The organism is Streptomyces sp. NPDC058284 (assembly GCF_042881135.1).
In the GTDB taxonomy this organism is placed as follows: domain Bacteria; phylum Actinomycetota; class Actinomycetes; order Streptomycetales; family Streptomycetaceae; genus Streptomyces.
Map to the genome: position 1 here is coordinate 55447 of NZ_JBHVYE010000025.1, position 56489 is coordinate 111935.

A 56489-nucleotide genomic window follows, 5' to 3' on the forward strand; every position below is an offset into this window, starting at 1 on the left:
GACGGTTCCGGTTCCGGTTCCGGTTCCACTGACACTTCCAGTTCCGATTCCACTTCCGGTCCCGGCCGTCGTGGTGGCTGCCGCAGCCGGTTCCGGGGCCACCTCCGGCGGCACGGTCGTCATCGCGCGTCCGCCTCTCCCGGCCCGCCGCGCAGGCCCACCGACCACCAGGCGATGAGGCCGAGGGCGCCCGCGGTCAGGACGGTGGAGGGGCCGCCGATGTCGGCGTACATGAAGTCGACCAGCTGCCAGGCCAGCAGCCCGCAGGCGACCAGCGCGCAGTCCAGCTCCGGCCCGCCGGGGCCGCTGGGGCCGTCGGGACCGTCCCGCCGGGCCCGCTGCCCCTTCCAGCGGCGCACCCCGCACACCACGAGCCCCGCCCAGCAGCCCGCCAGCGCGGTGAGGCCGAGCAGCCCCTGCTCACCGAGGACGAGCAGGTACATGTTGTGCGGGGAGAGCAGTGGCTGGCGCACGAAGCCGCTGCCGGCCCCCGCGGTGTCGCTGCCGGAGGACAGAGCCAGCGAGGCGTGGCTGTCGCGGTGGCCGGGGAACCCCTTCAGGCCCACCCCGGTCACCGGGTGCGCGCGCCACATGTCGGCGGAGGCCGCCCACATCGTGTAGCGGTCGGTGACCGACTGGTCGGGGGCGTCCGTCACCTGCGTGATGCTGCTGAGGCGCTCCTGGAGCATGGCCGAGCCGACGCCGAGCCCGGCCACCAGGACGACGGCCGCCGCACCCGCCGCGAGCAGGGCCCTGGCCGCCCTGCGCACCCCGGCGAGCAGCAGCACCGCGGCGCAGCCCGCCGCCGTGGCGATCCACGCCCCGCGGCTGAACGACAGGGCGAGCGGCACGGTCAGCAGGGCCGCGCACACGAGCGCGGCCGTCCGTTGGCGCGGCGCGCGGGGGCGGTGCGCCAGGGCCAGCGAGCTGATGAGTCCGTACGAGACGACCGTGGCCATCCCCATGACGTCCGTGGAGCCGAACGTGCCCACCGCGCGGATGTCCTCGCCCATGTACGAGGCGCCGGTGCCGGTCAGGTACTGGTGCACGCCGATGACGCCCTGCCAGAGCCCCAGCGCGACGAACGACCAGGCCAGCAGGCGGAAGTGGGACGCGTCGCGGATCAGGAGCAGCACGGCGGCCGGGACCAGCACGAAGATCTGCAGGTAGCGCGCGGCCCCGGCGACTCCGGTCGCGGCGGACGAGGCGCCGAAGGCGGCCACGGTGATCCCGACGACCGGCATGCCGAACAGCACCGCGGCGGTGCGGGTCAGCGGGCGTCGGCGGGCCCGCACGGCGCGCAGGACGCAGTGGCCGACGACGAGGGCGGACACCGCGTCGGCCACGGTCCCGGTGCCGCCGCCGGACGTGGCTCCCTCGGCGGGCACCGGCAGGGCGAGCAGCGCGACGAGGAGCACCACAGGGAGGACCGGGGCGTACCGGCGCAGCAGGGGCGGCACCACGGTGTGCGGGCGGGTGGCGGGCAGGGCGGGGGAGGGGGCCGGGAGGTGGGTCACTTCTCAGCTCCCCGTGCGGCGTACGAGGCAGCCGACGGTGCGCAGCAGGATGCACATGTCCTGCCAGAACGACCAGCTGTCGATATAGGCATTGTCGAAGCGGCACCGGTCCTCGATGGAGGTGTCCCCGCGCAGGCCGTGGATCTGGGCGAGGCCGGTGATGCCGGTCGGCATGCGGTGCCGGTGGGCGTAGTCCGGATGGGCCTGGCTGAACTGAGCGACGAAGAACGGGCGTTCGGGCCGCGGTCCGACCAGGCTCATGTCGCCGCGCAGTACGTTCCACAGCTGCGGGAGCTCGTCGAGCGACGTGCCCCGCAGGAACCGGCAGAACGGGCTGATGCGCTGCTCGTCGGCGACGCTCCACCGCGTCGCGGCCTCCTGCGGGTCGGCGGGCCGGTGGGTACGGAACTTGAGCAGGGTGAACAACTCGCCGTCCTTGCCGACGCGTTCCTGCCGGAAGATCACGCCGGGGCCCTCCACGGCGCGCAGCACCAGGGCGCACACCGCGAGGACCGGCGCGGCCACCAGGAGCAGGACGCCCGACACGGTGACGTCGAGGAGCCGCTTGCCGACGCCGGTCCCGCGGGCCCGGGTGGGCAGCAGGGGGCGGCAGGCGAACCCGGCCACGTACTCCGTGGGCCCGCCCGGCGCGGGCGCGATGTCCGGACAGCGCGGGTCGAGTTCCCACAGGTCGCAGCCGAGGCCGCTCAGCGCGGGCAGCCAGCCGGCGAACGCGGGGCCGCGGTCGGCGAGCAGGAACACACCGCCGATGTCGTTCTGGATCACCGCGCGGTGGAGTTCGTCCTCCGTGCGGAGCACCGGAAGCTCGGGCCCCGGCGTCCCCTCGGTGTCGCCGCCGCGGCCCTCCTCGTCCTGCCGGTGCTCCGCGCTCTCGCCGAGGATGCCGACCGGGCGCATGCCGCAGCCCGGCCGCCGCAGCAGCGCGGCGGCCACGCCGCGCGCCGGGCCGCTCGGACCGAGCACCAGGACCGGCCGGGGCCTGCGCACGGCGCGGGAGCGCCGGTGCCGGTGGACCAGGGCGCGCCCGCAGAGGCTCAGCAGGCAGTGCAGGGTGGCCGCGCCGAGGAGGGCCTCAGGGGCGAGCGGCCCCGGAGCGGGCAGGACCGACGCGGTCAGCGCCGGGGCGAGGACCGCGGTGAAGGACCAGCCGAGCACGATCCGCCCGGCGAGCGACGGCGCCCGGCCGAGCGTGTCGGGCAGCGCGGCGTACTCGTACAGCCGGCCCCGCGCGTTCAGGATCAGCACCACGGCCACGAGCAGCGGCGCGAGGACGGCCCGCTGCCGCGGCTCGTCGAGCGGCAACAGGCTCAGTAAAGCGGCGGCGCAGTCGACGGCCACGAGGGCGGCGGCCGAACGCCGTCTGCGGGCGGGCGTCCGCGCCGACGCCCCCGCGCGATGGCCCATGGCTTCGCGTGGCGCGACGACGAAGGACCCGGGCGGGGCCTGGGTGTCCTGCCGCGGCTGACTGGATGAGGAGGCAACGGTCCGTTCCGCACTCACGTGGTGGTGCACTCCCTGTGTCCGGTGGGCGCCGTGCCCAGAAGCTCGCCGTACACCGCGTCGATGGCGGCCGTGGTGTGCCGTGCGTCGTGGTGGTCCAGTACGTGCCGACGGCCCCGCCGCCCCAGCGAGTCGCGCAGCTCCCCGTCCCGCAGCAGGGCGAGCAGGGCCCGCGACAGCGCTTCGGGGTCCTCCGGCGGTACGAGGGCGTGCCCGCGGTGGGACGGCGGCAGGCTCTCCCGCGCCCCGTCCACGTCGGTGACCACGACCGGGCGGGCACAGGCCATGGCCTCCAGCGGCGCCAGCGCCATGCCCTCCCAGCGCGAGGGGAGTACGACCACGTCGGCGGCCCGGTACCAGGGGGCCGCGTCGGCCGCCTCCCCGGCGAAGGCCACCCGCGGCCCGGCCTGGGCGCGCAGCCGTTCGCCGTCCGGCCCGTCCCCCACGAGGACCAGGCGGGCGTGGGGGACCTGCGCGGCCACCGCGGGCCAGGCGCGCAGCAGCACGTCCTGCCCCTTCTGCCGGCAGAGCCTGCCGACGCACACCACCAGCGGAACGCTCACGTCGGGCGCCCGGCCGGGCGCGGTGGGCGTGAAGCGGTCGGTGTCCACGCCGTTGGGGACCACCGAGTAGGAGCCCGCGACGCCCGCCCGCCGTCCGGTGACCCACTCGGCCTCGCTGACACAGACGATGCGCGTCGTCCACCGCGCCGCGCGGCGCTCCCAGAGCCGGGCGAGGAGCGCGGTGACGCCGCCGACCGCCTCGAACGACCAGGCGTGCGGCTGGAACACGGTGGGCACGCTGCCGCGCAGCGCGAGGCGCGCGGCGAGCCCGGCCTTGGCGCTGTGCGCGTGGACGAGCGCGGGCCCCGTCGCGTCGACGATGCGCTTCAACTCCCTGGTCTCGGCCCGCAGGCCGGGTCCGGGGGAGCGGGTCGCCGCCCAGGGGTGTACGCGGACGGCGGGGCCGAGGGCGCCCAACGCCCGGGGCAGGAAGCCCTCCTCGGGGCAGGCCACGTGTACGTCGGTGCCCGCGGCGGCCTGCGCCGTGACCAGGTCGACGACGACCCGCGCCACGCCGCCGTCCACGGGCTGGCTGACGTGCAGGACCCGCGGGGGAGCGAGTGCTGAGGGCAGAGGCATGCGCGACTCCCTTGAGTCAGTGGCAGCGCGTGGCCGGTGCGGTGCTTCCGGAGTGTGGAGACTCGAACCACAGCGGAGTTGGGGGATTCGCGAGCAATGAACGAATCTGAACGCATATGACTGGAATGCCCTAAAGGGAAGCGCAACTGTAGCCGCTGAAGCGGACAAGTCGGTCAACCTCGGCGCGTGTGTCGGAACGGTGAAGGACGTGGCAGTCGGGCGACCGCGCACCCGGGCGGCGGCCCGGCGGAGCGAGCGGAGGTCGCGGCGCGCCCGGCGGCCCGCGACCGCGGCACCGCAATGGATCGGACGCAGCATCACCCGTCTGGGCGCACAACTCGTCGTGCCGCTCAGCAGTTGATCCCTCCAGACGGGTATCCCTCCCGTCCCTGGCAACATCACCAAGGAGCAGCACTCCATGTCGCGTACCACCAAGGCTCTTGCCCTGTCCGCCGTCGCCGCCGCCGCCGTGGCCGGAACCGCGGGTGTCGCTGCCGCGGACAGCGGCGCGCAGGGTGCCGCCACCAACTCCCCCGGCGTGATCTCGGGCAACAACGTGCAGGCGCCGATCCACATCCCCGTGAACGTGTGCGGCAACAGCATCAACGTCATCGGTCTGCTGAACCCGGCGTTCGGCAACACCTGCGTCAACGACTGACGCACCGTCCGACCGCGGCGGCCGTCCCCGTACTGGCGGGGGCGGCCGCTTCGCGTACCGGCGCGGGCCGTGCCCCGAATGGGGGGCCGCGCCACCGTCAGCCGACTGCCCGTCACATCCAGTTCCCACCTGCGCGGATGCTCGCGCCGCACAGGCACGGCCGGTACGTCGCGCGACCGCTCGGTTGCGGGCGGCGTGGGCCGATCCCACGGTGATCACAAGATCTGACGCATCACCGGAAGGGAACCACTCATGCGCGCTCTGCCCGTACGGCGTATCGCGACCACCACCCTGTGCGCGACGCTGCTTCTCGGCACGGCCGGCCCGGCCTTCGCCTCCCAGGGCGACGCCTCACCCGACCGCACCCGGGCCCAGCAGCTCGACGACCTCGGCGGGGTCATCGCCCCCGTCCTGAACCTGCTCCACGCGGTGCTCACGGCGAAGGACAACAAGCTCTCCCCCGAGGACGCCAAGAAGCACGCCGACGCGATCCAGAAGGCGTTCGCCGCCGCCCAGCCGCCCGCCCAGCCCCCGGCCAAGGCACCCCTCGCATTCGACAGGGGACCGGTCGACCCCAAGGGCGACGCCGCCGCCGCGCTGCAGAAGGCGATCGACGCACTGACCAAGGCCGCCGAGGCCGGTGACGTCAAAGCCGTCCTCACGCAGACCCCGACGGTCATCACCAGCGCGGTGAACCTCGGCCTCACTCCCCTGCAAGGCGGCGGCACATCCGCGGCCGGCCTCTAGTCACGGCCCAAAAATCCGGGGCGGCAAACGCCCGTATGCATCGGCCGGTTGATATGAGAATGGCATGGGAATTCTTCCCCAGCGGGCCGGGGGAAGTTTGCGGCACAGGGGTTTCCGCATCGGCCGGTGCTCGTTGGTCCCCGTGAAGAGAGACACCAGGCAATCGATGCCTGAACGGTTCTCCCACGGGCGACACGCGTTGCCAAAGAAAGGAACATGATGAAGGCCCTGAAGGCTGCCGCAGTCCTTGCCGGTTCGATCGCCATCGCCGGTTCCGCCGCGCCTGCGTTCGCCGGCGACCTGGCGCCCACCAGCCTCAACGGCGGTCTCGACGCCCTCACCGGCCAGTCCCTGCTCAAGACCAAGCCGGTGGGCACGAACATGCTCGACACCGAGAACGAGGACTCCGTCGTCAACGCGGTCAAGGGCATCACGGAGGGCCTGAACGAGGGCGGCGGCCCCGCCGGGCTCCTCGGCGGACTCCCCCTAGGCAAGTAGGGCCTCTCCCTTCCACGGGCGCGCCCCGGGCAGCCGTTCGAGCAGGCAAGGGCCGGTCACCTCTTCCACGGACCGGCCCTTCGGTGTGCCGGCGAAACCCTGCCCGTCGGTGGCGCGTGCGTTCGGCCGCGCCGCCCCACGGGCGCCGACCGGGTGACCCCATCGTGTGATGCCGTACCCGCGCTGGGCCACACGGGTGACAACGGACCCGGGCCGGTCCTCCGGCGTCTATACGGTTCCCCCCATGACCTCAACTTCCAGCGAACAGCGCCCCCTGCGAGCAACAGATCTGGGAACCGTGGCCGTTCTCGCCTGGAGCGGTGAGCACCCCGAGGACGAGAGGGACATGCCCTTCCTGCTGGCCTACTCCCTCGGGGACACCGAGGGCGGCCCCGAGGCCACCGCCGCGGCGCTGGCCGCCCTCCTCACGGAAGCGGGCCTGCCGATCGGCGGCCCCCTCTTCGACGGCGCGCGCCACCCCTCCCTGCCGGTGAGCCTGCTCGTCGAGGGCGACAACGTCGTGGTCAACATGCCCGGCCTGAACGCGCAGTGCGTGGTGCCGCCGGAGTGGATCGCCGCCGTCAAGCTGCGCGGCCACGCCTACTTCATGGCCACCACGCGCGCGTGGCCCGATGCCAAGCCGGGCGAGCCCGTGTCGGAAGAGAGCCTCAGCGAGTTCGCCGGGTCCGAGGAGACCATGGTCAACGCCGCCCACTGCCTGCTGCCCGCACGCAGCCTGCGCTGATGCGCCGCACCGCCGAACCGCCGCCCACGCTCCCGCTCCAGGCCGTCGGCGCACCCGGCGCGGCCCCCGCCGCGGCGCCCTCCACCCCGGCGCCCCGGGAGCAGGAGGCGGGCCCTTCCCTCGGCGCGCTCCTGGTGGTCACGGGCGTCGCGGGGCTCCTTGCCGCGTGGGTCATCACCCTCGACAAGTTCAGGCTGATGGAGGACCCGGACTTCGTCCCCGGGTGCAGCCTCAACCCGGTGGTCGCCTGCGGAAACATCATGAAGAGCGAGCAGGCCGCCGCCTTCGGATTCCCCAACCCGATGCTCGGGCTCGTCGCGTACGCGGTGGTGGTGTGCGTCGGAGCGGGCCTGCTCGGCGGCGCCCGCTTTCCCCGCTGGTACTGGCTGGCCCTCAACGCGGGAACGGCGTTCGGCGTCGCGTTCTGCGCCTGGCTGCAGTTCCAGTCCCTCTACCGCATCCACTCCCTCTGCCTGTGGTGCTGCCTGGCCTGGGCCGCGACCGTCGTCATGTTCTGGTACGTGACCTCGCACAACGTACGGTGCGGATTCCTGCCCGCTCCCCGGGGCGTACGGGCCTTCCTGGCCGACTTCACCTGGGTGCTTCCCGCGCTGCACATGGGCGTCATCGGCATGCTCGTCCTCACCCGGTGGTGGGATTTCTGGACGAGCTGAACCGGGTGGACCCGGCCCCGGACCGGATGACCCGTCGCCATCTCATCGCCGCCGCCGCCACGGCCCTCCTCGTCGCCGCGGGCATCATCGAGGCGGTGCCTGACGAGCCCGTGCGGGAACCACTGCCGCCGGGGCCGCTCACACCGAACCTGGCCGCCCCGGGTCTCGCCGGTCCTTACCCGGACGGAGCGGACTCCTCGGCCACGTCCGAAGGCCCGCCGTTCGACGAGGTGTACCGGGGCCGGCGCATCCGGGGCGAGCCGGTCGCCCACCGGGGCGGGGCCGCGCACCCGGGCCTGCGAGTCACCGTCGACGGGAGGCGGCTCGGGCTCATGCGCCGCGCGGACGGCGGCTACCTCAGCATGGTGGACCACTACCAGTCGTACGCGACGCCGCTGGCCGCCGCCCGCGCGGCCGTCGACGAGCTCGGCCCCGGACAGGCCCTGACCGGAGCGACCGAGCCGACCGGAGCGACCGAGCCGACCGGACCGACCGGACCGACCGGACCGACCGGACCGACCGGACCGGCCGGCCACGGTCACTGAACCGGCCGCGTACCCCTGGCCGCAGAAGGGACGGGCATGGCCCACACGCGCAGGAACCAGAGCCGTCTCAGCCGCGCGGAGCGGCGGCGCTTCGTCGACGCGCTCCTGAAGCTCAAACGGCGCGGCGAGTACGACGAGTTCGTCCGTATGCACATCGACTTCTACGTGTCGGACGGGGACGAGCGGCTGCGGGTCGCCCACATGGCGCCCTCGTTCTTCCCCTGGCACCGCCGCTTCCTGCTCGAATTCGAACGGGCACTGCAGCGCGTCGACTCCGGCGTCACCGTCCCCTACTGGGACTGGACGAAGGACCGTACGCCCGCCGCGTCACTGTGGGGCGCGGACCTGATGGGCGGCAACGGCCGGCGCTCCGACCGCCAGGTCATGACCGGCCCCTTCGCCCACAGGAACGGGCACTGGGTCATCAAGGAGGCCGTCACCGACGGGGAGTTCCTGATGCGGGACCTCGGGCGGCCCCACGACCCCGTCGCCCTGCCGACCGCCAGGGACGTGCGCCGGGCCATGGCCGACGCCCGGTACGACGTGGCGCCGTGGGACTCCACGTCGCCCGGCGGGTTCCGCAACAAGCTGGAGGGCTGGACGTCGGCGAAGGGCAAGGAGCGCTGGCGCAACCACAACCGCGTGCACCGCTGGGTCGGCGGGCACATGCTGGGCGGCGCCTCGGTGAACGACCCGGTCTTCTGGCTCAACCACGCCTTCGTGGACCTCCTGTGGGACCGGTGGCAGCGCCGCCACCCGCGCTCGGCCCCCTACCTGCCGGCCCGGCCGCCGGGCCCGGGCTCCGCCCAGCACGAGCGCATCGTCGCCCGCCACGAGCCGATGCCCCCGTGGGACGTCAAGCCGGACGAGCTCCTCTCCCACAAGGGGCAGTACACCTACGGAAGGTAGGAGCCGTCGGCGCAGGGCGTGCGGCGGCACGGGACATGGCGAGGCCCCCGGCGGAACGCACACCGGGGGCCGGGCCGAGGCCGGTGTCAGCCGCCGTAGCCCGGACCGCCGTGGTGCCCGTGGTGGCCGTGGTGCCCGTGGTGCCCGTGGTGCCCGTGGTGGTTCTGCTTGTCGCCACCGGGGTTGGCGCACTTGTTGCCGAACGTGGGGTTCAGCAGGCCGATGACGTCAACGGTGTTGCCGCAGAGGTTCACCGGAATGTTGACCGGGACCTGGAGCAGGTTGCCCGAGAGCACACCGGGGGAGTTGGCGGCTCCGCCCTGCGCACCGGCGTCCGCCATGGCCATACCGGCGCCACCGAGGATGACGGCACCGGTCCCGAGGGTGGCGACGGCTGCCTTCGCGATGCGAGACATCACGTTCTCCTTTGACTTTGGATTAAGCGGCTGCCTACACACAGTCGCGTCATTGCTAACGTCGGCCGTCAAGGCGAGGTCACGGCAGATGAGGGTTCGAATGCCGCCGGGGAGTTTCGATTTCACGGGAATCCGAACGGGCCGTCCGCGGGTCCATTGTGCAATTCGGAGAAGCGCCCGGGCCGAGCGACGCGCACCGGGGGCGATATGTGGGACAAGTTGGTCCGTGCGGGTGGCACGTGCCGCGGTGCTGGCGTGTCCCGCGTCCACGGCACGGCGAATGAGCTTCCCGAGTGAGGGCGCCGCGAAAACCGTGTCCTTCCCGGCTTTCAGCCGTTTCTGAGGACATGACATCAGCACGACGACTCATCGCCGCCGTCTCGCTGGCCGCGGGAGCAGCGGCCCTCGCCACGCCGTCAGCCCAGGCGGCGGCGCCGCCCAGCCCGGACGCGGGCAAGATCTCGCCGGTCGCCGTCCTCGACGACGTCACCAAGATCGGCATTCCCGAGGAGCGGCGCGCCGAGCTGCCGACCCTCGCGAGCCAGCTCAGCGGCCTCAACCAGCTCAAGAAGCTCGAGCAGCTGAACGAGCTGCACCAGATCACGGACCTGGTGGCGCCCGTCACGGGCCTGGTGCCCGGCATTCAGTAGCCCGCGACAGCGGTCCGGCAGCAGGTCGGAGGAGATCCAGTCGGAGGAGATCCAGTCGGAGGAGATCCAGTCAGAGGAGATCCACTCCACGGCCGGCCAGATAACGCACCGGATCGATGTCGGATCCGTAGCCGCGACGGGCCCGTACCTCCAGGTGGAGGTGCGGGCCCGTCGCGCGTCCTGTCGCCCCGCTCCTGCCGAGCAGGGCCCCGGCGCGGACCCGCCGTCCCACGCGTACCGAGACCCGCGAGAGGTGGGCCACCAACGCGTAGTGGCCGTCGGGCATCCGCACCGTCACGGCGTTGCCGTACGCGCCCGACCACCCCGCGACGAGCACGGTGCCGCCGCCGACGGCGTAGACCGGCGTGCCCTGCGGGACGCCCAGGTCGATGCCGGTGTGATGCCCGGCGAGCCAGTCCCCGCGCACTCCGTAGCGCGCGGTGACCCTGAAGTCGCGCCGGAGGGGCAGTGCGTACTTCCGCGCCGGTTCTTCCTGTGGTGCGCGCAGCTCGTCCGGGGCGAACCGCTCGTCCGCCTCGGCCAGGGCGTCCTCGAACTCCGCGTCGTAGCCGCCGGTGCAGACGTCGTCGTCCTCGTGGGCGGCCGCGACGCGCGGGACGGCCAGCGACACCGCACCACCGGCCAGCAACGCGGCGGCCGCACCCAGAGCGCGGCGCCGGGTGGGGGCCGCTTCCGTCACGCTCGCTATGTCGTGTTCCATGTCCGCCAGCACACTGGTGCCTGGCCCGCCGCGCATCTCGGGTTGAGCCGCCCGGGGTACGCCGCGCTACGCGGGCGGTGACACGCCCTCGTCCGTACTGCGCCCGGCGGGCGGCGGCCAGTGCGGACGGGCGGGCTCCGGCAGCGCGCGCAGGGCCTGCCCGACCGAGGTGTACGACGAGAACAGGGCCGTGCTCCCGCTGTGTTCGAGGAGCGCGGCCACCCGGCGGCCCACCCCCGCGAGCATCAGGTCGCCGGTCCTGCGGCGCAGCAGCCAGTGCAGGGCGAGCAGGCAGTTGAGTCCGCGCGAGTCGCAGAACGTCAGCGCGGTCACGTCGAGGATGATGTGCCGGTTGCCCGCGTCGACCACTCCGGCCACCGTGTCCATGAAGTACTTCTCGGAGGCCTGGTCGAGTTCGCCGCTGACCCTGAGCACGGCGCAGACGTCGGAGTGCGCGAGGGCCGCGATGGACAATCGGTGGGGCGGCGTGCCCATCGCACCTCCAGGGGCCGACATCGTTTGCCGTTCGACATCATGTCCGATCCGGCTCGGGTGATCTGCTCTTTGCGGGTATACAGGATCGGCGGGAGGACGTCAGCCACTGGGGGCAAGTCCCAGCTGACACGCGGACGGCGACGAAGGACGCCCTACGACGACACCGTGTCCGCTTTCGGCCGTTACGCTCCCTATACGCATACCTTGGTCATCCGTGTTGCCCCTCCTCCCGGCCTACATGATGCAGGAGCGTGCGTGAAGATCGATTGCGTCGGCGGCGGGCCTGCCTCCCTGTACCTCGCCATCCTCGCCAGACTGCGGGACCCGGACCACGAGGTCACCGTCCACGAGCGGCACGCCGCAGGCACCAGCTACGGCTGGGGCGTGACCTACTGGCCCGACCTCCTCACCGACCTGTACGCCCACGACCCCGTCTCCGCACGGCTCATCGAGGAGAACTCCGTCTGCTGGCGGGGCGGATTCGCCTACGTCGGCGACCGGACCACCGCGCACGACGGGGACCCCGGGCACGCCATCGGCCGCCACCGGCTGCGCACCATCCTCGCGGGACGGGCCCGCGATCTTGGCGTACGACTGGAGTTCGGCAAGGAGATCGGCAGCCTCGCCGAGCTGTCCGGCGCGGACCTCGTCGTCGCCGGGGACGGCGCGCACAGCGGGCTGCGCACCGCGTACGCCGAGGAGTTCGGCACCCGGATCACCACAGGTGCCAACCGGTTTATCTGGCTCGGCACGACCCGGGTGTTCACCGCGTTCACCTTCGCCTTCGTCGAGACCGACCACGGCTGGATCTGGTGCTACGCCTACGGGTTCAGCGGCGAGCACAGCACCTGCGTCGTGGAGTGCTCCGAGGCGACCTGGACGGCGCTCGGCTTCGGCCGGACCGGGAACGACGACACCTTGCGGCTCCTGGAGAAGCTCTTCGCGGAGCTGCTCGACGGCCACGCGCTGCTCGGCCGCAAGGACATCGAGAGCCACGCCCAGTGGCAGGCCTTCCCGACGGTCACCAACACGTCCTGGTCGCACGGCAACCTCGCGCTGATCGGCGACGCCGCGCACACCACGCACTACTCCATCGGGGCCGGCACCACGCTCGCGCTGCGCGACGCGATGGGTCTGGCCCGCGCCCTGGGCTCCGCCGCCGGGCCACCGGACCTCCCCGCCGCCCTCACCGCGTACGAACGGGAGCGCAAGCAGGCGCTGCTCTCGGTGCAGAGCGCCGCCCGGCACAGCGCCCAGTGGTACGAGAACCTGCCCCGCTACATGGGCCTGGCACCGCACCAGATGTTCGCCCTGCTGGGCCAGCGCCACTCGCCGCTGCTGCCGTACGTGCCGCCACAGCTCTACTTCCACCTGGACCGGGCGGTCGGCAGACTCCAGACCCTGCGAAGGATCAAGCAGCACCTGGGCCCACGAGTCGCCCGCACGCTGCAGAGCCGCCGGGCAGGCTCTTAGAGCCTGTGTCATATCCCCGGCCGGGTGGTCGCCGCCTGGCACGCACGCTCGCCGCGTTGCCGAAAAGCCCTAGTAGCTCCGCTACGAGGACTTCCCGGCGCCTTGCGATCGCACGCACCAGACGACGCCCACTGATCCGACCGGGGATATGACACAGGCTCTTAGGCCGTCGACCGCCTCCCCCGGCGGGGTCGGTGCCGCCGGGGGAGGCGTGACCTGACGGGACTGGCCCTAGGGTCTGTCTTTCGGATCAGGCCGGACTTGGGCGGCCTTGCCTTGGGTGGGGCTTGAGCGGGGTCTGGTGCGTGCAGCTGCAAGGCGGAGGAGGGCGGCAACGCGGAGCGTTGACAACCGACGACAACGCCGCAGATGCGCGTGCCAGCCCCCGCGACCCCGGACAGATCCGAAAGACAGGCCCTAGCGCGGGCTGAAGCTCTGCGAGCTGGTCTTCACGGACTTCAGGCCCATCTCGGCCACGGTCAGGCCGGTCTTGCCCGCGTCCATGATCTGCTTGCCCGTCCCGGTCGGGTCCGCGAGGGCCTTGCCGACGGTGTGGCCCACGTTGCGGTGGCCCTCCTCGGAGGGGGCGGCGTGGGCGGGGGCGGCCGCGGCGACGGCGGCGGCGGCCAGGGAGAGCGACAGGGCGGAGAGCATGCGCTTCGAGTTGTTCATGATCTCTCAAACGGCACAGCGAGCCGGAGGGTGCGCCACCGCCGATAGGAACCCGGGCAATTCCACCGTCCGAGCGACGTGAGCGACCCGAGCGGCGTGCGGCGCCTCGTCAGAAGTGCATCATCGCCATCAGCTCCGGGCTGCGCAGACCGGCGGGAACCTCCGGGAGACGCTGGCCCGGACGTATCCAGCCCGCGCGTTCGGCGGCGGCGACGGCGTCCGCCTCGGCCTCGTCGGCCGCGGCGTTCAGCGCCTCGTCCCTGCCGAGCGCGTCCCGGCCCGCGGCGGCCGACGCGGCCTGTGACGCCTTGAGGGCGGACCGGCAGGCGGCGTCGGCGGTTCCGCTCCCGCCGTCGTGCACCCGGCCCACCTGGGCGGCCTGCGCGGCGGCGGCCGCGGCGTTGCGGGCACAGCGGGCGTCGGCCGCCGGGTCGGGGGCGCTCTCCGCGAGCACGGCGAGGGCCTGGACGGACACGCGGGCGGCGTGTGCGGCCTTCCAGGTGCTGTCCTGCTCCGCCGTACCGTGCCGCTCGATGTGCTGGAGGACGGCGGCGGCGCGGGAGGCGGCGCTCCGGGCGCGTGCGGCGTGCAGGGTCCGGAGCGTTGGGGCGAGGGAGGCGGGGGAGACGGGGGAGTGGGGTGAATCGGATGCCACGGGCGTTACGGGGGCTGGGGACGCTTCGGGTGCTTCGGGTGCTTCGGGTGCCTCGCTCATGGCCGTCTCCTCGTCTGCCGGGCGCGGGGTATCGGGGGCCGGGCCTCGGATGCCGGGTGGCGGGCAGGGTGGCATGTCCGGGCGCAACAGGCCATACGTACGCCGGGCTTCGCTCCGGAGGCGGAGGCGAAGGCGGCGGAGGGGGGGGTGGCGGAGGGGGGAGGTGGCGAGGGGTGGTGCGGTCCTCACTCCCCGGTGGCGGGGTGCTGCTCGCGGGGCGGGAGCAGCAGGTCCCGCTGGGGGTGCTTCTCGCCCATGACGCTTCCCTGGATGCCGAGGTCCCGCCGCGCCGCCTCGTGGAAGTCGTTGATCGCCCGGAACGCGGCGCGGTTGCGCTCCCGCCACTCGGCCAGGCTCCCGCCGATCCGGCCGGTGGCCTGCCAGTCGATCTCGGAGAGCAGGGCGTTGAGGTCGTGCCCCGCCTCGATGGCGTCGTCGCCCCCGAGCAGCATCACCCGTTCGAAGGCACTGCCCCAGACCCGGCCGGCCTCCGAGAGGTCCTCGCGGAGTTCCTGTTCCGTCCGCTCGCTCGCGCGCAGGTTCTCGCGGAACTCGTAGAGCCGTACGGAGAGGGCGATCCTGGCCTTCGCGGCGTCGACGTAGTTCCCGTAGGCGTCGACCTTCTTGTCGTCCCAGCGGGTCGACAGCAGGTGCCGGTTCCGGCTGCGCTCCATCAGGTAGTTGGTCGCGTGGGTGGTCAGCGCTCCGAGCAACACGGCGCCGACGGTGACGAGTTGCTCCCCGGTGCCCAACACGAACCGCCCCCAGCCATGGCTCCCCAAGATGACCGGACGATCCTACGAGCCGGCGCCGCACGGGAGACCCCGGCCCGCCTCTGGACGAAGAGCCCCGTCTCTATACGAAGAGCCCCAGCGCGTCGTCCACCGACCACGTCTGCCAGCTCATGGCGAAGAGGCCGACCGCCGAGGCCAGGGCCATCGTGAAGTTCTGCCCCTGCTCGGCCCAGTCGTGGATCATCAGCACGAGGTAGATGAGGTTGAGGACGAGGCCGCCGACGAGGGCGACCGGTGTGAGGAACCCGGCGACGAGGCCGAGCCCGATGGCGAGTTCGGCGTACGCGACGACGTACGCCATCAGGCGCGGCCTGGGCCTCACCACCGTGTCGAACCCCGCCCGCACGACGGGCCACCGGTGCTTCTCGGCGATGCCCGCCGCCCAGCCGATCCCGCCGCCCTTGAACCAGTCCTTCTTGTCCTTGTGGCGCCAGCTCTCCAGCCACCACAGGCCGAGCCCGATCCGGAGCACGGCCAGCCACTCGGCTCCGCTGAGCCAGATCGTCTGCATCGAGCGCCCTCCCGGTGAGCAAGCTGACGGGTCGTCAGTTCAGCGGATGGCGGCCGAACGCGCAAGGGGAGCGGGGGCGTTCTCGTCGCGGGCGTCCGCTTGCCGTCACCCCGGCGAGGCCATAACCTCAATCTGATGGAGCGTCAGATTTGGGTCGAGGAAACCGGCAGGCAGTAGCAGGCAGTAGGGGGCACAGCAGTGGTCACAGCGGCGGACAGCAGCGAGGTCGGCACCAAGGAACTCCCCCGGGTCATCAGCGTGGACGACCACGTGATCGAGCCCGCGCACCTCTTCGAGACGTGGCTCCCGGCCAAGTACCGCGACCGGGGACCGAAGCCCTTCACCGCGGGCATCGGCGATCTGGAGTACATCGGCGGCAAGTACAGGTTCACGACGGACCCGGCCGGTCAGATCACCGACTGGTGGGAGTACGAGGGCAACATCTTCCCGTACAAACGCATCATCGCCGCCGTCGGCTTCTCGCGCGACGAGATGACGCTGGACGGCATCACCCGCGAGCAGATGCGGCGCGGCTGCTGGGACCCCAAGGCCCGTATCGCGGACATGGAGATGAACCACGTCGAGGCCTCGCTCTGCTTCCCGACCTTCCCCCGCTTCTGCGGGCAGACCTTCTCCGAGGCCAAGGACAAGGAGGTCGGCCTCGCCTGCGTCCGGGCGTACAACGACTGGATGGTCGAGGAGTGGTGCGGTGACAGCGGCGGACGCCTCATCCCGCTCTGCCTGATCCCGCTCTGGGACGTGGACCTCGCCGTCGCCGAGATCAGGCGGAACGCCGCCCGTGGGGTGCGCGCCGTCACCTTCAGCGAGATCCCCACCTATCTGGGCCTGCCGTCGATCCACTGCGGGTACTGGGACCCGTTCTTCGCGGCCTGCGAGGAGACCGGGACCGTCGTGAACATGCACATCGGCTCGTCGTCCCAGATGCCGGCCGCGTCCCCGGACGCGCCGCCCGCGGTGCAGGCGTCGCTCTCCTTCAACAACGCGATGGCCTCGATGATGGACTTCCTCTTCAGCGGGGTCCTGGTCAAGTTCCCTCGGCTGAAGCTCGCGTACAGCGAGGGGCAGATGGGCTGGATCCCGTACGCCCTGGAGCGCGCCGACGACGTCTGGGAGGAGCACCGGGCCTGGGGCGGCGTGAAGGACCTCATCCCGGAGCCGCCGTCGACGTACTACTACCGGCAGATCTTCTGCTGCTTCTTCCGCGACAAGCACGGCATCGAGGCGATCGAGACGGTGGGCGTCGACAACGCCACGTTCGAGACGGACTACCCGCACGTCGACTCGACCTGGCCGCACACCAAGGAGGTCGCGGCCGAGCACGTCGGCCATCTCCCCGCGGAGGTGGCGTACAAGCTGCTGCGCGGGAACGCGATCCGCATGCTGGACCTGCCGTTCGACCGGGCCTGAAAGACAGGCTCTGAGACCGGGCCTGCCTGAGGGCGGGCCTGAGACCGGGCCTGAGGGCGAGCGGCCGGGGGCGGGCGGATACGGTTTCGTCCGACCCCGACGAAAGAGGCGACCGGATGAGCACCCCCCTCTCGGAGACGCTGGTCACGCTCGGCCGCAGGTACGTGCGTGACGCGCCAGGCACCTTCGGCAAGGCCGCGCTGGCCGCCCGCTTCCTGAACCCCCGGCTCCGGGAGAACCCGCGCCGGCGGGTCGTCGCCGACCGGCACGGCCTCCGGTTCGCCGTCGACACCCAGGACCTCATCCAGCGCTACGTGTACCTGTTCGGCGCCTGGGAACCCCACATGACGCGCTGGCTGCGGGGGCGCCTCGGCGCCGGGGACGTCTTCATCGACGTCGGCTCGAACGTGGGCTACTTCGCGGTCCTCGGGTCCCGGCTCGTCGGCGCCGAAGGGCGGGTCGTGGCGATCGAGGCCGCGCCCGCGTTCCACCGGAGGGTCCTCCAGCACGCGGAACTGAACGGCTGCGCCAACATCCGCGCCGTCAACGCCGCCGTGTCGGACGAGCGCAAGCCGCTCACGTTCGTCCTCGCCAGCTCGCGCAACATGGGCGCGAACAGCATCGTTCCGTACGACGGCCCCGCGGAGTCGACCTTCGAGACGGAGGCCCGCGTACTGCCGGAACTCCTCGAACCCGACGAGCTCACCCGCGCGCGGGTGATCAAGATCGACGTGGAGGGGGCCGAGGGCGGCGTCATCAGGGGCCTCGCCCCCGCCCTCGACCGCCTCCGCCCCGACGTGGAGATCGCCGTCGAGGTGACGCCCGACCGGATGGAGCAACTCGGGGACTCGGCGGATGAGTTGCTGCAGACCATGCGCGAGGCCGGGTTCCATGCCTACCGGCTGGTCAACGAGTACGCCGCCGACAGCTACCCGGAAGCGGTCCGGCGGCCCGTACCGCCGGTGCGGTGGCGGGAACCGCTGACCGGCGAGACCGAGCTGGTCTTCTCCCGGGTGGACGCGGAGAGGCTGGACTGAGCCGGGGCGGGCGACTGGCCGGGCGCCGAGCCGGGCGCGTACCGGGGGCGCGTCGGCCGCCCTCAGCTCCCGTGCCCCGCCCTCAGCTCCCGTGCCCCGACCTCAGCTCCGTGCCCCGCCCTCAGCTCCCCTCCGCCGGAAAGCGCCACCCGAACCCGGCGAGCGCCCTCGCCCGCGCCTCCACCACCGCCATGCGCGCGTCCCGCTCGCCCGTGTCGACGTGCGCGCTCTGGCCGGTCGCCTGGCCCTCCCACTTGCGGTAGAGCAGGCCCACCTCGGAGGAGAACCAGCCCCGGGCAACGGAGTTGAGGGCCAGCAGGAGCCCCGTGTCCTCGGAGGCCGGCAGCGCCATCCAGCCGCCCAGCGCGACGAGCAGATCGCGGCGGACGAAGAGCGTCGCCGGGTGGACCGGCGCCCGGTAGTCGTGCGCCGCCCAGTAGTCGAGCACCGCCCCGCGCTCGACGGGCCCGTGCTCGGGGTCGCCGGGGAAGCCCGCCGTGGAGCCGTCGGGGAGCAGGTCGAGCACCCGCGAGGTGGCCCAGCCGATGTCCGGGTTCCCTTCGAGCGCCGCGAGGTCGCGGGCGAGCGCCCCGGGAGCGAGCTGGTCATCGGCGTCCAGGATCTTCACGTACGCGCCGTCGGCGTGCGCGAGGGCCATGGTGCGGGCGACACCCGGGCCGCCCGGCCGCCCCTGCCGGAACGACACCCGCGCGTCGTCCGGCACATGGGGCGCGACCTGGTCGGTCCTGCCGTCCTCCTGGATGAGCCAGTGCCACTCCCACCCTTCAGGGAGTTCCTGCTCGCAGAGGGATTTGTAGGCGTCCGCGAGGAACGGCGCCGAGGGCGCGTGGACGGCGGTGACGATGATGACGCGCCGGCGCACGGCACTCACCACCTTTCCAGTGGAGTGGTGAAGACCGCTTCCGTGCGGTCGCCGGGCAGTGTGACGTCGGAGACCTCGACGACGCGGTTGTCGGTGTCGTACGACGTCTTGCGGAGCAGCAGGACGGACGTCCCCGCCGGAAGCTCCAGTTCCGCGGCCTCTTCCGGGGTCGGCGGGCGGGCGGTGAGGCGTTCCTCGACGCGGTCGAGCTCGATGCCGACGGTGCTGAGCTGGTTCTGCGTGCCGCCGGGCCAGGGCTCCCGGGTCTCGTCGAGGAGGGCGGGGTTTCCCGCCACCATGGCGCGGACCAGGTAGGAGGTGGCCAGGTTGAAGGGGGCGCTCTCGGCCGCGTAACGCGTCCGGTAGGTGCGCGCGACCAGCGGCGTGCCCCGGGGGACACCGAAGGCCGCGGCGAGGCTGTCGTCCGCGGGAACCTCGCGATACGCGGCGTGGAAGACGAGGTCACGCAGTTCGAGCCCGGTGTCGCGCTCCGTCGCCCCGGTGCGGGCCCTGCGCTGTTCCGGCTGGTGCACGCGGTTCTTCTCCCACTGGTGGCGGGAGTTGTCGCGGAGCACCTTGGTCCGGACTCGGCGGACGAAGTTGCCGCGGCCGTGCTCCTTCTCGATCAGCCCTTCATCGCGCAGGAGCCGGAGCGCGTCGCGGAGCGTCGGCACGCTGCGCCGGTAGTGCTCGGCGAGCTTCGTCTCGGCGGGCAGCCGCTCGCCGGGCCGCAGCAGACCGGTGCGGATGGCCCTGCGGAGGTCGTCCGCGATCTGCTCGTAGGCCTTCGGTGTGGCGCTCACCCTCCGTACCCTACGACTCCTCAAGAGGAGTTGACGAGCGCGCCGGACGACGGGCCGTACTCCGGGCCGTCCCGGGCCCTGTCACATTCTTGGCGGGTAAGCAATGGCCGAAAGTTTCCATACGAATCGATCTCGAATCGGCCTCAAGCCGATCTTGAGTCGCTCTCAAGCCGATGCTGCGCCGATCTCGCGTCCTAAAGCCGGTGAGGGGTGCGCGCCGCGGAAAGTGCCGGGCAAGTGCGGGGCAATAGCGGGCCCGGACATGGAAGGGCCCGATCGCTGGCGACGGGGGATGCACCAGCGATCGGGCTCTGTATGTAACAGTAACAAAGGTGCCGCAATGTGGGGAGTCAACTCGGCGACGAAAGTGCGGAGTTGTGATCGGGATCACGTCGGGAGATCCACGGCGGATCGGCGGAAGATCCACACGTGATCGGCGCGAGAACCGCATGTGATCAGTGCCGGAACCGCCCGCGGAGAAGGCCGGACAAGCGGAAGGCAAGCGGAAGGCAAGCGGAAGACAAGCGGAAGACGAGCGGAAACAGCCGCCTTCCAGGCCCTTCTTACCCGTCACACGGCGGCTCGTACGAGAGGCGCGAAAGATACTCATCCCATTTATCCCGCGTCAGAACACCCCGTGTGGTCGAGCAAATGCGGTTAACGGCCGCGTCGGTGTCCAAGTTCCACAGCCGGACCGTATCGGTGCCGCTCGACACCCCGAGCATGTGGCTTTGCGGGTTGAACGCCAGGAAACTGCCCGTCTTGGCGTTCGGACTCATCGACTGGCCGATGGCGGAGGCGTCGGAAGGATCGGCGACGTCCCAGAGCCGGACCGTGTTGTCGTTTCCACCGGTCGCCAGGGTGCGGCCGTCCTTGCTGTAGGTCAGCGACACGACCGCGTCGGTGTGGCCCGTCAGGAGGGCGGCCCGCCGCGGCGCCTCGCGCGGGTCGGAGAGGTCCCAGACGCGGACCGTGCCGTCGTCGCTCGCGCTCGCGATGGAGCGGCTGTCCGGGCTGAAGGCGACCCGGTTGACCGGACCCCGGTGCCCAGTGAGAGGCGCGCCGCGCCGGGTCGCGCGGGCCGGGTCGGTCACGTTCCACAGCCGGACGGTGCCGTCCGCGCTGCCGCTCGCGAGCGTCCGGCCGCCCTTGTCGAAGGCGAGGGAGTTGACGTACCCCTGATGGCCGGTGAGCGGCCGGCCGAGCCTGCGCAGGTGCGCCGGCGATGTGACGTCCCACAGCTGGATGGTGCGGTCGGTGTCGGCGGAGGCGAGGACCCGCCCGTCCGGGCTGAAGGCGAGGGCCGCCGCGAACCGGGTCCGCAGCGCGACGGGCGGCCCGTACGGGACGGCGTGCCGGGGGTCGGAGACGTTCCACAGCTGCACGGCGCGGTTGCCCGTGAGCACGGCGAGCGTACGGCCGTCGGGGGAGAAGACCGGCGCGCGCAGGTTCCCGCCGCGGGGCTCGAACGGTTTGCCCAGCGCCACCGGCCGGTCGGGGCGCGCCACGTCCCACAGCCGGATCTTCTCGTCGCTCGCGGCCGTGGCGAGCATCTTCCCGTCGGGTCGGAACGCCCCGACGCGGCCGAGCATGTCCGACGGCGGGATCGACCAGAGGCGGACCTTGTTGTCGCCGCTCCCGGTGGCGAGCGTGAGCCCGTCGGGGCTGAAGCCGAGGGAGTACATCTCCCCGCTGGTGCCCGCGAGCGGCTCGCCGACCTGCGAGGGGTGCGCCGGGTCGCGGACGTTCCACAGGCTGGCGGTGCTGTCCGCGCTGGCGGCCGCGAGCATGCTGCCCGCCTTGTTGAAGGCCACCGACCACAGGGGGCCGGTGTGGCCGGTGAGCGGGGTGCCGAGTGACTTCGCCCGGCGGGGGTCGGTGACGTTCCAGAGTCTGATCGTGCTGTCCGAACCGCCGCTGGCGAGCGTGGTCCCGTCAGGGCTGAACGCCACGGAGTGCACCGTGCTCGTGTGCCCGCGCAGCACGTTCTTGATCGGTTTCGCCCGGCGTGGATCGGCCGTGTTCCACAGTCTGATCGTGCCGTTGTCCCCACCGGCCGCGAGCGTCCGCCCGTCGGGGCTGAACGCCACGGAGCGTACGGCGGCCGTATGACCGGTCAGCGTGCCGATCGCCCTGGTGTGCGAGGGGCGGGTCACGTCCCAGAGCCGCACGGCGCTGTCCTCGTTTGCGGAGGCCAGCGTGCGCCCGTCCGGGCTGAAGGCGAGCAGGTAGATCGTGCCGCCGTGCCCGCGCACGGGCGCGCCGATGGGACGCGGGTGGCGGGGGTCCCGCACGTCCCACAGCCGCATCGTGCCGTCGTCCGAGGCACTGGCGAGGGTGTTGCCGTCCGGGCTGAAGACCGCGGTGCTCACCCAGCTCTTGTGGCCGGTCAGCGGCTTGCCCAGCGGTTTGGGGTGCTTCAGGTCGGACACGTCCCACAGCCGGACGGTCCGGTCGTAGCTGGCGGTGGCCAGGACCTTCCCGTTCTTGCTGAACGACGTGAGGTACACCGCGCCCTTGTGGCCGAGGAGCGGGGTGGCCAGCGGCGCGTTCACGATCGAGATCAGCCGGTTCCGGGTGGCCTCGTCGTCGGGCCGCAACCGGTGCGCCACCAGGTCGAGCTGGGCGGAGAGCGAGGGATCGGTGTGCTGGGCACGGTCGGCCTCCGCGACGACCTGCTGGAACACCGCGTCGTCGCGCTGCTGGCGGGCGACCACCGCCGAGACGACGGCCACCACCGCGAGGACGACCAGAGTGGCCACCGCGCCACGGGCGATCCAGACCGTACGCCGGCGCAGCCTGGCCGAAGCGGCGAGGAACTCCACCGCGCCCCGGGTCAGGAACGTGTCCCCGGCGGTCCTCGCCCAGGCGCGGGCCTGCTCCAGACGCGAGCCACGGTAGAGCAGCGCCGAATCGCGTTCGGAGTCCTCCCAGGCCTTGCCGTCCTCCTCCAGGCGCTGGCGCAGCAGGTTGTCGTTCCTGTCCTCGTCGATCCAGTCGCGCAGCCGGGGCCAGGCGTGCAGCAGCGCCTCGTGCGTGATCTCCACGGTCTCCGCGTCGAGGGTCACCAGCCGGGCGCGGACCAGCGCCTCCAGGGACTCCTCGGTCTTGTGCGGGTCCGTCGCCTCCTCCGCCAGCTGGCGGCGCGTCCCCCGGCGCCGGGTGTCCTGGGTGTCCTCGCCGAGCCGGACGAGGCGGAGCAGGAGCAGCCGCGCGGCCGTGCGGGCCGCCGGGTCGAGACCGGACCAGGCGCGCTCGGCGGTCGCCGCGACGGCCCCCTGGATCCCGCCCGCCGCACGGTACCCGGCAAGCGTCAGCCGTCCCGTCTTCCGCCGCTGCCAGGTGGCGAGCAGGGCGTGCGAGAGGAGCGGCAGCACGCCCGCGTCGTGCGCGCCGCGCGGCCCGTCCGTACTCACCTCCCGGATGATCAGCTCGGCAAGACCGGGTTCGAGCTCAAGCCCCACGGCCTTGGCGGGCCCGGCCACCGCCTTGCGCAGCTCCGTGGTGGTCAGCGGGCCGAGCACCATGTGCCGGTGCTGCAACGCGTCGGCGAGCTCGGGGTAGGCGAGGCACTCCTCGTAGAAGTCGGCGCGTATCCCGAGGACGACGAGGGCGGCGGCGCACGGCCGCTGCTGCCGCTGCTCACCCGCCGCGTCGCTCTCCTCGCCGGTTGGGTGGACGCCGGTTGGGTGGACGCCGGACGGGTGGACGCGGGGCTGCCGGTCACCGGGTTGGCAGACGGCGTGCAGCAACCGGACGAAGACGCGCCTGTCCGACTCGTCCGGACAGAGGGTGAAGGTCTCCTCGAACTGGTCGATGATGAGGACGGGCCGGGTACGCGCGGCACCCGAGCGGCGCTCCGCCCAGGCGGCGACGCCCTCCCGCACCGCCCGCACGAACTGCTCCGAGCCGGACCCGACGTCGTCCTTCGCCGCTTCGGCCCTGGCCGCCGCGACGGCGGGAGCGAGTTCGGGAACGTGGCGGACCAGCGCGGCGACGGGATCGCTCCCGGGCACGAGCTGAAGCACGGGCCCGGTGGCCGCCCCCTCCTCCCCACCCAGCGTGCCGTTTTCGAGAGTGGGTACGAGACCGGCGTTGAGGAGGGAGGACTTTCCGGCCCCGGAGGCGCCCACGAGCATGACGAGGCCACCCGTTTCCTCGGCCGCGCGGAGCTGGGCCACGAGGGCCTCCGTGCTCCGTTCCCGGCCGAAGAACCACTGGGCGTCCTGCTGGCGGTACGAGGCGAGGCCCCGGTACGGGCACACGCCGGGGGAGGCCGCGGCCTCGGCCGCGACACCGCCCTCGTCCTCCTCGCCGCCGGAGGCGCGCTCGCCGACCGGGTCGGCCACGGCGCGCTCCCAGAGCCGGTGCCACTGGGCCATGTCGTACAGGCCCGCGGAGACCGGAGCGGGCCGCTCGCGCCGCGCCTCGGGGATCAGGACATGCAGCACCGCGGCGAGGGCGGCGAACTGGGCAGGCACGTTCTTGGCCCGCCGCCAGTCGCTGATCCGCTGGGCGGACACGCGTACGGGACGCCCGCGCTCGTCGACCCGCTGCAGCCGCACGACCGCTTCGGCGACGCGTTTGAGGGGCGGGTTGCCGGCCTCCTTGTACAGGAGCGCGAGACGTTCCGCGAAGCTTGTGCGTGCCCCTGAGTCGGAACTCAAGGCCTCCACCCCTTACTTCCGCCGCACCTGGACATCCGGACCGGAAAACTCACTTTATACGGCTGACCTGCGGAGAAGGCGTCCGGACAGGACGCGAACCTCCTCCGGAAGGGCTGCAACTGGCAGGATCTCGTCGCAGTAGCGAACCAACCACGCAGCGTCCGGGCAGGTCACCGGCTCAGGGCCCACAGAGGCGGCACAAGCCACCGATCGTTCTGAGCCCGCCTTGCGTCGGAGACACGACGGACGCGTCGCGTGGGCTCGAAGGAACAGCGCAGTCGGCCATACCGGGACCGCTTTCACATTCGAACGCGAATCCTGACTTTCCCCGATCCGCGCCGATACGCAGTTGCACGGCGTTCGGCGCTGTACGCGTCGATCGGTGCCGGTCCCCACGAGGGGAGGGACCGGCACCGATACGACGCGTTCTGTCGTTGAGGGGGCTGCATGTCGGACGACTCTCCGCACCCGGCGCGTACTCCGGCCGACTCCGCCCTGCGTCAAGGGCCCAGCAAGCGATATGACACAGGCTCTGAGGCCCTGCCCGGTGCGCTGGTGGTTCGAAGGGGAGCACCGCGCGTCGCGGCTGGGAGGAGTACGCCGATCAGCGGGCCTGGCTCCGGCGGAAGGCGGTGCCCGGACCACCGTCCGGTGTGGCGGTTGGGGACCGCTGTGAGGCCTGGTGCAAGGGCGTACCGATGCCGGGGGTGCGGAGCACGGGGGTGCAACTGGCACGGGCTTCGGCTGTGTCCCTCCAGGCAAGAGCGCCATCGGGGGAGCCGTCGGCAGGACGTGACGGGTTTCAGGCGGCGCGCCGGGCGACGGTTTCGAGGAGGGCACGTGGAACACCGGGGATACATCCGGATGGCGGGGGCTGCCGTGGCACTGGCGGCCGGTGGCGTCATGGTCACGGCCACCGGGGCGGCAGCCGCCCCCGTGGGCGGGTCGGCAGCCGCCTCGCCCACGGCCGTGGCCGCGTACAACAAGGCGTGCGGCACCGGCTACAAGGTCGTGAACCAGATCAACATAGGGACGGCGGGGACTTCCTACCTGACCTACAACTCCGCGACGGGAAAGAACTGTGCCGTGACCATTCGCCGCACAGCGGGTCCTGCCGTCCACATGTACGTCTGGGTCCAGCGGGACGACACCAGGGACTACGCCGACGACGACGGCTACTACCGGTCGTACGCGGGACCGGTCTACCTCAGCGCCAGAGGCCACTGCGTTTCCTGGGGCGGCGTGATCGCCGACGAGTCAGCCGGCAGGAACGGCACCAACTGCGGCCGGATCGCCCGGTGACCACGCTCCCCTGCCGGCTGGTGGCTCTCGCCGGCAGGGGAGGGGGCGCCGGATGTCGTAGCGGCGTACCGCCTCGATCCACCGCGTCTCCCCTTCCTGTTCCCGCTCAGGCGACTCCCTGCCTTCCGTCCTGTTCGTCGTCCGGCCTGCTCCGCGCCTTGTGCGCCTTGTGCGTCTTGCGCTGATCACTCGGGCCGCCGGGTGCGGGCGCCGTACGCGGGGAGAGCCCGCAAGCCGCCTGCGTACAGCGGGGCTTCAGGTGCGGCGAGCGGCGATGCGGTGGCGAGCGGCGATGCGGTCAGGAGTGGGCCAGCGGACGTCCCGTACCCACCCGAGCAGTTCGAGGAGACGGATGACGGCGGCGGAGGGGTCGAGCTGGCCGCGCTCGACGCCGTGGCGGGCACTGGTGGGGTCGGCGTGGTGGAGGTTGTGCCAGCTCTCGCCGAAGGAGAGCAGGGCCAGGGGCCACAGGTTGGTGGCCCGGTCGTGGCGCCGGGTGGGGAAGGGGGTGGCTCTGTTGGTCCTGCGCCGGGGGCGGAGGCGTCCGCGCCCACCGTCCCGGTGGTCGCGGCGGGAACGGACGGCGGCTGGTGGACCGCTGCCGGGTTGCGACCGCGCCGGGCTGTGGGCGCCGCGGCGGCCGGGGAGAGGACGGCTGTACTGGTGCAGGGCGAGCCGTTCGGCGTGCTGGCAGTTGAGGAGGTGGATCACGAATGCTCCCAGAGCGATCAGCTCCCGCCCGACCGAGGATGACGAGACGACCCGTCGGTATCCCAGAACCTGCGCGATCGTGAGCGTCAGAACGATGCGTCGTGATCTGCGCATGCCAGTGATGCTGCCATGGGTATCGGGACGCGGACGGGGGTTCGTGCGATCGGCACCTCGTGCGGTGCGAAGAGCGCAGCAGATGCAGCCGAGGTGCACACCAAAATCGCATCAGGGGGCGTGCCCGCCAGCCGACATCTCGGCTACAGGATTCACTGCGTCTGTGCGGTATTTGGGAAAGAACAGTACTGGGGGTAGTGGGTTTCGCAGGTGGGGGAGGATCTCACCGTTCCTCATGACAGGCCACTCGGCATGACGGCCCTACTCGACCTCTTCCACGACCTTCTCCCCGAAGCGCCAGTATCCCCGGTTCCCAAAGGCTTCCGCACGCAAGCCCTCCTCGCGCGAGATCTGGGCCGCCCGCTGCTGCGTCATGCCCGGGTAGTTGCCTGGGGAGACCCGGATGTATCCACGTCGGTCGAACTTTCGTGCCCGTAGTACATCGCGGAGTCGCTGCTCCTGCTCAGGAGTGGGAGCGCTGGCGGTCTTCCTCTTCCAGAAGGGCGCCCGGTCCTTCTTGCCCTTGTCCGCGCGAAAGGCCGTCCATCCCACGGCTGCCAGACACACCGCGACGGCACCGACCACGCCAAGAAGATCACCAGTAGTGCTCGTCTCGCCGGGGGTTTGTGGTGCCAGTTTGCCCTCTGGGTCCTCGACTACGGTGATGGTCTGTCCGACATCGAACCGGTCACTGTCGCTCTTGAGTTCCGGTCCTGGCACGGCGATCCCGTCCTGGCGCTGGACCAGCTTGTGATACCAGGTCTTGTCGCCGCGTGAGCCAGTTTCCACCCGCTCCTGCATGACGACGGCCTCGACTGTGTGCCCGCGCTGCTGTAGGACCAGGTCGTCCCACACTGCGGAGCCGATGTAGAAGGACAGTCCGGACACGAGTAGGACGAACGCCCCTGCGGAGCATCCGGCTTCGACGCCTCCGAGGCGGGCGAGGAGGACCAGCAGGCCGACCGCGTACACCACCCACAGCAGCGGTGCGAAGCCGATGGTGTTGGCGCCGGCGACCAGGCCAACGGTCCCGGCTATCACATAGACGGCAGCCGCGGCCGCGAGCCAGAGCTGGCGTCCCTTGCTGCGTGGCTTGGCGTGCTGTTCGGTGTCGTTCATCGTTTCCTGGCCTATTCTTCTGGCCTTCTCGTACGTCTCCGTCAGCTCGCCGTCGGCTGTGCGGCGTCGTCGGGTTCGTCTTCTGCGGCCACGCGGTGCCTAAGAACAGGGCGTCCAGGGGGTCGATGTCATGGAACCAAGTTTGGTCGTCCCCCTCCAACTACGCCGTGCCCAGAGCTCCGTAACCGAACGCGTACGCTCCTGCCAGGCTGACTTTGCCTGGGGAGTTGGTGCGCATCAGCCGCCCCAGAGCGGCTTCAGCTTCGGCGCGCGGGTCTGTAGGTGTTGGCACAGGTGTCCGTGCTGGCCTGTGCTGTCCTGCTGACCGCTGCTCACGCTTCTTTCGAGATGCCCGCCCCATATGTACCCTCCTTGCGGTCAGCCTGCCGTAGGTACGAGGTCCGCGGACGGTTTTTCGGAAGGTTGCTGCCCTTGCTGCAGGCGCTCAGATGCCGAGACTCTTCCGTCGCACCCTCAGTGAGTAGGACGTACCTTCGGGGCCACTGCTGCTGCCCCACCCAACGCTGGTCGCGATGGCCCAACCCCGCTGCTCCTGCATCTGGCTCGCGAAGGTGCCCAAGTCACGGATCTCGCATCCGCATGTCAGCTTGAGCCGGATGCTGATGTACGGACTCCGGGGATTGGGGTTGCGGTCCGTCGCCTCGGTCCACTCCACGGCGTGGACGTGTTCCTCCAGGCCGGTCCGGTTCTGGTCGTGCTTGATCCCCTGTGCTTGGGCGTACTCGTCGAGGTCGTCGATCACGAACAGGTGGCTCGACCACTCACCGGGCCAGACGGCGAACAGCCGTGACTTTCCGGCGACGGCGCGCTCGTAGGCGGCCCGATCGTCGCCATGAGTGACTCTGCCGTCATCATGAACCTCGATGTAGCAGGTGGTACGCGCGGTGTACGGAAAGTCGATTCCCACTGCTGCTGCACTTCTCGGCTCCACTGGCCCCCCTGGTTGGCTCGGTTCCAACCGTGCCGGTCTTGGGGCCGCCGATTCACGAACGTGCATACGGCGGTCCCTGTTAGGCACCTCGCCGTAAGGGAGGAGAGTAGGTGCCGCTGGGAGAAGCCCACCAAGATCTTCTCCCAGATTTCTCCCAAACGATCTCCGGAGACACAGAAAGGGCCTGACCCTCAGAGAGGATCAGGCCCTTGACCTGGTGTTTCAGCTGTCGGGGTGGCGGGATTTGAACCCACGACCTCTTCGTCCCGAATGAGGTTCGGCCGTTGACCTTGCCTGCGCAGATGGCATTTCCCCAGGTCAGGAGCATGGTCTCGATCGGTCTTGCGTGGTGTGGAAGGGGCTTGGGGAGCGAGTCGGCTCCCAAACGGCTCCCAGATCGGAGTTGTTCCGTGAACTTCATGGGGCAGAGGTGCGCTCCACCGCGCTGACCGCGTCCGTCCTGTGCCGCCCGTCCGCACCCGCACCGCTCACGCGAGCACGCCGTCTGCCCGATGTCAGGATTCGGGCTTCAGCTGTTTCTGGGCTTCCTCCCCCGCGATTCCGGAGGCCGCCAGGGAGAGCCCTGACCTGTCAGTGGCGGGCGGTCAGCGTTCCGCGCGGCCGATCAGCGTTCCGATGTGACCCGGTGTGGGTGCGTCGACCTCGTGGACGTCGGCCCGGGTGAACCCGGCCTGCACGAGGTCTCGGCGTTCAGCCAGGAGCGCCTTGCGTTCTGTTGGCGACAGGTCGTTGATGGACATGCGGACATCCTGATGCACCGGCTGGCTGGAGCGACAGACCTTTATGGTCCGCTCGCTCCAAGGCTCAGCCGATTGCTCGATGGAGGCGGATAGACGATCGAGGTCTGCGGGACCAGGTTCTTGTCAGACGGAGGCTCTCGCGTCTACACCGGTGCGGGCGGAAGAAGCCTGCTCCGCCTCCACGACGCAGCGCAGGAAGGGGGCAAAGGCAGCGTCCCCCATCTGGACACGGGCGGCTTCCAGAATGATTGCGGCCCAGCCCAAGTCAGCCTGCTCCCAGCTCTCCCCGAACTCCTTACGGAGGGCAGTGTCTCGGCAGAGGGGATAGCTCGACATGGTCTTCGGGTCGGTGTATCGAACGTGAGCCGTCAGTGCGCTGCTCGCGATCCGCGCGAAGACGTCATGACCGGTCAGTTGACTGACGGTGCCCAGCAGAGCTCGTGCTGCTTCTGCGTCCTTGGGGAAGGGCACCCAGTCGTCCTCGTTAGCGGTGGGGGCTGAGTAGAGGCGAGACAGGCGGCGGTCGAGTTCGTGCCGGTAGTGGAGGTCGTGGAGGTCCATGCGCGCATGGCTACCTGCTGTCGCGCTGGACGACGTGGAGGACCAGGCGTCACGCCTCCTGGTTCACCGGTTCGGCCGACGATGGTGACTGCTGGTCGTCAGGGGGGATCGCCCGCCGCTAGGCATGTCGTGAACCTTGCTTCTGGGGATGCCGTCGCGACGTATCGTCCTTTACGTGACTGATGCGACCGCGATGGACAGGACTGATATCCCCGGCAGCGTCTTCGCTGAGCTGACCAGCGCTTTTGGCCTCGGGGCAATGCGAGAGAAGCGCTACCTAGCCGATGGGCTGATGAACGCGAACTGGAAGGTGGACACCGCAGGCGGGGCGTTCGCTCTCAAGCGCGTCACCGATGTGTCGCTCGATCGGCTGGTGCGCAACCTTGGGGTGTTGGATGCGCTGGCCGGCGAGGGCATCCCGGTCAGCGCTCCCATCCCCACCGTCTCCGGTGCCTTGGTGGCCGAGGTCGACGGTGGTGTCTGGTGCCTCTTCCCCTGGGCGGCCGGGAGTCACCTTCGTGGGGTGGACCTCAGCCTGTCCCAGGCCGCTTCCTTGGGGACGCACCTGGGGCGTCTCCACGTAGGGCTCGACCTGGCCTGCGTCAGCGGTCTGCTTCCTGTGGTGCCTGAGACGGTGGCCTCCGAGGTGGCGACGCCGGAGCGAGCGGTGGAGAAGTCGGAACGGTTGTCCGGACTGCTGGAGGACAAGGGGGCCGGCGCCGCTTTCGATACGGCGGCAGCGGCGGCCCTGGAGCAGCGACGTACGCTGATCGGCAAGTACGCCGACCGACGCCCACAGGGCGAGGCCCCTGGTGGCAGGCATGGGTGGACGCATGGTGACGTCCAGTACCGGAATCTGCTGTGGGCCGGCGGCGAGCTGACCGCCATCCTCGACTGGGACCGCGTCGGCATCCGGCCTTACGCCGAAGAGGTCGCGCGGACGGCCCAGGTGCAGTTCGGAGTGGACGGGGTGTTCGATCTCGACCGGGTGTCGGCGTTCGTCGGTGGATATCGGTCGGTGGTGCCGCTGGAGGCGTCCGCGCTGCTGGACGGCCTGCGGCGGTTGTGGTGGAAGCGGATGACGGACTTCTGGCAGTTGGAGTTCCACTACGACCGCGGTGACTTCTCCTTCGACGAACTCTTCACCGCGGACGAGGCGTTGCTGCACTGGTGGACGGAGCGGCTCGATCAGGTCGAGGGCGCGTTCGTCGCGGGGTAGATCCCGAGCACTGCGAGTTCCGGCAGCTTGGGGCCGGAGAAGCGTGCCGCGTGGCGCTGGGCTTGGTTGCCCAGGGTGCGGTGGTCGGCGGTGTTGATCGCGTGCGCCCAGGCCCGTGGGTCTGCGGTGTGGGGGAGGACGATCCCGTGAGGGCCGATCGCTTCCGGGATGCCGCCTCGGTCGCTGCCGATGCTCGGGGTGCCGTGCAGCGCGGCTTCGACGATCACGCGGGGGAACGCGTCCTCCACGGTGGACGGCACCAGCAGCAGGCGGTGACTTCGGTAGAGGGTGTCCATGTCGTAGGTGCGGGGGACGTAGGTCACGTTCGGGCAGGCGGCGAACTCGGCGGCGGTGTTCCACCAGCCTTCGACCAGCGTGAAGTGCTGGTCGGGCATTACACGGATGATCTCGTGCAGGAGGGCGGAACCCTTCGCCGGGATTGGGTTGACCATCAGCAGCGACCCGGTTCGTGGCACGTTCGTCCCCTGTGGGGGCTGTACGAACGGCGGCTGGAGGACTCCGAGGCGAGTGCCGTCGTACTGGGGTGCGCGACCGAGTACGAACTCCGATACGGCCAGGCCGTATTGAGGGCGTCCAGCCAGGACCCCGAGCCCGGTCTTCGAGACGGAGTGCAGGATGCCTGTGACGAGGGCTGCAGGACGGGCTTGCTCGGCGAGGTCGGCCGCACCCTCTTGAGAGGTGAATACGACGTCGGGGCGCAGGCCAGCCAGCAACTCGTGGAGGGCGGAGGTGATCCCCTCCTGCGGTACGGCGATGCAGTCCACATCGTTCCATCGGTAGCGGAGCCCTCTCTGGTCCTCCTCGTACGGGGAGCGGTGTGCGTCGAGGAGGCTGCGCAACTGGGGGAGTTGCGTGGTCTGGTCCCAGGGGGCCTGGTGTGAGCCCAGGTAGACGACCTGCCAGCCTGCGGCGGCGAATTCCTCGGCCAGGAGCTGCTGGGTGACTTCAGCGCCGCCGATGAGGAGCGGTGGCGGAGTGCGGCGCCAGGCGAAGAGGACGGTGGGCACGGAAGGATCACCCCATCCAGAATGAGACGAGAGCCTCGACCGTGTGGGCAATGTCGTCCCTGCTGGCGTCGGCAGGGAGCACCGTGACCTCGCGGGACACCGGGGGCTGCGCGCGGGCGTGGAAGTAGTCGCGGGTACGGGTGAGGAAGGTGGGCTCGTGCAGGAAGTAGTTGGGCTCGGCAGCCGTATGGCCTGCGGTCTTGCGACGTAGGCCGAGTGCCTCGGCGGGTACGTCGAGGTACAGCGTGTGGTCGGGGCGTAGGTGAGGGAGCGCTTGGAGCCGGTCGCGCAGCTGGTGCTGGACGGCGTACCCGAACAAGGCGTCGAGGGCGTGGGCGTGCGCGAGCAGAGTGTCGACGGAACGGTCGAGGATCACGAAGGGCTTCGCGGCGCTGAGGGCCGTGCAGACGCGTTCCTCCTCGACGGCCATGAACGTCTCGAAGGCAGCGACCTGTTCGTCGGCAGACGCGGTGTGAGCCGGGGGCACGGTGCCCTGGCGGCCGAGCTGCTTGACGTAGCAGTCCGCGATGTAGGCCCGGTCTTCAAAGCCACGGTCGCGCAGGTGTCGTACCGCCGTCGACTTTCCGGCGTACGACGGCCCTTCGAGGGCGATGACGACGGTCACAGCGACTCCGCCCGGTAGAAGCGCTCCGCGTACGTGCCGGAGTTGCCCAGGAGGTCGGCGGCGACGGTCCAGGCGTGCCGGATCGGCCGGTACATCTTCTGGGCTGGGTACATCTGCGAGCCATGCATCCGCAGGACAGTGCACTTGTCGAGGACCACCGAGGTGATGTCGACCAGCGAGGGCACAAGCACCGCCTGTGTACGGGAGCGGTAGAGGTGCTGGTCGCAGCCCGCGAGCGCATATGTGGACCAGAACGCCAGGTCCTCCCAGAACCAGCGGCAGCCCAGGCGGACTGCGGCCTCGTGCACGAGCAGATGGTCGGGATGGCGGGTGACGGCGGCCGGGGCGAGGAGTTCGGCCTCGGGATGGGCGGCGACGATCGTGCGAATTTGCTCCGTGATCTGGTCGAGGCGGTCCTCGTCGTACGGGCGATACGGAGGTTCCACGTCCTTGTGGCCGAGGGCAAGGCGAGTCGCGCCGAGCGCAGCCAGGGCGGCGGCGCCTTCGCGGTCGCGGAGGTGGGAGACGGCGGACTCGGTGCTGTAGGCGTCTTCGAGGGTGGGGTGGACGCTGGTGGAGCGGGTGAAGACCGTGGCCAAGGCGAGCGGGCGGGGGTCGGCAAGGAAGGTGCCGGAGGCCGAGAGGGCGAAGTCGTCGTGGTGCGGTTCGAGGGCGAGGACGGGGCGGCCGGCGGGGCGGCGCAGCTCGATGAAGTGGGGCTGGCCGCTGTGCGGGGCCAGCAACTCGATGACGTTGTGGTCATGCGCACGGTGACGGGTGACAAGCTGGTCGGTCCACTCACGGTGGGCGTGATCGAGGTCGTCGGAGAAGGTGTAGATCCCCGTTGCGTCCGGCACCGGCAGGACGATCGGATGTGCGAGGGCGGTTGTGGCTGTGGCGTTCATCGGGGGCTCCTGGTTCATCGGACGGTGGTCTCGTACCAGTGGCGCCACATGCGCGGGGAGCTGAGCCGGAGGCGGGCGGTAACGGGGTTCTGCCACCACAGCATCCGGAGGCTCGACCACTGGTCGTAGCGACGGGTGGAGGGGCGTACGCGCAGGTCGTCCAGGATCTTGACCGGTGCGTTGGTGGCGCGGCCGTGGGCGGTTAGGCGGGCGAAGAAGTCGACGTCCTCGCTCATGAGGAGGTCTTCGCGGTAGCCGCCGACCGTCTCGAACACGCTGGCGGTGGTGAATTGGGCGACGCCTTGTGCGCCGCCGTGGCGGGTGCGGTAGTGGTCCCAGTACGCGCACAGGAGCCGTGCCCCGAGCCGGTCCGGTGTGTAGAGGGGCGGGATCGCTCCGCCGACGGCGCCGGAGTCCATCGCGGCCACGGCGTCCTTGAGGGCTTCGGTGGGCAGGGCGACGTCGGCGTCGGTGAAGAACAGTCGAGGGCTTCGTGCGGCGGTCGCTCCGGCGTTGCGTACGCGGCCGATGCTGCGGACGGGCTCGCTGATCACGCGGACGTTGAAGGTGGCGGCCATGTCGGCGGTGGCGTCGGTGGAGGCGTTGTCGACCACGATCACTTCGCCCTGTTCGCCGCTCGCGGCTTCCCACTGGGCGAGGGATGCGAGGACGGTGGGGAGGTAGCGGGGGAGGTAGGCGGCCTCGTTGTGGGCGGGGATGACGACCGTCAGGCCGGGGATGTTCATCGGGCTCTCCTTCTCGCGTGCGGTGCGTGGGAGTGCCCCGAGCGGGGCCGGAAGAGTTGTGGTGTCCGGCGGGATAGCTCCGCCAGCTGGTCGGACCAGATGGTCTGCTCGTTGCCGGGGCTGGCATGGGTCCAGCAGCTCACGGTGGTGAAGGCAGCCCATGCATCGAGGTGGGCGTCGCTCACGCTGTGGGGATAGGCGCCGAGGAGTGCGTGGCGGTCCCGCTGCCCGTGGGCGTCCGTCATGACGAGGGCGTGTGCCAGGTCCGCCTCCCGGCGCCTTGGGGCGGCGTCGGTGAAGTCGACCAGCTGACGGGTCTGCTGGGTTCCGGACAGAACCACGTTGTCTAGATGGGGGTCGCCGTGACACCACACAACCGACGCCTCGTCCGGTGTCCCAGTGATGAGAGTGAGGGCGGGCGCAAGCCGGTCGATTACGTCGGAAGGGCAGCGACGGCTCAGCGAGGCGACCATGTCGACCACAGGACGCCGAGGGGCCGTGCCGGCGATCGGTGCCTCGTGCATGCGGCCGAGGAGCGTGCCGAGGTCCCTGAGCGCTTGGGGGCGCAGGATGCCGCCCGAGCGCATCGCGGAGCCGAGGGTGTCCAGGCCCAAGTCGGAGGTGATCAGGGCCGTGGCCCCCGCGGTGGAGGTGGTTCCGTAGCCGAGCACACTCGGTACGGGCACAGCTGCCGAGACTGCACGTATCGCTGTGGCTTCGGTGAGGGCGTTCCGGAGTGCGGTGTGGGAGTAGAGCTTCACGATCACGCTCGGGCCGTAGTGGAGGGCGACCCGGTAGACAGCAGTTCGGGAACCCGTCGCCAGGCGTTCAGCTGCCTTGGCGGGACTTCTCAGGAACAGGCCGCAGGCACGCGAAACCATGGGCGGGACGGGCGCGAGGACGGGCGAGGTATTCATCGGAGCTCCGGTTGCTCAGCGTGGGCGGAGCCCAGGGCGCGGACGTGGCGCATGGTGCGTCTCAGGTGTGCGCGGTACTCCCGGACTTCCTCGGTATGGGGGCAGTCGGCCTGCCACGGCTTCTCGGGTCCCACGAAGTGGATGAGGAGTGCGGAGGCGTCGGGGAGCGGAGAGCGGGCGACGACGCGTCGGGCCCAGTTACCGCGTTCGAGGAAGCGGCCGAGCTCGAAGCGGTTGTATCCGGGGCCGACCGGCCGGACGCGCCCGGCGTGGAGGAGCCACAGGTTCAGGGCGTCCTGGTCGTTGTGGTGGATGTGCCGACGCTGTCGGACCAGAGTGTGGCCGACTCCGCGACGTATCCGGGGTAGGTCGGCGACATGGGCCCACAGCAGGCCAGCGTTGTAGTACGGACTGCCCTTCAGATGCGGCCAGCGTTCTGCGACACCTGGCAAGGCGTGGCTGTCGCCGACCGACGGGCCGAACTCGTCGCGCACAGCTCCCACCTCACCCGGGAGCAGGTCGTTCAGGGGTGCGCTGAGGGTGCCTCGTACGAGAGTGTCGGCATCGACGTAGATCAGATACGGGCGTCGGACGAAATCGGCGGTGAACTCGAACCGCAGGTAGGTGGCGACGCTGATGTACGAGGCGTCCGCCATCCGCGAGGTACGCAGCGGGGCGCGACGGGCCAGGTCGAACGAGCCGAATCCGACGCGTCGGGCTAGGTGCGAGAGGAGCACGGCCTCGGACGGAGTCAAGTCGAGGGTGAGGATGCGCAGCGCCGCCTCCCGTCGGGCCCTGGAGGTGAGACTGTCGGCGAGGGCGGCGACGGCGGCCAGGCCGGGGACGAGGTAGCGCTGGTCGAGGCACAAGCCGAATGCGTACACAGCGGGTTCGCCTTCCGGGGACAGGGGTGGGGGGTGTGCGGCGGCTGCTCACAGCGCGTCCCGTTGGCGGGCAGACCGGGCCGTGCGGGTCTCCAGCACGTGGAGGGAGTCGGGGTCGTCGGTTTCCCACTGGTGCGACATCCCGCCCGCCGGTCGGCGCAGGACCCAGGTCCGTTTCTGCTTGATGTCGGTAACGATCGCCTGTTTGCCGGTGCCGTCCCGGACCAGATCGCCGACCTCCGCACGTACGCCGTTCATTGGACGGTTCCGGGGATGAGGCGCCCCCAAGGCGTCCAGCCGGCCGCGGCCTCGAAGAGGATGCGGCGGCGGTCGTGCTGGCCGGGCGTGTGGCGGGAGGGGCCGTTCGTCGCTTCGGCCAGGAACCCGCCACGGTCGCGAATGAGGACGCCGAGAGCAGCGAACTGAGCGGCGTCATCGGTGACGTGTACGACTCCGGCAACGACGATGCCCCGGACCAGGCCGGACGACAGGGCGCCCGTGATGGCCGACCAGCCCGACCGGGTGTCCAGGGGGGCAGCGGGGTCGCCGTCGGACCAGACCCCGGCGACGTGCCAGTGGCGGGCGTCGGCGTAACGGCGGGCACGACGTTCGGCCTCGCGTACGGCAGGGGGTTCGGCGGCGCAGGAGTAGACGGCGACGGGGACATGTCCGAGGCCGCCTGACGAGGAGTTCGGCATGCCCCCAGCCTGCTGGGGCGGCTCTCCCGTCAACAGGCACGGGCCGTGGCTACGGCGGAAGTTGGGGACGGGGTGGGCTGCCACGCCTCGTACCGATAGAACCGACAGGCGCGGTGCGGACTGCCACGGAGCGTGGCAGTCGGGGAATTGCTGATCGCCGAACTACCACGGGTCGTGGCGGTGAGCGGTCAGCGCACGCCCAGCGGGACGCCGGCCGCGTGCGCGAGGCCGCGCAGGCGACCCACGGACACGCCTGCCAGTCGCGAGATGATTACGCCGGGAAGCATCTGGTGCTGCACCCACCCCGGCGCCATGGTGCAGACCGCCTCCAGAGTGTCGGCCGCCCGTTCCCACCGGCGGCACTCCACATGGGTCAGAGCGACGTCGAGCCCGTAGCGGGCCCGCGTCGCGAGCGGCACCGTCTCGTCCAGCCGGACGGTGTCCATGAGCCGCAGTGCCCCCGCGGTGTCGCCCAAGGCGACGGCGATGCTCATGGCCTGGGTGGCGGCGTACAGCGGGCCGTACGGCTGGGCATGGCCGCCACGTGCGTACTCACCGCCGAGGCGGGCGCCGACCGCGTGGGCCTGGGACAGGTACTCGCGCGCTGTATCGGCGGAGGCCCCTCCCCGTGAGGCGGCCACGGCTGCGTTGGTGACGAGCTGCCCGTACACCGACAGCCGGTCGGGGTCGTGCTCGGACATCTTCGGCTCGATCCGGTCGGCCTGGGCGGTGGCGAGGGCAAAGCCCTGCGCCGTACGCCCGTCCCGGAGGTTCACCCACGCCGTCGTGGCGGCGAGATGTGCCTCGCGCAGGTCGTCTCCGGATTGGACCGCTATCTGCCGCCCGTACGTGAGCGCCGCGTAGGCGAGGTCCCGCGAACCCCAGACGTTCGCGGCCATGCCCGCGGTCTGGAAGACGTCGGCGAGCACACCGGCCGCAACTTCTCTCTCACCGGTACCTGCGGCGTCGTACCGGGCGCGGGCTTCCGGCAGCAGCGCCGCCAGCAGAACGCCGAGTTCGGTGTACCGGCCCGCCCAGTAGGCGGCGTCCGCGTGCTGGACGACGGTGCGCAGCTCGTCGACGGTGCCCGGTTCGGTGTCGGTGGGGATGCCGATCGCGGCGTCGTGAGTGGCGGCGGAGAGGGTGCGCAGGGCCGCCCGCTCGTCGCGGTTCATCGAGCGGCGCGGTGCCTGCTGTCCCAGGAGTACGGCGATGTCGGTGCCGAGTGCGGAGGCGATGCTCAGCAGGGAGGGGAGGGACGCGGTACCGCCGCGCTCCAGCTTCCGTATGACACCGACCGAAACTTCGGCGGCCTCCGCCAGCTGCTCCTGTGTCATCCCGCTGCGGAGGGTCTTGAGTCGTTCAGCGGTGGTGTATTCCGACCATTGCATGGCAGCAACTCCCCGGGCCGATCAAGCCAGGCTTGGACCGTACCCACTTCGCAGTGGGTACGTGCACCCTTTGGCAGAAGGGGAGTTCATGGACTGGCCGGAAAGCTCCTACACCGGGAGTACCGCACTCACCCCGAGCAAACGCTCCAGCTCGTCGACCGTCTCGTCCTCGATGGTCGCGAGGACGGTGGTGATACCGAGGGCCTCTGCGGGCGGGAGGTTCACTGGGTGGTCGTCGACGAAGACGCAGGACGACCCCGGCAAGCCGAGGCGGTCGAGGGTGAGCTGGTAGATCGCAGGGTCGGGCTTCGCCAGGCCCACCAACTCCGAGACCACGTGGACATCGAACAGGTCCCAAATGCCAGCCTGCTCATACGGGTTGAACGGCTTCAGACCGAAGCTGTTCGACAGGAGCGCGAGCCGGTAGCCCGCACCCTTCGCGGCACGGGCGAGCGCCGCCATCCGGCGGGCCGGCGGCACCTTCTCCCAGGCGCGTCCCATCAGGTTCTCCGGGGCGACATGCGTGCCGAGCAGGGCGGCGGTTCCCTCGTTCCACTCGGCCTGGCCGATCTGGCCGATCTCCAGGGCCGTGTACAGCCGTCGACCCTCGGGGTGGTCGTTGAGGGTTGCCCGCCAGGCTTCTGCGAGGAGCCCTTCGGACTCGCACCAGGCGCGGTGTACGGGGCGCGGGTCGCCCGTCAGTACCCCGGCGAAGTCCAGGATGAGACCACGCGGGGTGGGGCGGGGGACGGTGTCCGTGGGCTGCGGCATGCTGCGGGAATCCTCTCCGTTGACCTCAACGTCGACGCTACAGCGCGGCGTTCCGCTCCCTTGACACCGTCTGGTTCAGCGGGCTGTAGGGCCGCGCCGCCCGTGACCAACGGCGACGCTGTGATCTGGTGGTGGTCGTGCTGTCTCATGGCGATGGCCGCGCTCCTGTCTCACGAGCGCGGCCATTTCCGCAGTCTGGCTTCTTCCGCCGTTCGAATTCTGCCGCGGCTCCGGGCGAGACGAGGTGCAGCCGCGGTCCCAGTCTCACCTTGTGTTGACACAGGCCAGTGGCGAAACGCGGTGTTGATCCCGCTACCCAGCAGGACTTTGCCGTGTCACCGTGCCTTCTGGCCGAGGAGGTATTCCCTGATGAGCCGGCCCAGAACGTCCCCCTCGTGGGCGCGTTCGTTGAAGACAGCTCGTCGGAAGGCGTCGCGCTCCTCGCGCTCCAGGAAGGCCACCATGTACTCCGCCTTCGGGTGCTGGTAGCCGCAGCACATCAATCGGGTACATACTTTGCGTGACGTGCCGAGCTTCGGTGTGCACCAGGGGTAGTGCGGATACCCTCGCAACTCTGCCTTGCAGCGCGCCAGGATATCGTACAGCTCGGGTTTGTTCCGATGCCGCTCATCCCCATAGTGCAGGCGGAACCACTCACGGCGATCCATGTCCGCTATCTCCCGTTGTACACGCTCCACGCGCCTCGTGATGCCCGCGTAGACCGCAGGCCGCATAGCCCGCGTTGCAAAGCCGGCCTTCGGGTACCTGTGGTGCAGGTCCATGTCCGCCACCCAGCGCCTGGCACTCCGGCCCTTCTTCCAGCGATTGCAGTCTTCGCAGGCCGGAACGAAATTCCACCAGATGTCCGCTCCCTTGTTGGCGATGGGCTCCTCGTGGTCGATCGTCGTAGCGGCCGACCGGCCACAGTAGGTACACAGTCCTCGCTGCGCTGTAAGGACCATGATCCATTGCCAGGTCTTCTGCTTGCCCCGCTCTCCGCGACGGATCACATCCACCACGCGCCCCCTTCTGATCAATCGCGAGGATCGTAAGGGGAGGTACTGACATTCGACACAAGAGCGGATGCCCATCATCCGATTGTGAAGATTCCTGGCACGGAGGATTACCTTGATTCTCCATTGCGTGCCGTGTGCGCGTTGTGGCGCACTGAGTGCGCAATTCAAGGGCCCTTATGGCTAGATACAGGAGAAGGGGTGCGATTAGGGACTTCTTGGGAAGGTGGCTCTCCGGCTCCACCGCACGGCATATCGTCATCTCTGCGATGTCGGCCCGTCCGACGCGTGCAACTCCAAGCGTCAGCAAATGAGTTCGTGGTCATGCCACGCCCATCGATGCATTGGAGGCACACATGAACGACGGGGAGTCTCGCGACAAGGGGAAGGGACCAGCGAAGGTCTTAGCGGCCTTCCTGTCAGCGCTGGCAGGTCGAGCAATTGCCGACTGGTTCAGCGACTGGAGGAGGCGCCACGGCCTGTAGCCGGTCCCCGGTCACCCTTCGCTGACCGCATACGCGGCCAGTTGGCCGGACCTCAACACCCGGCCTCGCGGGGTCACGCCTGTGCCGGGCGTGATCCCGCTCTTTTGTTGGCAACAAACTATGTACCCGACGCCGCTCATTCAATTGTGAGGCATGCGTCAAGTTATTAGGGTCGCCCTCAAGCACTGTAGCGCGCTCCCCGCACGCGCGGGGGCGGTCCGCCTTCTTGCCGTTATTCCGAACCTGGCAGGTCGCGGAGTGTGCTCCCCGCGCACGCGGGGGTGGGTAGCACCCCGCGCCCAGGGCCTCAACGCGCAGTCGTAAACCCAATGAGGCAATGGTGGTGGCGCTCAGCGTTCCCGCCAACCGCCGCATCTGGACCATCTGCGCCGCCGACTGGTCTTCGCCGAGGTGGCGGTTCCCGAACCGGGCAGAGCAATCAGGATGTCGTGCCGGTCTCGGGGCGCTCGCCCTCAGCCCGCATGGCGGCGACGGCCTTCTTAATCAGCGGAACGGCCTTCCTCGCAGTGCCCTGCCGCCGGGGCTCCAGCTCCGCCACCTCCGCCATTGCCAGGTCACTGGTCAGCGTGGCCGTAACTGCGTCGGTGTCAGCCTCCGGCTTGTAGCTAATCGGCCAGCGAGTGGCCATTGGCCGTGAGCTTCGCCCTGGTCTTCAACCACATAGCCCGCACGAAGCCGACACCCTGCCCCTGCCACGGCAGGACGTACGTCTTCCGCGGCCAGGGCGCTGCACGAACCGGCGGCCACCAGGGCGCGAAGCTCGTCGACGTCGCCCGCCGTGCCGAGGTCTCCACCGGCACGGTCTCCAACGTCCTCAACCGCCCCGACCGCGTTCGCGAGGACACGCGCGTACGCGTCGAACTCGCCATTGCAGAGCTCGGGTTCGTACGCGGAGGCACCACGTCGGAGCACGCCGCTCACTGGCGCCGAAACGGCTTCGCCACCTGGCTGTTCACCCCGGCCGCCTCCGGCTGGTACCCGAAGAAGGCTCCGCAGGAGGCCCGCCCGGTACCGATCCTCGGCGAGCCGTGGCCCGGCATCCCGGCCCGCGGCCGAGGCGCCGCCACTCGGGCGGACGCCTGCTGGCTCCCGATAGCGAAGGGCCTCACGCCGCACGGCCTCCGCCACACCCACCGCACGATGATGGAGGACCTCGGCACCGAGAAAGTCCTCATGGACGCGCGCATGGGCCATATCGACGGCTCGGTCTCCGCGCGCTACGCCCACGTCACGTCCGGCATGCGCCAGCGTCTGATGGACGGGCTGACCGAGCAATGGGAGGCGGCACTCGACGTCCGACGCGCGATGCGTCCCACGTCCCCCGTGCGCGTGCTCAACGAGCTCCTACGCGTGCGCTGAGCCACTCAGCAGTGCCCCGTAGTGCTACTGCGGGGCACTGCGGGCGTTTAAGTGGATTCCTTCCCGTCGCCCGGCATATCGCTGCCAGGATCAGGGGCGTGACATACGTAGTGACTGTGGACACCGTGATACCCAAGAGCGCTCCGGAGATGGACCCACTTCAACGCGCTGGCGCGGTGGCACTCATCGAGGATGGTTTTGCCTCCGTCGAGGCGATCGAGGGACCTGACGGCATGGAAGTCGACCTTCTCGACACCATCGTGGCCGTCTACCCAGGCGGCGCACTTCTGAAAGTGTTTGTGGATGCGGCGGCTCTGGAGTTCGCAGAGGAGGCCGTCCGGTCGGTGGTGGGTGAACTGCTGGAGCGATCCGAGCTGTTGGCTGACTGGCAGATCGAGCGATGTGAGGTCGAACTGCACCCGGAGCTCGCCCAGGAGAGTCTCGCCGCTGCAGACGGTCCCGATGTCCCGCCCGATGATCTGGCAGACCGTAAGGCGCGGCATACTGAGCGCCCCATGCCCGAAGACGAGAGTGACGGCTACGACGCCGAGGCGCAAGCTGAGTTGGTACGCGGTCAGATGCTGGCACGGGCAGATCAGCTGCGCTCCTTCCCGCCCGTGATGTTCGGCGTCTTGGACGACGAAGACGACGAGGAAGAAGGTGCCATCGAGTTCGCCACCTCGCCGGAAGACGCCAAACTCGCTGCTGGCGCCTTGGTCTACGCGACGGACATCTTGGTGGACGAGCTGTTCCAGGACGTGCAGACCCTGACGGAGGAGGACACCACCGCTGCTGAATGCGACGGTCCCCTGTGGCACTTCGGGGACCTTCCCGAGCGATACGCCCTGCAGTACGACGCCCGTTTCGCTCGCCGCTTCCTAGTGACGGTGATCGCCATGACTACCCGCTTCACCGGCGGCAGCTTCCAGCAGCTGAGCTGCGTCGCTGAGGAAATCGCGCTGAAGCTGCTGCTGACTGAGACCAACGTGACCCTGGAAACTTTCGGCTTGCTCGACGACGGCGTCTCGGCCGCACTCGACTCGTTCGCTGACAACGTCTACGAGGACATGGATTACGAGTGGCTCTACGACGACTCCATGGACGGCACCGATGAGAGCGCCGTCGGAGAGTCTCTCGGCCTGGCGCCGATGGCGTTCAAGGCGTGGTTCACTCCGTTTAACGAGGGCAGGTACGTCCACCCGTCTGCGGCTGATGAGCCGGAGGGAGCAGCGCAGTGAGGTGTCCCACTGTCTGAGCCCCCTTACGCGGCCAGGTCTTGCCGGAGCCACAGCATGACAGGGGAGATGAGCGGCTGCTGTGCTCACAGGTCGAATAGTGCATCGCCCGCGTCCGACGTCGCCTTCAGTGGCTTGGCCGCCTCTGTGGGCACAGGAAGAATGCCCGCTGCTGTCAGGTCCGTCACCGTGATCAGTGGGCCCGCGCATACCTCATTGAAGAGGTCGGCCTGTGTCGGCTCTTCGCTCACGAGCAGGCCGAGGACGTTCAGCAGCTCCAGCAGTTCCGTGGTCCAGGAAGGAAGCCAGCACCGAGCGAACTCATGGTCTAGTTCGAGGCGTCGCTTGCCGGCGGGATTCCTTCGGCGGTAGCCAAACCACTTGTCGAGAACGTTCATCCCGGACACTTCGTACTCCCGGACCGCGCGAGGCACCGGACTGATCCGCCCACTGCCGACCCACAGGTCCTGTGTCACGGGGTCGTATGCCAGTTTCTCCGGCATGGATTCCGCATCGTCTGGAATCTCCGCGACGCAGCGAGGGCGGTCGCGCGGCAGCAACACCCTGCCGTATGGCCTCTCAGCAGTCTCGTCGGCGTACCGCTCACCGTAGGCATGCAGCCACAGGACACGCTGGCCGACTGCAACAGCCCGCTCCCACAGGCAACGATCCGCGGTGAGAGGTATTCGCGCACCAGGGACTTCGAGGTCCTCCTGGAATCGAGCCGTGTACTCCGGGTGGGACGCGATCGCGGCGAGGTAGGCCAGCAGATCTTCGGCGACGATCCGTACGCCGAGCCGCTCGGAGAGCAGGGGGAGCAGGCCGGGCGTGACGTTGGGCAGCGTACCGGCGGCGTTGCGGTAAAGAGGACGGGCGCAACCGCTGCGGTTGTTGAAGTAGTGCATGTCGGGAACGAGGGCGCTGAAGACCAGTGCCGGCCCGTTTACCATCGGGTGGGCGTTCTGCTCGATGGTGTAGATCTGGCGGTCGCTGCGGACTCGCCAGAGGTCTGCCCTGCCTCGCTCCATCAATCGGCTGTCCGGTAGTGCATATTGCCGGTCAAATGACCGGAATCCGATGCGTACCGTTTGAGGGCTTGTCCTGTGTTCGGCCGCGAGTGGTATCCGTTCGTGAGATGCGACCCCTGGCAAGGGCGGAACATTATCCGCAGGCGTTCGCTCACCAGAGTGTCCGAGCATCTCGGCACGTCGCTCCGAATCCGCAGCGAGCAATCGCTGCCACCGCCTGTGCAGCGTCCCCTCATCCGGTGCATAGACCCACATCCGCCCGGGCGTGACGCCACGTGACGACCACGGCATCAGTTCTCTCAGCTGCGGGCAGGACTCCCACAGGTCGCTGCCGGGTGGCAGGAAAGCATCCGTCTTACCCGTGGCGCACTCGTGCCATTCGGAGTCGTCGAGGCTGAGTGCCGCCAGGCGTTCGATCTTCTCGTCGCGGCGCCCAGCGACTTTGAGGTGCCTTACCTTTGCGGTCTGCCGCTCTGTCCGCGGCCTGGGGCTATTGCGCCATCGTACGAAGATCGCGATGCATAGCTCCTGCGCGACCTCGGGGAAGATGCGGGTCGCGACATCAGCTCGGTGGCCCTCTGGTGACAGGTCGATGATCCAGCCCTCGTCGGCGGTTTCACGCAGATAGCGCCGCATTCCGGCGAACGCCCGCCCTTTGAGCCATGCCTTAGGAGTTATCAGCGCGACCACGCCGAAGGGTGCGTCGTCGTGAGCGTCGAATACCTTCCAGGTGGCCCAGCGCCAGAAGTAGACGTAGAGGTTGGCGATCTTCGATTCGTACCTGCCGTTACCGGGTTGCCGAAAGGCCGCCAGCGGGGCAGGGATGTCCGCCTCGGGTTCCCCTCGTTCCACCCACTTGCCCGCACCCCGCTTCACGGCGTCGTGGGGCGGGTTACCCATGACGACCATGACACGCTCGTCTCTCTTTACCTGATTCGCCTGGCGGCGGGATTCCGCGAGCGCCCGGTAGGTGTGAGGGATCCAGTTGAATTCGGCTGTCGGGCTGTCCAGGGCATCGGCCACCAACAGCCTGAGTCCCTGGGCGGGGGCCGCGGACCCGTACTGCTTGAGCATGGCGTGCATGCGCAGTTCTGCGACGGCAAACGGGCCGACCTGCAACTCGAAACCGACCAGCCGACGCCCCACCATCTCTCGCAGGCGGGGGCCCACCGCGCCTGGGCCTTCTTCTTCAGCGATGGTCTCGGCAGCGAGCTCCAGTGCCGACAGCAGGAACGTACCGGTGCCCATGGCCGGATCGACAAGGACCACATCAGGGGAGGCGAAGCCCGAAGGGATACGGAAGCCCTCGCGTCTCAGGACGTCCTCGACCAGTCGGGCCATGGCCGAGACGACGCCACGTGGTGTGTAGTACGAGCCTGTACGTATCCGCAGCTCAGGGTCGTAAATATGAAGGAAGTGCTCGTAGAGCAGGAAGTAGGCGTCGCCTGTTCCGTCGTCCAGCACATCCCATCTGACCGCGCCGATGACACGGAGCAGTGTGTTGAGCGTGGTGGAGAGTCCAGCGACCGAGTCGCCGGCGAGGACATCCAGCGCCTGGCCCATGAGTGAGTGCTTCTTGCCCAGCTTCGTGGCGATACTGTGCATGGTCTCGCCCTCGAAGGTGATCTCCTCCACCCGAGCGAGCAGAAGCGCGAACACGACGGCTTGACCGTACTGTTCGATGAATTCGGCGTCGGTCGCCTCCGGGAAAAGCAAGTGTCGCCAGTCCTTGGCCAGCTTTGTAAAGGCTGGCAGACGGCGTCGGCTCTTCTCCTGCGCGATCGCCTCACCGACCTCTTCCGACAGCAGTTGGCACAGTCCTGCGACTGCTCGGATGAGCTGGCTCGTAGTGCGGGGCGTCTGCGGCTCCCAGGTTAGGAAGTCCCATAGCACTCGGGCAAGCGCCCCGTCGGCGGGAGCAAGCCGAGCGCCGGAGGTGAGGACCGAGCCGCGCAGGTGGGCCACTTCGCCGACCTGCTGGCCCTGCTGGTGGACAGAGAACTCGTTCCCGTCGCAGAGCAGTACATTGTTGAGCAGCCGCAGCTTCGCCCACTGTTCGGCGTTGCGGCCTGTGAAGGAGGACGGGTCGGCCTGCGTGCCCGGCTTCTTGAGCTCGATGTAACCGACGAGAGCGCCGCCGACCTCGACTGCATAGTCAGGGCGGGCTCCCATATCGACGAGCGGGACTTCGCCGATAAGGGTGACGTCCAGACCCAGGCCACGGCACACGGACCGGATCATGTTCTCCAGCGGCCCCCGGAGCTGGTCCTCCTGCCACCCGCTGCCTCTCAGCTTCGGCGTTACCTCCGCTCCAAACGCGGACACGGCGGCCTGGACTGCCTGTTCGAAGCTGTCATGGATCCTGCGTCGGGCACTCATACCGCCCCATCCCCCAAGGCGGGCAGATCCGGCCGACGTCAGGTCGGTGCGGCTATCTGCCGCACCTTGCTCCCGTCGGGGTCGGACTTCATTCCGGCCCTCGCTGTTCCAAGACTGTAGAAGGAGAGCGCGGGGCGCAAGGGGGGTGTATGCGAGGGCGCATGGAGGCGCGCATGTGCGCAAAATGCGCCGATGCAGGACCGGAGCTGAGGTGTTGGATGCGCCCGGTCAAGACCGTCGCGAGTCGGCGGGCGTTGTGCAGGGAGGTCGTTTGGTCAGTCGGATTGCCGAGACGAATCAGCAACACGACTCCCGAGCGCATGGCACCCAGTTCACGAACGCGCACATGAGAGGGGTGCGGGGATGTGGTGGTCAGATGGGTGCGGCTGCTGCTCGCTGGGAGACTCCGGTCAAGATCTTCTCCCAGATTTCTCCCAAACGATCTCCGGAGACACAGAAAGGGCCTGACCCTCAGAGAGGATCAGGCCCTTGACCTGGTATTTCAGCTGTCGGGGTGGCGGGATTTGAACCCACGACCTCTTCGTCCCGAACGAAGCGCGCTGCCAAGCTGCGCTACACCCCGATGTCGTTGGTCCAGCGGCTTGCTGTGCAGGCCGTGGCGACACCGATTACTTTAGCGGACCGGCGCCCGGAGACGAAATCCGGTTTTTGCGGGGCCGGGGCTGGGGGCGGACATGGTCCAGGGCGACGATGAGCAGGGCCAGGGCGCAGAAGGCCAGGCCGAAGAGGGCGGCGTTGCCCAGGATCCCCGCGTAGCCGTGGATGTCGACGTCCAGGAACGGGTATGGGTAGCGGGCCGGCGGGCCCGGGGGGAGCAGGGCGCCGCGGGAGAGGGCGAAGGCCAGGTAGGCCAGGGGGTAGAGCAGCCACAGGGCCGCATGGCGGGGGCGCAGGCCGCCCGGCCTGGTGAGCAGGAGCCAGTCCAGGGCCACACCGATCGGCGTCACGGTGTGCAGGAGCTGGTTGGCGACGGAGTGCCAGCCTGACATGGCGGGCATGGCGGACACCGCCTCAGTGGTCTCCGTCATCGAGAAGCCGCTCGTGTCGTCGGCCAGGATCAGGTGGTAGACGAGGCCCGTGATCGCGATGAAGAGGAGCGTGCCGCCGGACAGCCAGGCCGGGAGCGGTCGGCGGCCCCGCCAGGCATGCCCCGCCGAGAGACCGAGCACCACGGCCACCAGCACATTGCTCTGGATCGTGAAGTAGCTGAGGACCCGTAGGGGGCTCCCCAGGGACAGGTCGATCACGACCCCGGTCACCGCGGCCAGCGCCAGCAGCGCGCGGAACACGGCTGCGAGGGGACGGCGTACGGGCGGCACCACCGCCTCGGCGGGAACTTCCGGACCGGTGGCAGCCTTGCGTGTGAGGTGGGTGAGGTGACGTGCCTGGTGGGGCCGGTGTCGCTGGCCTGCCTGGCGCAGTTGGTACGCCTGATCCCGTCGGTCAGTCGGGCGTGACCGCCATGCCCGGCGTACATCGCGTATCGGGTGTATGGGGCATATCGGAGCGAACATGCCCCCACCGTAGGCACCGTCCCCCTCACATGTCCGCCGTGACGGCGCCCGTGTCGGTCAGCCCGTGACGGAATCAGCCCCGTGAGGACTGAGCCCCGCGACGAAGGGAGGCCGCGACGAGGCCCGCCCCGCCGCTACGTCAGCCCCGCCCCGCCGCTACGTCAGCCCCGCCCCGTCAACGTCAGCAGCGTCGCCTCCGGAGGGCACGCGAACCGCATCGGTGTGTAGCGGTTCGCTCCGCAACCCGCCGACACGTGCATGTAGGACGTGCGGCCCTCCGCCGTATGCGTGGAGAGGCCCTTCACGCGGTCCGTGTCCAGGTCGCAGTTGGTGACGAGTGCCCCGTAGAACGGGATGCAGACCTGCCCGCCGTGGGTGTGGCCGGCGAGGATCAGCGGGTAGCCGTCGGCCGCGAAGGCGTCCAGGGCGCGCAGGTACGGGGCGTGCACGATGCCCATCGAGAAGTCGGCCCCGGCGTCCGGACCGCCCGCCACGCGCGCGTACCGGTCACGTTTGATGTGCGGGTCGTCCACACCCGTGAGCCCGATCTCGTAGCCGTCGATCTTCAGCGCTCCCCGCGTGTTCGTGAGGTTCACCCAGCCCGCGGCGTCGAACCCGTCGCGCAGGCCCTCCCAGGGGTTGTGGATGACGCCGACGGCGGGTGCGTTGCCGTTCAGACCGTGCTTGCCCTGGACCTTCTCGACCAGGTAGCGGGCGGGGTTGCGGGGCTTGGGGCCGTAGTAGTCGTTCGAGCCGAAGACGTACGCCCCGGGGAACTCCATCAGCGGGCCGAGCGCGTCCAGCGTCTCCGGGACGCCCTCCGGGTCGGACAGGTTGTCGCCTGTGTTGATCACGAAGTCGGGGCGCAGGCCCGCCAGCGAGCGCAGCCACCGCTGCTTCTTGCGCTGTCCGGACACCATGTGGATGTCGGAGACCTGGAGGACTCTCAGGGGGCGCATCCCCGTCGGCAGTACGGGCACGGTGACCCGCCGCAGCCGGAAGGAACGGGCCTCGAAGCCCACCGAGTAGGCGAGACCGGCCGCAGCCGTCGCCGTGATGCCCAGGGGTACTGCGTATCGCGCGCGCATCCCCCCATCGTGTCAGACCCCGGACGGGCACCGTCCGGCAGCGGCGTCCGGCAGCGGCGTCCGGGCAACCCCCCGGCCCCCGGAGGAAATCGGCGGGCGGAACATCCCGTGGACCTGCCACAATCGACCCATGACCACGCTCAAGTCGAAGCTGCAGGAAGACCTCACCGCCGCGATCCGGGGGCGCGACGAGCTGCGCTCCTCGACGCTCCGGCTGACCCTCACCGCCGTCACGAAGGAGGAGGTGGCGGGCACCGAGGCCCGCGAGCTCTCCGACGACGACGTGCAGAAGGTGATCGCCCGCGAGGCGAAGAAGCGCCGTGAGGCCGCCGAGGCCTTCGGGCAGGCCGGGCGCACCGAGCAGGCGGAGCGGGAGAAGGCGGAGGGCGAGATCCTCGCCGAGTACCTTCCCAAGCAGCTCTCCGACGACGAGCTCAAGGCGATCGTCGCGCAGGCCGTCGAGGAGGCCAGGGCCGCCGGCGCCGAGGGCCCGCGCGCCATGGGCCAGGTCATGAAGATCGTGAACCCGAAGGTCGCGGGTCTGGCCGAGGGCGGCCGCGTCGCCGCCACGGTCAAGCAGCTCCTCGCGGGCTGAGACAGCGCCGTCCGCTGAGCAGCAGCACCCGTACGCGTACCCGTACCTGTACGCCTACCCGTACCCGTACCCGTACGCCTACCCGTACCTGTACGTGAACGAGGGCGCCCCCTGAAGCAGGGAGCGCCCTCGTTCACGTACAGGACGAGCTATCGGCAGAGCTACCGGGGCCAGCCGCCGATCCCGCCCCCGAAGCCGTTCCCGTTCCCGCCGTTGCCGTTTCCATTGCCGCCGATCACGCCCGGCGGGAACTCCGGCCAGGTGCCGCCCCCGCCGCCGTCACCGTCGTGGCCACCGCCACCGCCACCGCCGTTGCCGCCGCCATTACCGCCGCCCCCGCCCCCGCCGGGCTTGTCGTCATGGCCGCCGCCGTGGTCCCCGTCTCCGTTCCCGTTCCCGTCCCGGTCCTTGTCGTCGCCGGGAAGGTGCACGGTGTTGAAGCCCGGCGACGGCTTGCCCGTGAGGGCGCCGCTCATCGCGTCGCGCCAGATCGGACCCGGCACCTCGCCACCGAAGACCTTGTCGTACGTGACTCCGCCGATGGGGATGTTGACCATTTGCCGCTTGTGCTGCGGGTCGCCGACCCAGACCGCGCCCGACATGTTCGGGGTGTAGCCCACGAACCAGGCGGCGTAGCGGTAGTCGGTCGTACCGGTCTTGCCCGCGCTCGCGCGGGAGCCGAGCCCGGCCTGCCGGCCCGTACCGTCCTCGACCACGCCCTTCAGCAGGGTGTTGATAGTGTCGGCGGTCTTCTGCGACATGGCGCGCGAGCACGTCGTCTTCGGCACCGGCAGCGACTTGCCGCCGAGCGTCGTGATCGCCTCGATGGCGATCGGCGTGCAGTACGTGCCGCGCGAGGCGAAGGACGCGTACGCGCCGGCCATCGTCAGCGGCGACACCTCCTGGGTGCCGAGCGCGATCGAGGGGGCCTGCGCCATCGTCTTGCCGTCGGCGCGCTCGACGCCCATCTTGTCGGCCATCTTCGTCACCGGGCAGATGCCGATGTCGCCGATGAGCTGCACGTAGTAGGTGTTGACCGACTTGGCGGTCGCCTCCCGCATGCCGTACGGGCCGACCTCGGACTCGTTCTCGTTGCTGAGCTCTTCGTTGTTGGTGTTCACCCAGTCCTTGCCGGAACAGGTGGAGACCCGTTCCGGATACGGCATCTCGTACGGGGACGCGTAGTTCTGCCCCGCCGACTTGCCGCCCTCCAGGGCCGCGGCCGCCACGATCGGCTTGAACGTCGATCCGGGCTGGTAGCCCGCGCCGCCGCCCATGCCGTGGTCCACGGAGAGGTTGATCGTGGTCTCGTCCTTCTTGAAGCCGTAAGGACGCGACTGGCCCATGCCGAGGATCTTGCCCGTGCCCGGCTCGACGATCGCGGCGGCGGTCGCCACGTCGTCCGTCTTGTTCACGTGCTTCTTGATGGACGCCTGCACCGAGTGCTGCGCCTGCGGGTCGAGGGTCGTACGAACCTTCAGACCGCCCCGGTTCCAGACCTTGGCCCGGTCCTCGCGGGTCTTGCCGAAGACCGGGTCGTTGAGGAACACCTCGCGTACGTAGTCGCAGAAGAAGCCCGCGCCGTTGACCGAGGTGATGCAGCCCTTCTCGGGCCGGCTCACCTTCAGGCCCAGGTCCGCCTTCTTGGCGGTGTCCGCCTCGGCCTGCGAGATGTCGTGCGTCTCGACCATGCGCTGCAGCACGACGTTGCGCCGCTTGGTGGCCTCCGCCGAGTCGTTGACCGGGTCGTACCGGCTCGGCGACTGCACGATGCCGGCGAGGAGCGCGGCCTCCTGGAGCTTCAGGTCCTTGGCGGGCTTGGAGAAGTAGCGCTGGGACGCGGCCTCGACGCCGTAGGCCTGCTGCCCGAAGTAGGTGATGTTGAGGTAGTTCTTGAGAATGCGCTTCTTGCCCAGCTTCTCCTCGACCTGAATCGCGTACTTCAGCTCGCGGATCTTGCGGCCGAGCGTCTGCTGCGTGGCCTCGGCGACCTTCGTCGGGTCGTCGCCCGCCTCCTCGACGAAGACGTTCTTCACGTACTGCTGGGTCAGCGTGGACGCGCCCTGCGAGACGCCGCCGCTCTGCGCGTTCTGGTTGAGCGCGCGCAGGATGCCCTTGAGGTCGACCGCGCCGTGCTCGTAGAAGCGGGAGTCCTCGATCGCGACGATCGCCTTCTGCATGTACGGCGAGATGTTCTTCAGCTTCACGACGGTGCGGTCACGCGAGTACACCGTGGCGATCTGACCGCCCTTGTTGTCCAGGATCGTGGTGCGCTGACTGAGCGGCGGCTGCTTCAGGTTGGCGGGGATCTCGTCGAACCCCTCGACCGAACCCTTGGCCGCGAGGCCCAGCGCTCCGAACGCGGGCAGGGCGATCCCGGCCAGCACCGCACCCGCCAGGACGCTGACTCCGAGGAACTTCGCGGCCTGCTGAGTTGGTGACAGACCACCGCCCGAGCGCTTGTTTCCCATGGGGGCAGCCTAATCCGTACGCGGCGGCGTTCCGAGGGAGCGGGTGATCTTCGGGATTTCGTGGCTGTCGTGCCTGCCGTCGAGCCAGCCGTTGCATGGCCGTCGCGTCTGACGCGTCTGCCGTCGTGTGACGGTCGAGTCGTCGCCGCGTAGCCCTTACGTCATCGTCCCCCGGGGTCCCACAAGTGCGCGCCGCCGACGTTCTGATTCTCCGGACAGACCCCAATGCCTTGGCCTAAGCTGCTCTCAACTGTCACTGCCGTGCGGTTCAGCAACACCCCCTTCCCCGCTCCCGACCGCCCCCGCATCGCGCGGATTCCTGTCCGAATCCGCCTCATGTGACGCCCGGCGTCCGTTGTGGCTCAACTGAACTGTCCCGGAATGCCGATTTCCTCACGGATGTCGTCCGCTCACTCCGTCGGGTGATCTGCCGCTTACGCATAGTCCGTTCGGGCCATTCAAGATTGGGCCCGAAGGGGGTGTTGCGCTGTGCCCACCTTCCGTAACGTCCTCAACTGGCGGCGGTGCATATGCCGCTGCCGCCGTGGGGGAGCCTCGATTCGGGAGAGGACGGCGCCGGTATGGGCTGGGTAACCGACTGGAGTGCGCAGGCGGCCTGCCGCACTACCGATCCGGATGAACTGTTCGTTCAAGGAGCAGCGCAGAACAGGGCCAAGGCGGTGTGCACCGGGTGTCCGGTGCGGACCGAATGCCTGGCCGACGCGCTGGACAATCGCGTCGAGTTCGGCGTGTGGGGTGGCATGACGGAGCGGGAGCGCCGCGCACTGCTGCGCAGGCGTCCCACGGTCACCTCATGGCGCAGGCTCCTGGAGACAGCGCGCTCCGAGTACGAGCGCGGTACGGGCCTGCTGCCCGTGGACTTGGAGGACGAGGAGACGTACGAGAGCTACGCGGCGGTGGGGTAGGCGGGTACCCCATCGGGGCGATGAACCCCCATCCACGTTCCCCACCAGGGCCCCCGGCGTCCCCCAGCGTCAGCCCGCCAGCCGGTCCCCTACGGCCCGGAGCCCCGCAAGGTCATGCACATCACCGGGGAGCGCGGCCACTTCGGCCACCGCCACCTCGGGGTGGAGCGCGGTGAAGCGGTCACGCGTGCGCTGTTCGCGCACGAGCAACTGCATGCGCTCCGCGTGCAGGCGCAGCAGCCCCGCGGTCATCTGCTCGACACACGCGTCGGTGACCGGTTGCTCGCGTACCGAATCGGACGCAGGCTCGGCCTCGGGCTTGGATCCGGACGCAGTCTCGGGTTCGGTTTCAGGCTCGGTCTCGGGCTCGTGAGAAGTGGGGCCCTCCGGCAGCGTGGGGGCTTCGGGCGGCACAGAAGATTCGGGCGGCGCGGAGGGGGCCGGCGTAGCAGAGAATTCTGGAGCAGAGGATTCTGAAGTGGCAGGAAACTCGGGGGAGTTACGAACTCCTACCTTCCCGCCCCCCTGATCCACAATGCGACGTTCCTCAAGATTTTCCGCAGCGGCGAGTGCCCGCTCGGCCGACAGCTGGGCGGCGCCGCTGCCGTGCACACGGTTCAGTACGAGACCCGCCAGCGGCATGTCGTCCGCGGCGAGCCGCTCCACGAAGTACGCCGCCTCCCGCAGCGCGTCCCGCTCCGGCGAGGCCACCACCAGGAACGCCGTGCCGGGCGCCTGCAACAGCCGGTACGTCGCGTCGGCCCGGGTGCGGAAGCCGCCGAACATGCTGTCCATCGCCGTCACGAACATCTGCACGTCACGCAGCAGCTGCCCGCCGAGCAGCTTGCCCAGGGCCCCCGTCATCATCGACATCCCGACGTTCAGGAACTTCATCCCGGCCCGGCCGCCCACCTTCGCCGGCGCCATCAGGACGCGGATCAACTTCCCGTCCAGGAAGGAGCCGAGCCGCTTGGGAGCGTCCAGGAAGTCGAGCGCCGAGCGCGAAGGCGGTGTGTCGACGACGATCAGGTCCCACTCGTCGCGGGAGCGCAGCTGCCCCAGCTTCTCCATCGCCATGTACTCCTGCGTGCCCGCGAAGCCCGCCGAAAGCGACTGGTAGAAGGGGTTGTTGAGGATCGCCTTGGCGCGTTCCTTGTCCGTGTGCGCCTCGACGATCTCGTCGAAGGTGCGCTTCATGTCGAGCATCATGGCGTGCAGTTCGCCGGGCCCTTCGATGCCCTTGACCTGCCGCGGAACATTGTCGAGCGAGTCGATGCCCATGGACTGCGCGAGCCTGCGCGCCGGGTCGATGGTAAGGACGACGGTCTTGCGGCCCCGCTCCGCCGCACGCAGCCCGATGGCGGCCGCCGTGGTCGTCTTGCCGACACCCCCGGAACCGCAGCACACGACGATCCGGGTTTTCGGGTCGTCGATCAGGGAGTCCACGTCGAGGACGAGACCGGGCTCCAGGGTCCGTGCCGCCCTCTGCGTCCGCGCCGTCTCCTGCGTCCGCGCCGTCTCCTGGTTCCGCGCCGTCTCCTGCGTCCGCGCCGTCTCCTGGTTCCGCGCCGACTTCTGGGGCGCGGCGCCTCCGGTCTCCCTGGTCATGCGATCCCTTGCTTCCGCAGTGCCGTGGCGAGCTCGTAGAGGCCCGCGAGGTCCATCCCGCCCGCGAGGAGCGGGAGTTCGTGCAGAGGCTGTCCGAACCCGGTCAGCAGGGCGCGCTGGTCACGCTCAAGGGCGAACCGCTCGGCGTACTCGGCGGCCTGCTCCAGGAGCGGGTCGACGAGCCGCTCGGCCGCCCCGCCCCGCCGCGCGCCGCCGAGCCCGGCGGCGGCCAGGGACTTGGCGACCGCCGTACGGGGCGCCTGCTCCAGACCGAGCGTCAGCGACGCCTCGTCCAGGAGGGCCGGGCGCACCATGTTCACGATGAGGCGCCCCACGGGCAGCTGCGCGGCCCGCAGCTCGGCGACCCCGTCCGCGGTCTCCTGGACGGGCATCTCCTCCAGGAGTGTCACCAGGTGCACGGCCGTCTCCGGGGACTTCAGGACCCGCATCACGGCCTGCGCCTGATTGTGTATCGGCCCGATCTTGGCGAGCCCGGCGACCTCGTCGTTCACGTTCAGGAAACGGGTGATGCGGCCGGTCGGCGGGGCGTCCATCACCACGCAGTCGTACGCGTACCGCCCGCTCTTGTTCTTGCGGCGCACCGCCTCGCACGCCTTGCCGGTCAGCAGGACGTCCCGCAGGCCCGGTGCGACGGTGGTCGCGAAGTCGATGGCCCCGAGCTTCTTCAGGGCCCGGCCCGCGCCCCCCAGCTTGTAGAACATCTGGAGGTAGTCGAGAAGCGCCAGCTCGGGGTCGATGGCGAGGGCATACACCTCCCCGCCCCCGGGAGCGACGGCGATCTTCCGCTCCTCATAAGGCAGCGCCTCCGTCTCGAAGAGCTGCGCGATGCCCTGCCTGCCCTCGACCTCGACGAGGAGGGTGCGTTTGCCCTCCGTCGCCAGGGCGAGCGCGAGGGCCGCGGCCACCGTGGTCTTGCCGGTACCGCCCTTGCCACTGACGACCTGGAGCCTGCTCACCCTTCCGAGCCTAACCAGTCGCCGGCCGGACCATGCAGGAGCCCACCCTGAGCAGCCCCCCACACCGACTACAGTCGGCCACATGACCAAGTGGGAATACGCAACCGTGCCTCTGCTCGTCCACGCCACGAAGCAGATTCTTGACACCTGGGGCGAGGACGGCTGGGAGCTGGTCCAGGTCGTTCCCGGGCCGAACAACCCCGAGCAGCTCGTGGCCTACCTGAAGCGGGAGAAGCAGGCATGAGCGGCGCCGTCGAGGCCCGCCTCGCCGAGCTCGGGCTGACCCTGCCCGAGGTCGTGCCGCCGCTCGCCTCCTACCAGCCGGCCGTCCAGTCCGGCGTGTACGTCTACACCGCGGGCCAGCTCCCGATGGTGGAGGGCAAGCTCGCCGTGACCGGCAAGGTCGGCGGCGAGGTCACCCCGGAGGAGGCCAAGGACCTGGCCCGCACCTGCGCGCTGAACGGCCTTGCCGCGATCAAGTCGGTCGCCGGTGACCTGGACCGCATCGCGCGCGTCGTGAAGGTCGTCGGCTTCGTCGCGTCCGCCCCGGACTTCACGGGCCAGCCCGGCGTGATCAACGGCGCCAGTGAGCTCCTCGGTGAGGTGCTCGGCGACAAGGGCGTGCACGCGCGCAGCGCCGTGGGCGTGGCCGTCCTCCCGCTGGACGCTCCGGTCGAGGTCGAGTTCCAGGTGGAGCTGACGGAGGCGTGAGCGAGCTGACGGAAGCGTCAGCGAGTTGAAGGAGGCGTAAGCGTCTTTCGGCCTTTCAGGGATGCGGATATCGCTTATCGGTACCTCTGTAGGCACCGATAGTTGCCTCTCGAACATCAGCCCACCAGGGGAT

At 69.9% G+C, this 56489-nt stretch carries 53 protein-coding genes, 1 tRNA gene and 2 pseudogenes (1 of these 56 running past the window's edge); 19 read left to right on the forward strand and 37 right to left on the reverse strand.

Features of this window, described 5'->3' with window-relative positions:
* The 4 genes in view from ACFVYR_RS28865 to ACFVYR_RS28880 are tightly spaced (at most 3 nt apart) and all read right to left on the reverse strand, a layout consistent with a single transcriptional unit that may run on beyond the window.
* Positions 1-123: the 5' portion of a lipid II flippase MurJ gene (locus ACFVYR_RS28865; protein WP_384262908.1), read on the reverse strand. The gene continues 1662 nt to the left of window position 1, outside the view; 123 of the gene's 1785 nt are visible here — the first part of the coding sequence; it begins with the start codon at positions 121-123; its stop codon lies beyond the left edge, outside the window.
* Positions 120-1517, reverse strand: a complete 1398-nt coding sequence (locus ACFVYR_RS28870; protein ID WP_384262905.1) for an O-antigen ligase family protein — start codon at positions 1515-1517, stop codon at positions 120-122. The genes ACFVYR_RS28865 and ACFVYR_RS28870 overlap by 4 nt, the downstream gene beginning before the upstream one ends.
* Before the next feature lie 3 nt (positions 1518-1520).
* Complete coding sequence (locus ACFVYR_RS28875) at positions 1521-3038, reverse strand: sugar transferase (RefSeq protein WP_384262903.1); 1518 nt, start codon at positions 3036-3038, stop codon at positions 1521-1523.
* The gene (locus ACFVYR_RS28880; protein ID WP_384262900.1) at positions 3035-4180 is read right to left on the reverse strand and encodes a glycosyltransferase; all 1146 of its coding nucleotides are present in this window, start codon (positions 4178-4180) and stop codon (positions 3035-3037) included. The genes ACFVYR_RS28875 and ACFVYR_RS28880 overlap by 4 nt, the downstream gene beginning before the upstream one ends.
* Before the next feature lie 418 nt (positions 4181-4598).
* Here ACFVYR_RS28880 and ACFVYR_RS28885 point away from each other — a divergent pair, with 418 nt between their 5' ends.
* From ACFVYR_RS28885 to ACFVYR_RS28915, 7 genes are all read left to right on the forward strand, one after another.
* On the forward strand, positions 4599-4838 hold the full coding sequence (locus ACFVYR_RS28885; protein WP_384262898.1) for a chaplin: 240 nt from the start codon (positions 4599-4601) through the stop codon (positions 4836-4838).
* A gap of 252 nt (positions 4839-5090) precedes the next feature.
* Positions 5091-5585, forward strand: a complete 495-nt coding sequence (locus tag ACFVYR_RS28890) for a hypothetical protein (RefSeq protein ID WP_384262895.1) — start codon at positions 5091-5093, stop codon at positions 5583-5585.
* 219 nt (positions 5586-5804) lie between these two features.
* Complete coding sequence (locus tag ACFVYR_RS28895) at positions 5805-6083, forward strand: hypothetical protein (protein ID WP_384262938.1); 279 nt, start codon at positions 5805-5807, stop codon at positions 6081-6083.
* 244 nt (positions 6084-6327) lie between these two features.
* Positions 6328-6828 (forward strand): DUF5949 family protein, encoded by a 501-nt coding sequence (locus ACFVYR_RS28900; RefSeq protein WP_384262892.1) that lies wholly within the window; start codon positions 6328-6330, stop codon positions 6826-6828.
* Positions 6828-7502 carry a vitamin K epoxide reductase family protein gene (locus tag ACFVYR_RS28905; protein ID WP_384262889.1) on the forward strand — a complete coding sequence of 225 codons (675 nt, stop codon included), beginning with the start codon at positions 6828-6830 and terminating at the stop codon, positions 7500-7502. Before ACFVYR_RS28900 ends, ACFVYR_RS28905 begins: the two co-directional genes overlap by 1 nt.
* On the forward strand, positions 7478-8047 hold the full coding sequence (locus tag ACFVYR_RS28910; protein WP_384262886.1) for a tyrosinase family oxidase copper chaperone: 570 nt from the start codon (positions 7478-7480) through the stop codon (positions 8045-8047). Before ACFVYR_RS28905 ends, ACFVYR_RS28910 begins: the two co-directional genes overlap by 25 nt.
* 36 nt (positions 8048-8083) lie before the next feature.
* The gene (locus ACFVYR_RS28915) at positions 8084-8956 is read left to right on the forward strand and encodes a tyrosinase family protein (protein ID WP_384262883.1); all 873 of its coding nucleotides are present in this window, start codon (positions 8084-8086) and stop codon (positions 8954-8956) included.
* Between the two features lie 86 nt (positions 8957-9042).
* Here ACFVYR_RS28915 and ACFVYR_RS28920 read toward each other — a convergent pair whose 3' ends face one another.
* A complete protein-coding gene (locus ACFVYR_RS28920) occupies positions 9043-9372 on the reverse strand; it encodes a chaplin (RefSeq protein WP_384262880.1) in 330 nt (109 codons plus the stop codon).
* 347 nt (positions 9373-9719) lie between these two features.
* Here ACFVYR_RS28920 and ACFVYR_RS28925 point away from each other — a divergent pair, with 347 nt between their 5' ends.
* Complete coding sequence (locus tag ACFVYR_RS28925; protein WP_384262877.1) at positions 9720-10022, forward strand: hypothetical protein; 303 nt, start codon at positions 9720-9722, stop codon at positions 10020-10022.
* A gap of 70 nt (positions 10023-10092) precedes the next feature.
* Here ACFVYR_RS28925 and ACFVYR_RS28930 read toward each other — a convergent pair whose 3' ends face one another.
* Positions 10093-10743, reverse strand: coding sequence for a M23 family metallopeptidase (locus tag ACFVYR_RS28930; protein WP_384262874.1), 651 nt, complete (start codon positions 10741-10743; stop codon positions 10093-10095).
* 66 nt (positions 10744-10809) lie between these two features.
* Positions 10810-11238 carry an STAS domain-containing protein gene (locus tag ACFVYR_RS28935; protein WP_384262871.1) on the reverse strand — a complete coding sequence of 143 codons (429 nt, stop codon included), beginning with the start codon at positions 11236-11238 and terminating at the stop codon, positions 10810-10812.
* Between the two features lie 255 nt (positions 11239-11493).
* Here ACFVYR_RS28935 and ACFVYR_RS28940 point away from each other — a divergent pair, with 255 nt between their 5' ends.
* Entirely contained in the window at positions 11494-12711 is a 1218-nt protein-coding gene (locus ACFVYR_RS28940; RefSeq protein ID WP_384262869.1) for an FAD-dependent monooxygenase, read from the forward strand.
* Positions 12712-13128: 417 nt separating this feature from the next.
* Here ACFVYR_RS28940 and ACFVYR_RS28945 read toward each other — a convergent pair whose 3' ends face one another.
* The 4 genes from ACFVYR_RS28945 to ACFVYR_RS28960 form a co-directional block, all read right to left on the reverse strand.
* The gene (locus ACFVYR_RS28945) at positions 13129-13383 is read right to left on the reverse strand and encodes a hypothetical protein (RefSeq protein ID WP_384261763.1); all 255 of its coding nucleotides are present in this window, start codon (positions 13381-13383) and stop codon (positions 13129-13131) included.
* A 109-nt stretch (positions 13384-13492) separates the two neighbouring features.
* A complete protein-coding gene (locus ACFVYR_RS28950; RefSeq protein WP_384261765.1) occupies positions 13493-14038 on the reverse strand; it encodes a hypothetical protein in 546 nt (181 codons plus the stop codon).
* 245 nt (positions 14039-14283) lie between these two features.
* Positions 14284-14850, reverse strand: a complete 567-nt coding sequence (locus ACFVYR_RS28955; protein WP_384261843.1) for a hypothetical protein — start codon at positions 14848-14850, stop codon at positions 14284-14286.
* Positions 14851-14953: 103 nt separating this feature from the next.
* Positions 14954-15403 carry a DoxX family protein gene (locus ACFVYR_RS28960; protein ID WP_384261767.1) on the reverse strand — a complete coding sequence of 150 codons (450 nt, stop codon included), beginning with the start codon at positions 15401-15403 and terminating at the stop codon, positions 14954-14956.
* Between the two features lie 198 nt (positions 15404-15601).
* Between ACFVYR_RS28960 and ACFVYR_RS28965 the strand changes: the two genes are divergently transcribed.
* The gene (locus tag ACFVYR_RS28965; protein ID WP_384261769.1) at positions 15602-16831 is read left to right on the forward strand and encodes an amidohydrolase family protein; all 1230 of its coding nucleotides are present in this window, start codon (positions 15602-15604) and stop codon (positions 16829-16831) included.
* A gap of 116 nt (positions 16832-16947) precedes the next feature.
* Positions 16948-17868, forward strand: a complete 921-nt coding sequence (locus ACFVYR_RS28970) for an FkbM family methyltransferase (RefSeq protein WP_384261772.1) — start codon at positions 16948-16950, stop codon at positions 17866-17868.
* A gap of 121 nt (positions 17869-17989) precedes the next feature.
* On the opposite strand, the gene ACFVYR_RS28975 is transcribed toward ACFVYR_RS28970, so the two are convergent.
* The 3 genes from ACFVYR_RS28975 to ACFVYR_RS28985 all read right to left on the reverse strand — a co-directional run bounded on the left by ACFVYR_RS28975 (position 17990) and on the right by ACFVYR_RS28985 (position 24230).
* Positions 17990-18751 (reverse strand): glycosyltransferase family 2 protein, encoded by a 762-nt coding sequence (locus tag ACFVYR_RS28975; protein WP_384261774.1) that lies wholly within the window; start codon positions 18749-18751, stop codon positions 17990-17992.
* A gap of 5 nt (positions 18752-18756) precedes the next feature.
* Positions 18757-19554 (reverse strand): GntR family transcriptional regulator, encoded by a 798-nt coding sequence (locus ACFVYR_RS28980; protein WP_384261776.1) that lies wholly within the window; start codon positions 19552-19554, stop codon positions 18757-18759.
* Positions 19555-20117: 563 nt separating this feature from the next.
* Positions 20118-24230 carry an AAA family ATPase gene (locus ACFVYR_RS28985; RefSeq protein ID WP_384261779.1) on the reverse strand — a complete coding sequence of 1371 codons (4113 nt, stop codon included), beginning with the start codon at positions 24228-24230 and terminating at the stop codon, positions 20118-20120.
* Between the two features lie 855 nt (positions 24231-25085).
* On the opposite strand from ACFVYR_RS28985, the gene ACFVYR_RS28990 reads away from it, so the two are divergent.
* Positions 25086-25523 carry a spore-associated protein A gene (locus ACFVYR_RS28990; protein ID WP_384261845.1) on the forward strand — a complete coding sequence of 146 codons (438 nt, stop codon included), beginning with the start codon at positions 25086-25088 and terminating at the stop codon, positions 25521-25523.
* Positions 25524-25778: 255 nt separating this feature from the next.
* On the opposite strand, the pseudogene ACFVYR_RS28995 reads toward ACFVYR_RS28990, so the two are convergent.
* The 5 genes and pseudogenes from ACFVYR_RS28995 to ACFVYR_RS29015 all read right to left on the reverse strand — a co-directional run.
* Positions 25779-26030 (reverse strand): annotated as a pseudogene (locus ACFVYR_RS28995) (acyl-CoA desaturase); the annotation flags it as partial.
* 579 nt (positions 26031-26609) lie between these two features.
* Complete coding sequence (locus ACFVYR_RS29000) at positions 26610-27467, reverse strand: hypothetical protein (RefSeq protein WP_384261781.1); 858 nt, start codon at positions 27465-27467, stop codon at positions 26610-26612.
* A 445-nt stretch (positions 27468-27912) separates the two neighbouring features.
* Entirely contained in the window at positions 27913-28395 is a 483-nt protein-coding gene (locus tag ACFVYR_RS29005; RefSeq protein WP_384261784.1) for a hypothetical protein, read from the reverse strand.
* Positions 28396-29024: 629 nt separating this feature from the next.
* Positions 29025-29180: a hypothetical protein gene (locus ACFVYR_RS29010; RefSeq protein ID WP_384261786.1), complete on the reverse strand. Its 156-nt coding sequence runs from the start codon at positions 29178-29180 to the stop codon at positions 29025-29027.
* 123 nt (positions 29181-29303) lie between these two features.
* On the reverse strand, positions 29304-29741 hold the full coding sequence (locus ACFVYR_RS29015; RefSeq protein WP_384261787.1) for a hypothetical protein: 438 nt from the start codon (positions 29739-29741) through the stop codon (positions 29304-29306).
* A gap of 175 nt (positions 29742-29916) precedes the next feature.
* On the opposite strand from ACFVYR_RS29015, the gene ACFVYR_RS29020 reads away from it, so the two are divergent.
* A complete protein-coding gene (locus tag ACFVYR_RS29020) occupies positions 29917-30960 on the forward strand; it encodes a phosphotransferase (protein ID WP_384261789.1) in 1044 nt (347 codons plus the stop codon).
* On the opposite strand, the gene ACFVYR_RS29025 is transcribed toward ACFVYR_RS29020, so the two are convergent.
* From ACFVYR_RS29025 to ACFVYR_RS29075, 11 genes are all read right to left on the reverse strand, one after another.
* Positions 30930-31988: a glycosyltransferase gene (locus ACFVYR_RS29025; RefSeq protein WP_384261791.1), complete on the reverse strand. Its 1059-nt coding sequence runs from the start codon at positions 31986-31988 to the stop codon at positions 30930-30932. The two genes, ACFVYR_RS29020 and ACFVYR_RS29025, sit on opposite strands and share 31 nt — an antisense overlap.
* Before the next feature lie 7 nt (positions 31989-31995).
* Complete coding sequence (locus ACFVYR_RS29030) at positions 31996-32613, reverse strand: dTMP kinase (RefSeq protein ID WP_384261793.1); 618 nt, start codon at positions 32611-32613, stop codon at positions 31996-31998.
* Positions 32610-33518: a PIG-L family deacetylase gene (locus ACFVYR_RS29035; RefSeq protein WP_384261796.1), complete on the reverse strand. Its 909-nt coding sequence runs from the start codon at positions 33516-33518 to the stop codon at positions 32610-32612. Before ACFVYR_RS29035 ends, ACFVYR_RS29030 begins: the two co-directional genes overlap by 4 nt.
* Positions 33519-33532: 14 nt before the next feature.
* The gene (locus tag ACFVYR_RS29040; RefSeq protein ID WP_384261798.1) at positions 33533-34264 is read right to left on the reverse strand and encodes a glycosyltransferase; all 732 of its coding nucleotides are present in this window, start codon (positions 34262-34264) and stop codon (positions 33533-33535) included.
* On the reverse strand, positions 34261-35181 hold the full coding sequence (locus ACFVYR_RS29045) for a phosphotransferase family protein (RefSeq protein ID WP_384261801.1): 921 nt from the start codon (positions 35179-35181) through the stop codon (positions 34261-34263). Before ACFVYR_RS29045 ends, ACFVYR_RS29040 begins: the two co-directional genes overlap by 4 nt.
* Positions 35178-36065 carry a glycosyltransferase family 8 protein gene (locus ACFVYR_RS29050; RefSeq protein WP_384261802.1) on the reverse strand — a complete coding sequence of 296 codons (888 nt, stop codon included), beginning with the start codon at positions 36063-36065 and terminating at the stop codon, positions 35178-35180. The genes ACFVYR_RS29045 and ACFVYR_RS29050 overlap by 4 nt, the downstream gene beginning before the upstream one ends.
* A gap of 48 nt (positions 36066-36113) precedes the next feature.
* Positions 36114-36323 carry a hypothetical protein gene (locus tag ACFVYR_RS29055; RefSeq protein WP_384261804.1) on the reverse strand — a complete coding sequence of 70 codons (210 nt, stop codon included), beginning with the start codon at positions 36321-36323 and terminating at the stop codon, positions 36114-36116.
* A complete protein-coding gene (locus tag ACFVYR_RS29060; protein WP_384261807.1) occupies positions 36320-36763 on the reverse strand; it encodes a hypothetical protein in 444 nt (147 codons plus the stop codon). The genes ACFVYR_RS29055 and ACFVYR_RS29060 overlap by 4 nt, the downstream gene beginning before the upstream one ends.
* Positions 36764-36951: 188 nt before the next feature.
* Entirely contained in the window at positions 36952-38154 is a 1203-nt protein-coding gene (locus tag ACFVYR_RS29065) for a helix-turn-helix domain-containing protein (RefSeq protein WP_384261809.1), read from the reverse strand.
* A 108-nt stretch (positions 38155-38262) separates the two neighbouring features.
* Entirely contained in the window at positions 38263-38925 is a 663-nt protein-coding gene (locus ACFVYR_RS29070) for an HAD-IA family hydrolase (RefSeq protein ID WP_384261812.1), read from the reverse strand.
* A 335-nt stretch (positions 38926-39260) separates the two neighbouring features.
* Positions 39261-39944: an HNH endonuclease gene (locus ACFVYR_RS29075; RefSeq protein ID WP_384261815.1), complete on the reverse strand. Its 684-nt coding sequence runs from the start codon at positions 39942-39944 to the stop codon at positions 39261-39263.
* A 1142-nt stretch (positions 39945-41086) separates the two neighbouring features.
* On the opposite strand from ACFVYR_RS29075, the pseudogene ACFVYR_RS29080 reads away from it, so the two are divergent.
* Together ACFVYR_RS29080 and ACFVYR_RS29085 are read left to right on the forward strand one after the other, a co-directional pair.
* Positions 41087-41803: pseudogene (locus tag ACFVYR_RS29080) on the forward strand (LacI family DNA-binding transcriptional regulator); the annotation flags it as partial.
* 98 nt (positions 41804-41901) lie between these two features.
* Positions 41902-43041, forward strand: coding sequence for a hypothetical protein (locus tag ACFVYR_RS29085; protein WP_384261817.1), 1140 nt, complete (start codon positions 41902-41904; stop codon positions 43039-43041).
* 83 nt (positions 43042-43124) lie between these two features.
* On the opposite strand, the gene ACFVYR_RS29090 is transcribed toward ACFVYR_RS29085, so the two are convergent.
* From ACFVYR_RS29090 to ACFVYR_RS29105, 4 genes are all read right to left on the reverse strand, one after another.
* Positions 43125-46445 carry a type ISP restriction/modification enzyme gene (locus ACFVYR_RS29090; RefSeq protein WP_384261819.1) on the reverse strand — a complete coding sequence of 1107 codons (3321 nt, stop codon included), beginning with the start codon at positions 46443-46445 and terminating at the stop codon, positions 43125-43127.
* A 509-nt stretch (positions 46446-46954) separates the two neighbouring features.
* Positions 46955-47028, reverse strand: a tRNA-Pro gene (locus ACFVYR_RS29095).
* A 46-nt stretch (positions 47029-47074) separates the two neighbouring features.
* Complete coding sequence (locus ACFVYR_RS29100; RefSeq protein WP_384261822.1) at positions 47075-47755, reverse strand: Pr6Pr family membrane protein; 681 nt, start codon at positions 47753-47755, stop codon at positions 47075-47077.
* A gap of 386 nt (positions 47756-48141) precedes the next feature.
* Positions 48142-49068 (reverse strand): metallophosphoesterase, encoded by a 927-nt coding sequence (locus ACFVYR_RS29105; protein WP_384261824.1) that lies wholly within the window; start codon positions 49066-49068, stop codon positions 48142-48144.
* A 130-nt stretch (positions 49069-49198) separates the two neighbouring features.
* Here ACFVYR_RS29105 and ACFVYR_RS29110 point away from each other — a divergent pair, with 130 nt between their 5' ends.
* A complete protein-coding gene (locus tag ACFVYR_RS29110) occupies positions 49199-49663 on the forward strand; it encodes a GatB/YqeY domain-containing protein (RefSeq protein ID WP_384261826.1) in 465 nt (154 codons plus the stop codon).
* A 161-nt stretch (positions 49664-49824) separates the two neighbouring features.
* Here the strand turns inward: ACFVYR_RS29110 and ACFVYR_RS29115 are convergent, their stop codons facing one another.
* Positions 49825-52134 (reverse strand): transglycosylase domain-containing protein, encoded by a 2310-nt coding sequence (locus ACFVYR_RS29115; RefSeq protein ID WP_384261828.1) that lies wholly within the window; start codon positions 52132-52134, stop codon positions 49825-49827.
* Between the two features lie 581 nt (positions 52135-52715).
* Between ACFVYR_RS29115 and ACFVYR_RS29120 the strand changes: the two genes are divergently transcribed.
* Positions 52716-53060 (forward strand): WhiB family transcriptional regulator, encoded by a 345-nt coding sequence (locus ACFVYR_RS29120; RefSeq protein WP_016642765.1) that lies wholly within the window; start codon positions 52716-52718, stop codon positions 53058-53060.
* Between the two features lie 69 nt (positions 53061-53129).
* On the opposite strand, the gene ACFVYR_RS29125 is transcribed toward ACFVYR_RS29120, so the two are convergent.
* Positions 53130-54668 (reverse strand): ArsA-related P-loop ATPase, encoded by a 1539-nt coding sequence (locus ACFVYR_RS29125; RefSeq protein WP_384261831.1) that lies wholly within the window; start codon positions 54666-54668, stop codon positions 53130-53132.
* Positions 54665-55645 carry an ArsA-related P-loop ATPase gene (locus tag ACFVYR_RS29130; RefSeq protein WP_384261833.1) on the reverse strand — a complete coding sequence of 327 codons (981 nt, stop codon included), beginning with the start codon at positions 55643-55645 and terminating at the stop codon, positions 54665-54667. Before ACFVYR_RS29130 ends, ACFVYR_RS29125 begins: the two co-directional genes overlap by 4 nt.
* 82 nt (positions 55646-55727) lie before the next feature.
* Here ACFVYR_RS29130 and ACFVYR_RS29135 point away from each other — a divergent pair, with 82 nt between their 5' ends.
* Together ACFVYR_RS29135 and ACFVYR_RS29140 are read left to right on the forward strand one after the other, a co-directional pair.
* Positions 55728-55889, forward strand: a complete 162-nt coding sequence (locus ACFVYR_RS29135) for a DUF4177 domain-containing protein (RefSeq protein WP_003975360.1) — start codon at positions 55728-55730, stop codon at positions 55887-55889.
* The gene (locus ACFVYR_RS29140) at positions 55886-56356 is read left to right on the forward strand and encodes a RidA family protein (protein WP_384261836.1); all 471 of its coding nucleotides are present in this window, start codon (positions 55886-55888) and stop codon (positions 56354-56356) included. The genes ACFVYR_RS29135 and ACFVYR_RS29140 overlap by 4 nt, the downstream gene beginning before the upstream one ends.
* The last annotated feature ends 133 nt before the right edge of the window (positions 56357-56489 follow it).

Coding starts and splice junctions, on each gene's coding strand:
- ACFVYR_RS28925 (WP_384262877.1), top strand. CDS start 9,720: ATGACATCAGCACGACGACTCATCGCCGCCGTCTCGCTGGCCGCGGGA.
- ACFVYR_RS28880 (WP_384262900.1), bottom strand. CDS start 4,180: ATGCCTCTGCCCTCAGCACTCGCTCCCCCGCGGGTCCTGCACGTCAGC.
- ACFVYR_RS29070 (WP_384261812.1), bottom strand. CDS start 38,925: ATGCCGCAGCCCACGGACACCGTCCCCCGCCCCACCCCGCGTGGTCTC.
- ACFVYR_RS28900 (WP_384262892.1), top strand. CDS start 6,328: ATGACCTCAACTTCCAGCGAACAGCGCCCCCTGCGAGCAACAGATCTG.
- ACFVYR_RS29000 (WP_384261781.1), bottom strand. CDS start 27,467: ATGAACGACACCGAACAGCACGCCAAGCCACGCAGCAAGGGACGCCAG.
- ACFVYR_RS29140 (WP_384261836.1), top strand. CDS start 55,886: ATGAGCGGCGCCGTCGAGGCCCGCCTCGCCGAGCTCGGGCTGACCCTG.
- ACFVYR_RS28960 (WP_384261767.1), bottom strand. CDS start 15,403: ATGCAGACGATCTGGCTCAGCGGAGCCGAGTGGCTGGCCGTGCTCCGG.
- ACFVYR_RS28990 (WP_384261845.1), top strand. CDS start 25,086: ATGGCGGGGGCTGCCGTGGCACTGGCGGCCGGTGGCGTCATGGTCACG.
- ACFVYR_RS28915 (WP_384262883.1), top strand. CDS start 8,084: ATGGCCCACACGCGCAGGAACCAGAGCCGTCTCAGCCGCGCGGAGCGG.
- ACFVYR_RS29035 (WP_384261796.1), bottom strand. CDS start 33,518: ATGAACGCCACAGCCACAACCGCCCTCGCACATCCGATCGTCCTGCCG.
- ACFVYR_RS28945 (WP_384261763.1), bottom strand. CDS start 13,383: ATGAACAACTCGAAGCGCATGCTCTCCGCCCTGTCGCTCTCCCTGGCC.
- ACFVYR_RS29120 (WP_016642765.1), top strand. CDS start 52,716: ATGGGCTGGGTAACCGACTGGAGTGCGCAGGCGGCCTGCCGCACTACC.
- ACFVYR_RS28970 (WP_384261772.1), top strand. CDS start 16,948: ATGAGCACCCCCCTCTCGGAGACGCTGGTCACGCTCGGCCGCAGGTAC.
- ACFVYR_RS29110 (WP_384261826.1), top strand. CDS start 49,199: ATGACCACGCTCAAGTCGAAGCTGCAGGAAGACCTCACCGCCGCGATC.
- ACFVYR_RS29045 (WP_384261801.1), bottom strand. CDS start 35,181: ATGAATACCTCGCCCGTCCTCGCGCCCGTCCCGCCCATGGTTTCGCGT.
- ACFVYR_RS29125 (WP_384261831.1), bottom strand. CDS start 54,668: ATGACCAGGGAGACCGGAGGCGCCGCGCCCCAGAAGTCGGCGCGGAAC.
- ACFVYR_RS29055 (WP_384261804.1), bottom strand. CDS start 36,323: ATGAACGGCGTACGTGCGGAGGTCGGCGATCTGGTCCGGGACGGCACC.
- ACFVYR_RS28890 (WP_384262895.1), top strand. CDS start 5,091: ATGCGCGCTCTGCCCGTACGGCGTATCGCGACCACCACCCTGTGCGCG.
- ACFVYR_RS29060 (WP_384261807.1), bottom strand. CDS start 36,763: ATGCCGAACTCCTCGTCAGGCGGCCTCGGACATGTCCCCGTCGCCGTC.
- ACFVYR_RS29015 (WP_384261787.1), bottom strand. CDS start 29,741: ATGGACCTCCACGACCTCCACTACCGGCACGAACTCGACCGCCGCCTG.
- ACFVYR_RS28920 (WP_384262880.1), bottom strand. CDS start 9,372: ATGTCTCGCATCGCGAAGGCAGCCGTCGCCACCCTCGGGACCGGTGCC.
- ACFVYR_RS28935 (WP_384262871.1), bottom strand. CDS start 11,238: ATGGGCACGCCGCCCCACCGATTGTCCATCGCGGCCCTCGCGCACTCC.
- ACFVYR_RS29135 (WP_003975360.1), top strand. CDS start 55,728: ATGACCAAGTGGGAATACGCAACCGTGCCTCTGCTCGTCCACGCCACG.
- ACFVYR_RS29115 (WP_384261828.1), bottom strand. CDS start 52,134: ATGGGAAACAAGCGCTCGGGCGGTGGTCTGTCACCAACTCAGCAGGCC.
- ACFVYR_RS28895 (WP_384262938.1), top strand. CDS start 5,805: ATGAAGGCCCTGAAGGCTGCCGCAGTCCTTGCCGGTTCGATCGCCATC.
- ACFVYR_RS29090 (WP_384261819.1), bottom strand. CDS start 46,445: ATGAGTGCCCGACGCAGGATCCATGACAGCTTCGAACAGGCAGTCCAG.
- ACFVYR_RS28885 (WP_384262898.1), top strand. CDS start 4,599: ATGTCGCGTACCACCAAGGCTCTTGCCCTGTCCGCCGTCGCCGCCGCC.
- ACFVYR_RS29010 (WP_384261786.1), bottom strand. CDS start 29,180: ATGTCCATCAACGACCTGTCGCCAACAGAACGCAAGGCGCTCCTGGCT.
- ACFVYR_RS29040 (WP_384261798.1), bottom strand. CDS start 34,264: ATGAACATCCCCGGCCTGACGGTCGTCATCCCCGCCCACAACGAGGCC.
- ACFVYR_RS28930 (WP_384262874.1), bottom strand. CDS start 10,743: ATGGAACACGACATAGCGAGCGTGACGGAAGCGGCCCCCACCCGGCGC.
- ACFVYR_RS29065 (WP_384261809.1), bottom strand. CDS start 38,154: ATGCAATGGTCGGAATACACCACCGCTGAACGACTCAAGACCCTCCGC.
- ACFVYR_RS29105 (WP_384261824.1), bottom strand. CDS start 49,068: ATGCGCGCGCGATACGCAGTACCCCTGGGCATCACGGCGACGGCTGCG.
- ACFVYR_RS28905 (WP_384262889.1), top strand. CDS start 6,828: ATGCGCCGCACCGCCGAACCGCCGCCCACGCTCCCGCTCCAGGCCGTC.